At 56.2% G+C, this 54,845-nt stretch carries 63 protein-coding genes (2 of these 63 cut by a window edge); 35 read left to right on the top strand and 28 right to left on the bottom strand.

Going from position 1 to position 54,845, the window contains the following annotated elements:
- Positions 1-621: the 3' portion of a 2-polyprenylphenol 6-hydroxylase gene (gene ubiB, locus Q0899_RS15980; RefSeq protein ID WP_299194053.1), read on the top strand. The gene continues 912 nt to the left of window position 1, outside the view; only the last 621 of its 1,533 coding nucleotides appear in the window; the start codon falls outside the window, past its left edge; the stop codon is at positions 619-621.
- Positions 622-634: 13 nt separating this feature from the next.
- On the opposite strand, the gene Q0899_RS15975 is transcribed toward ubiB, so the two are convergent.
- Together Q0899_RS15975 and Q0899_RS15970 are read right to left on the bottom strand one after the other, a co-directional pair.
- The gene (locus Q0899_RS15975) at positions 635-1,285 is read right to left on the bottom strand and encodes a flagellar hook capping FlgD N-terminal domain-containing protein (RefSeq protein WP_298295612.1); all 651 of its coding nucleotides are present in this window, start codon (positions 1,283-1,285) and stop codon (positions 635-637) included.
- 15 nt (positions 1,286-1,300) lie between these two features.
- Positions 1,301-2,806, bottom strand: a complete 1,506-nt coding sequence (locus tag Q0899_RS15970) for a flagellar hook-length control protein FliK (RefSeq protein WP_299194051.1) — start codon at positions 2,804-2,806, stop codon at positions 1,301-1,303.
- A gap of 108 nt (positions 2,807-2,914) precedes the next feature.
- On the opposite strand from Q0899_RS15970, the gene Q0899_RS15965 reads away from it, so the two are divergent.
- The 6 genes from Q0899_RS15965 (at position 2,915) to Q0899_RS15940 (ending at position 6,850) form a co-directional block, all read left to right on the top strand.
- Positions 2,915-3,175 carry a rod-binding protein gene (locus Q0899_RS15965; RefSeq protein WP_298360488.1) on the top strand — a complete coding sequence of 87 codons (261 nt, stop codon included), beginning with the start codon at positions 2,915-2,917 and terminating at the stop codon, positions 3,173-3,175.
- A gap of 2 nt (positions 3,176-3,177) precedes the next feature.
- Complete coding sequence (locus Q0899_RS15960; protein WP_298360489.1) at positions 3,178-3,528, top strand: hypothetical protein; 351 nt, start codon at positions 3,178-3,180, stop codon at positions 3,526-3,528.
- 208 nt (positions 3,529-3,736) lie between these two features.
- Complete coding sequence (locus Q0899_RS15955) at positions 3,737-5,215, top strand: flagellin (RefSeq protein WP_298295604.1); 1,479 nt, start codon at positions 3,737-3,739, stop codon at positions 5,213-5,215.
- Between the two features lie 71 nt (positions 5,216-5,286).
- Positions 5,287-5,649, top strand: a complete 363-nt coding sequence (flaF, locus tag Q0899_RS15950; protein WP_298360624.1) for a flagellar biosynthesis regulator FlaF — start codon at positions 5,287-5,289, stop codon at positions 5,647-5,649.
- On the top strand, positions 5,646-6,050 hold the full coding sequence (gene flbT, locus Q0899_RS15945; RefSeq protein WP_298360490.1) for a flagellar biosynthesis repressor FlbT: 405 nt from the start codon (positions 5,646-5,648) through the stop codon (positions 6,048-6,050). The genes flaF and flbT overlap by 4 nt, the downstream gene beginning before the upstream one ends.
- On the top strand, positions 6,047-6,850 hold the full coding sequence (locus Q0899_RS15940) for a DUF1217 domain-containing protein (RefSeq protein WP_299194048.1): 804 nt from the start codon (positions 6,047-6,049) through the stop codon (positions 6,848-6,850). The genes flbT and Q0899_RS15940 overlap by 4 nt, the downstream gene beginning before the upstream one ends.
- Positions 6,851-6,913: 63 nt before the next feature.
- Here the strand turns inward: Q0899_RS15940 and Q0899_RS15935 are convergent, their stop codons facing one another.
- On the bottom strand, positions 6,914-8,206 hold the full coding sequence (locus Q0899_RS15935) for a FliI/YscN family ATPase (RefSeq protein WP_299194046.1): 1,293 nt from the start codon (positions 8,204-8,206) through the stop codon (positions 6,914-6,916).
- Between Q0899_RS15935 and Q0899_RS15930 the strand changes: the two genes are divergently transcribed.
- Genes Q0899_RS15930 through Q0899_RS15890 form a run of 9 tightly spaced genes read left to right on the top strand, consistent with a single transcriptional unit; the run spans position 8,205 to position 12,859 of the window.
- Entirely contained in the window at positions 8,205-8,735 is a 531-nt protein-coding gene (locus Q0899_RS15930) for a FlgB family protein (RefSeq protein ID WP_299194044.1), read from the top strand. The two genes, Q0899_RS15935 and Q0899_RS15930, sit on opposite strands and share 2 nt — an antisense overlap.
- A gap of 9 nt (positions 8,736-8,744) precedes the next feature.
- Positions 8,745-9,137: a flagellar basal body rod protein FlgC gene (gene flgC / locus Q0899_RS15925; protein ID WP_298360496.1), complete on the top strand. Its 393-nt coding sequence runs from the start codon at positions 8,745-8,747 to the stop codon at positions 9,135-9,137.
- Between the two features lie 8 nt (positions 9,138-9,145).
- Positions 9,146-9,421: a flagellar hook-basal body complex protein FliE gene (gene fliE / locus Q0899_RS15920; protein WP_298295592.1), complete on the top strand. Its 276-nt coding sequence runs from the start codon at positions 9,146-9,148 to the stop codon at positions 9,419-9,421.
- A complete protein-coding gene (locus Q0899_RS15915; RefSeq protein WP_298295590.1) occupies positions 9,421-9,687 on the top strand; it encodes a flagellar biosynthetic protein FliQ in 267 nt (88 codons plus the stop codon). The genes fliE and Q0899_RS15915 overlap by 1 nt, the downstream gene beginning before the upstream one ends.
- A 1-nt stretch (position 9,688) precedes the next feature.
- Positions 9,689-10,408, top strand: a complete 720-nt coding sequence (locus tag Q0899_RS15910; protein ID WP_298295588.1) for a flagellar hook-basal body complex protein — start codon at positions 9,689-9,691, stop codon at positions 10,406-10,408.
- Between the two features lie 11 nt (positions 10,409-10,419).
- Complete coding sequence (gene flgG, locus Q0899_RS15905) at positions 10,420-11,205, top strand: flagellar basal-body rod protein FlgG (protein ID WP_298295585.1); 786 nt, start codon at positions 10,420-10,422, stop codon at positions 11,203-11,205.
- Positions 11,202-11,627, top strand: a complete 426-nt coding sequence (flgA, locus tag Q0899_RS15900; RefSeq protein WP_299194041.1) for a flagellar basal body P-ring formation chaperone FlgA — start codon at positions 11,202-11,204, stop codon at positions 11,625-11,627. The genes flgG and flgA overlap by 4 nt, the downstream gene beginning before the upstream one ends.
- Complete coding sequence (flgH, locus tag Q0899_RS15895) at positions 11,628-12,365, top strand: flagellar basal body L-ring protein FlgH (RefSeq protein ID WP_298295581.1); 738 nt, start codon at positions 11,628-11,630, stop codon at positions 12,363-12,365.
- 8 nt (positions 12,366-12,373) lie between these two features.
- On the top strand, positions 12,374-12,859 hold the full coding sequence (locus Q0899_RS15890) for a flagellar basal body-associated protein FliL (protein WP_298295580.1): 486 nt from the start codon (positions 12,374-12,376) through the stop codon (positions 12,857-12,859).
- 4 nt (positions 12,860-12,863) lie between these two features.
- Here the strand turns inward: Q0899_RS15890 and Q0899_RS15885 are convergent, their stop codons facing one another.
- The 9 genes from Q0899_RS15885 to Q0899_RS15845 all read right to left on the bottom strand — a co-directional run bounded on the left by Q0899_RS15885 (position 12,864) and on the right by Q0899_RS15845 (position 21,919).
- Positions 12,864-13,148: a hypothetical protein gene (locus Q0899_RS15885; RefSeq protein ID WP_299194038.1), complete on the bottom strand. Its 285-nt coding sequence runs from the start codon at positions 13,146-13,148 to the stop codon at positions 12,864-12,866.
- A gap of 59 nt (positions 13,149-13,207) precedes the next feature.
- Entirely contained in the window at positions 13,208-14,287 is a 1,080-nt protein-coding gene (locus Q0899_RS15880; protein WP_299194035.1) for a flagellar biosynthesis protein FlhB, read from the bottom strand.
- Complete coding sequence (locus tag Q0899_RS15875; RefSeq protein WP_299194033.1) at positions 14,287-15,063, bottom strand: flagellar biosynthetic protein FliR; 777 nt, start codon at positions 15,061-15,063, stop codon at positions 14,287-14,289. The genes Q0899_RS15880 and Q0899_RS15875 overlap by 1 nt, the downstream gene beginning before the upstream one ends.
- Entirely contained in the window at positions 15,060-17,126 is a 2,067-nt protein-coding gene (gene flhA / locus Q0899_RS15870; RefSeq protein WP_299194031.1) for a flagellar biosynthesis protein FlhA, read from the bottom strand. The genes Q0899_RS15875 and flhA overlap by 4 nt, the downstream gene beginning before the upstream one ends.
- A gap of 310 nt (positions 17,127-17,436) precedes the next feature.
- Positions 17,437-19,545, bottom strand: coding sequence for a hypothetical protein (locus tag Q0899_RS15865; RefSeq protein ID WP_299194029.1), 2,109 nt, complete (start codon positions 19,543-19,545; stop codon positions 17,437-17,439).
- Positions 19,542-20,411, bottom strand: a complete 870-nt coding sequence (gene motA, locus Q0899_RS15860) for a flagellar motor stator protein MotA (RefSeq protein ID WP_298295567.1) — start codon at positions 20,409-20,411, stop codon at positions 19,542-19,544. The genes Q0899_RS15865 and motA overlap by 4 nt, the downstream gene beginning before the upstream one ends.
- A gap of 43 nt (positions 20,412-20,454) precedes the next feature.
- Positions 20,455-21,036, bottom strand: coding sequence for a hypothetical protein (locus Q0899_RS15855; protein ID WP_298295565.1), 582 nt, complete (start codon positions 21,034-21,036; stop codon positions 20,455-20,457).
- Complete coding sequence (locus Q0899_RS15850) at positions 21,033-21,443, bottom strand: hypothetical protein (protein WP_298295563.1); 411 nt, start codon at positions 21,441-21,443, stop codon at positions 21,033-21,035. Before Q0899_RS15850 ends, Q0899_RS15855 begins: the two co-directional genes overlap by 4 nt.
- Positions 21,440-21,919: a flagellar basal body-associated FliL family protein gene (locus Q0899_RS15845; RefSeq protein ID WP_299194027.1), complete on the bottom strand. Its 480-nt coding sequence runs from the start codon at positions 21,917-21,919 to the stop codon at positions 21,440-21,442. The genes Q0899_RS15850 and Q0899_RS15845 overlap by 4 nt, the downstream gene beginning before the upstream one ends.
- A 125-nt stretch (positions 21,920-22,044) precedes the next feature.
- On the opposite strand from Q0899_RS15845, the gene fliF reads away from it, so the two are divergent.
- The 5 genes from fliF to Q0899_RS15820 all read left to right on the top strand — a co-directional run bounded on the left by fliF (position 22,045) and on the right by Q0899_RS15820 (position 25,757).
- On the top strand, positions 22,045-23,646 hold the full coding sequence (fliF, locus tag Q0899_RS15840) for a flagellar basal-body MS-ring/collar protein FliF (protein WP_298295559.1): 1,602 nt from the start codon (positions 22,045-22,047) through the stop codon (positions 23,644-23,646).
- Positions 23,643-24,239, top strand: a complete 597-nt coding sequence (locus Q0899_RS15835; RefSeq protein ID WP_298360520.1) for a hypothetical protein — start codon at positions 23,643-23,645, stop codon at positions 24,237-24,239. Before fliF ends, Q0899_RS15835 begins: the two co-directional genes overlap by 4 nt.
- Complete coding sequence (locus Q0899_RS15830; RefSeq protein WP_298295555.1) at positions 24,232-24,513, top strand: FliM/FliN family flagellar motor C-terminal domain-containing protein; 282 nt, start codon at positions 24,232-24,234, stop codon at positions 24,511-24,513. The genes Q0899_RS15835 and Q0899_RS15830 overlap by 8 nt, the downstream gene beginning before the upstream one ends.
- A 51-nt stretch (positions 24,514-24,564) precedes the next feature.
- Positions 24,565-25,251, top strand: coding sequence for a flagellar type III secretion system pore protein FliP (gene fliP / locus Q0899_RS15825; RefSeq protein ID WP_299195390.1), 687 nt, complete (start codon positions 24,565-24,567; stop codon positions 25,249-25,251).
- Between the two features lie 83 nt (positions 25,252-25,334).
- On the top strand, positions 25,335-25,757 hold the full coding sequence (locus tag Q0899_RS15820) for a hypothetical protein (RefSeq protein WP_299194024.1): 423 nt from the start codon (positions 25,335-25,337) through the stop codon (positions 25,755-25,757).
- Positions 25,758-25,971: 214 nt separating this feature from the next.
- On the opposite strand, the gene Q0899_RS15815 is transcribed toward Q0899_RS15820, so the two are convergent.
- The 6 genes from Q0899_RS15815 to Q0899_RS15790 form a co-directional block, all read right to left on the bottom strand.
- Positions 25,972-27,075, bottom strand: a complete 1,104-nt coding sequence (locus tag Q0899_RS15815; protein ID WP_299194022.1) for a flagellar basal body P-ring protein FlgI — start codon at positions 27,073-27,075, stop codon at positions 25,972-25,974.
- Positions 27,072-28,076, bottom strand: a complete 1,005-nt coding sequence (locus tag Q0899_RS15810; protein WP_299194020.1) for a flagellin — start codon at positions 28,074-28,076, stop codon at positions 27,072-27,074. Before Q0899_RS15810 ends, Q0899_RS15815 begins: the two co-directional genes overlap by 4 nt.
- A 1-nt stretch (position 28,077) precedes the next feature.
- A complete protein-coding gene (flgK, locus tag Q0899_RS15805; RefSeq protein WP_298360524.1) occupies positions 28,078-29,529 on the bottom strand; it encodes a flagellar hook-associated protein FlgK in 1,452 nt (483 codons plus the stop codon).
- 17 nt (positions 29,530-29,546) lie between these two features.
- A complete protein-coding gene (locus Q0899_RS15800) occupies positions 29,547-30,851 on the bottom strand; it encodes a flagellar hook protein FlgE (RefSeq protein WP_298295545.1) in 1,305 nt (434 codons plus the stop codon).
- Between the two features lie 91 nt (positions 30,852-30,942).
- Positions 30,943-31,779 (bottom strand): flagellar motor protein MotB, encoded by an 837-nt coding sequence (locus Q0899_RS15795; RefSeq protein ID WP_298295543.1) that lies wholly within the window; start codon positions 31,777-31,779, stop codon positions 30,943-30,945.
- Between the two features lie 74 nt (positions 31,780-31,853).
- A complete protein-coding gene (locus tag Q0899_RS15790) occupies positions 31,854-32,279 on the bottom strand; it encodes an Lrp/AsnC family transcriptional regulator (protein WP_298295541.1) in 426 nt (141 codons plus the stop codon).
- 129 nt (positions 32,280-32,408) lie between these two features.
- On the opposite strand from Q0899_RS15790, the gene rocF reads away from it, so the two are divergent.
- Together rocF and Q0899_RS15780 are read left to right on the top strand one after the other, a co-directional pair.
- Complete coding sequence (gene rocF / locus Q0899_RS15785) at positions 32,409-33,341, top strand: arginase (RefSeq protein ID WP_299194017.1); 933 nt, start codon at positions 32,409-32,411, stop codon at positions 33,339-33,341.
- Between the two features lie 50 nt (positions 33,342-33,391).
- Positions 33,392-34,441: an ornithine cyclodeaminase gene (locus Q0899_RS15780; RefSeq protein ID WP_299194015.1), complete on the top strand. Its 1,050-nt coding sequence runs from the start codon at positions 33,392-33,394 to the stop codon at positions 34,439-34,441.
- A 25-nt stretch (positions 34,442-34,466) separates the two neighbouring features.
- Here the strand turns inward: Q0899_RS15780 and Q0899_RS15775 are convergent, their stop codons facing one another.
- From Q0899_RS15775 to Q0899_RS15765, 3 genes are all read right to left on the bottom strand, one after another.
- A complete protein-coding gene (locus Q0899_RS15775) occupies positions 34,467-35,081 on the bottom strand; it encodes an AAA family ATPase (RefSeq protein ID WP_299194013.1) in 615 nt (204 codons plus the stop codon).
- Positions 35,078-35,767: a GntR family transcriptional regulator gene (locus Q0899_RS15770; protein ID WP_298295533.1), complete on the bottom strand. Its 690-nt coding sequence runs from the start codon at positions 35,765-35,767 to the stop codon at positions 35,078-35,080. Before Q0899_RS15770 ends, Q0899_RS15775 begins: the two co-directional genes overlap by 4 nt.
- A gap of 67 nt (positions 35,768-35,834) precedes the next feature.
- Positions 35,835-39,020: a tetratricopeptide repeat protein gene (locus tag Q0899_RS15765; RefSeq protein ID WP_299194011.1), complete on the bottom strand. Its 3,186-nt coding sequence runs from the start codon at positions 39,018-39,020 to the stop codon at positions 35,835-35,837.
- Positions 39,021-39,382: 362 nt separating this feature from the next.
- On the opposite strand from Q0899_RS15765, the gene Q0899_RS15760 reads away from it, so the two are divergent.
- The 3 genes from Q0899_RS15760 (at position 39,383) to Q0899_RS15750 (ending at position 40,994) form a co-directional block, all read left to right on the top strand.
- Positions 39,383-39,919: a tail fiber protein gene (locus Q0899_RS15760; RefSeq protein WP_299194009.1), complete on the top strand. Its 537-nt coding sequence runs from the start codon at positions 39,383-39,385 to the stop codon at positions 39,917-39,919.
- 24 nt (positions 39,920-39,943) lie between these two features.
- Positions 39,944-40,414, top strand: a complete 471-nt coding sequence (locus Q0899_RS15755; protein ID WP_298295527.1) for a hypothetical protein — start codon at positions 39,944-39,946, stop codon at positions 40,412-40,414.
- Between the two features lie 70 nt (positions 40,415-40,484).
- Positions 40,485-40,994, top strand: coding sequence for an N-acetyltransferase (locus tag Q0899_RS15750; RefSeq protein WP_298295525.1), 510 nt, complete (start codon positions 40,485-40,487; stop codon positions 40,992-40,994).
- Positions 40,995-41,014: 20 nt separating this feature from the next.
- Here the strand turns inward: Q0899_RS15750 and Q0899_RS15745 are convergent, their stop codons facing one another.
- The gene (locus tag Q0899_RS15745) at positions 41,015-41,335 is read right to left on the bottom strand and encodes a hypothetical protein (RefSeq protein WP_299194006.1); all 321 of its coding nucleotides are present in this window, start codon (positions 41,333-41,335) and stop codon (positions 41,015-41,017) included.
- 184 nt (positions 41,336-41,519) lie between these two features.
- On the opposite strand from Q0899_RS15745, the gene Q0899_RS15740 reads away from it, so the two are divergent.
- A complete protein-coding gene (locus Q0899_RS15740) occupies positions 41,520-42,557 on the top strand; it encodes a Hint domain-containing protein (protein WP_298295521.1) in 1,038 nt (345 codons plus the stop codon).
- A gap of 173 nt (positions 42,558-42,730) precedes the next feature.
- Positions 42,731-44,569, top strand: coding sequence for a tetratricopeptide repeat-containing sulfotransferase family protein (locus tag Q0899_RS15735; RefSeq protein ID WP_299194004.1), 1,839 nt, complete (start codon positions 42,731-42,733; stop codon positions 44,567-44,569).
- Between the two features lie 3 nt (positions 44,570-44,572).
- Here the strand turns inward: Q0899_RS15735 and Q0899_RS15730 are convergent, their stop codons facing one another.
- Genes Q0899_RS15730 through Q0899_RS15705 form a run of 6 tightly spaced genes read right to left on the bottom strand, consistent with a single transcriptional unit; the run spans position 44,573 to position 50,635 of the window.
- On the bottom strand, positions 44,573-46,552 hold the full coding sequence (locus tag Q0899_RS15730) for a thiamine pyrophosphate-binding protein (protein WP_299194002.1): 1,980 nt from the start codon (positions 46,550-46,552) through the stop codon (positions 44,573-44,575).
- The gene (locus Q0899_RS15725; RefSeq protein ID WP_298295516.1) at positions 46,545-46,832 is read right to left on the bottom strand and encodes a hypothetical protein; all 288 of its coding nucleotides are present in this window, start codon (positions 46,830-46,832) and stop codon (positions 46,545-46,547) included. The genes Q0899_RS15730 and Q0899_RS15725 overlap by 8 nt, the downstream gene beginning before the upstream one ends.
- Positions 46,829-47,593 carry a hypothetical protein gene (locus Q0899_RS15720; protein ID WP_299194000.1) on the bottom strand — a complete coding sequence of 255 codons (765 nt, stop codon included), beginning with the start codon at positions 47,591-47,593 and terminating at the stop codon, positions 46,829-46,831. Before Q0899_RS15720 ends, Q0899_RS15725 begins: the two co-directional genes overlap by 4 nt.
- Complete coding sequence (locus tag Q0899_RS15715; RefSeq protein ID WP_299193998.1) at positions 47,590-48,663, bottom strand: Rieske 2Fe-2S domain-containing protein; 1,074 nt, start codon at positions 48,661-48,663, stop codon at positions 47,590-47,592. The genes Q0899_RS15720 and Q0899_RS15715 overlap by 4 nt, the downstream gene beginning before the upstream one ends.
- The gene (locus tag Q0899_RS15710) at positions 48,660-49,028 is read right to left on the bottom strand and encodes a hypothetical protein (protein WP_299193996.1); all 369 of its coding nucleotides are present in this window, start codon (positions 49,026-49,028) and stop codon (positions 48,660-48,662) included. The genes Q0899_RS15715 and Q0899_RS15710 overlap by 4 nt, the downstream gene beginning before the upstream one ends.
- Positions 49,025-50,635 carry a glutamate synthase-related protein gene (locus tag Q0899_RS15705; RefSeq protein ID WP_298360545.1) on the bottom strand — a complete coding sequence of 537 codons (1,611 nt, stop codon included), beginning with the start codon at positions 50,633-50,635 and terminating at the stop codon, positions 49,025-49,027. The genes Q0899_RS15710 and Q0899_RS15705 overlap by 4 nt, the downstream gene beginning before the upstream one ends.
- 387 nt (positions 50,636-51,022) lie before the next feature.
- On the opposite strand from Q0899_RS15705, the gene Q0899_RS15700 reads away from it, so the two are divergent.
- The 7 genes from Q0899_RS15700 to Q0899_RS15670 all read left to right on the top strand — a co-directional run.
- On the top strand, positions 51,023-52,207 hold the full coding sequence (locus Q0899_RS15700) for a site-specific integrase (protein ID WP_299193993.1): 1,185 nt from the start codon (positions 51,023-51,025) through the stop codon (positions 52,205-52,207).
- A 53-nt stretch (positions 52,208-52,260) separates the two neighbouring features.
- Positions 52,261-52,698 (top strand): hypothetical protein, encoded by a 438-nt coding sequence (locus tag Q0899_RS15695; protein ID WP_298360549.1) that lies wholly within the window; start codon positions 52,261-52,263, stop codon positions 52,696-52,698.
- A gap of 85 nt (positions 52,699-52,783) precedes the next feature.
- Positions 52,784-52,960 carry an AlpA family transcriptional regulator gene (locus Q0899_RS15690; protein WP_299193991.1) on the top strand — a complete coding sequence of 59 codons (177 nt, stop codon included), beginning with the start codon at positions 52,784-52,786 and terminating at the stop codon, positions 52,958-52,960.
- A 105-nt stretch (positions 52,961-53,065) separates the two neighbouring features.
- Positions 53,066-53,470, top strand: a complete 405-nt coding sequence (locus Q0899_RS15685) for a hypothetical protein (RefSeq protein ID WP_299193989.1) — start codon at positions 53,066-53,068, stop codon at positions 53,468-53,470.
- A 118-nt stretch (positions 53,471-53,588) separates the two neighbouring features.
- Positions 53,589-54,452 carry a hypothetical protein gene (locus tag Q0899_RS15680; protein WP_298360555.1) on the top strand — a complete coding sequence of 288 codons (864 nt, stop codon included), beginning with the start codon at positions 53,589-53,591 and terminating at the stop codon, positions 54,450-54,452.
- A 12-nt stretch (positions 54,453-54,464) separates the two neighbouring features.
- Entirely contained in the window at positions 54,465-54,626 is a 162-nt protein-coding gene (locus Q0899_RS15675; RefSeq protein ID WP_298360556.1) for a hypothetical protein, read from the top strand.
- Positions 54,627-54,771: 145 nt separating this feature from the next.
- Positions 54,772-54,845 carry the start of a hypothetical protein gene (locus Q0899_RS15670; protein ID WP_298360558.1) on the top strand. The gene runs 385 nt beyond the window's last position, so the window shows 74 of its 459 coding nt (coding positions 1-74); the start codon lies at positions 54,772-54,774; the stop codon falls past the right edge of the window.

Below are 54,845 nucleotides of genomic sequence, written 5' to 3'. Positions count from 1 at the left end.
ATCGCGTACGACTTCGGTATCATGGGGCGGATCGATGAATATACACGCCGCGCCTATGCCGAAATCCTGATGGGCTTCATGCGCAAAGACTATCGGCGCGTGGCTGAGGTGCATTTCGAGGCCGGATACGTTCCCGCCGATCAGGATGTGGATGAATTCGCGCAGGCATTGCGGGCCGTTGGAGAACCAATTTTCGGCATGGACGCCAGTCAAATTTCAATGGCGCGGCTGCTTAACTACCTCTTCGAAGTCACCGAACGATTTGGGATGGAGACCAGAACAGACCTGATCTTGCTACAACGTACCATGGTTGTTGTTGAAGGGGTCGCAAGATCCATGCATCCCCAGATCAACATTTGGGAAGTCGCGCAACCGGTTGTCGAGGCATACATTCGCAAAAACGTTGGGCCAGCAGCTGCGCTTCAAGATCTGCTGAAGACCGCCACTGTCGTTTCTCGGTTTGGCCCAAAACTGCCGGGGCTCGTCGAAGAGCTGCTATCCAGGCAGTCCAGCACGGACCAAAACCAAAGTCCTCCAAAGGGGGCCCCGAAGATTTTGTATGTTCTGTTGGCAGCAGTGTTGGCGTCAAACGTCGCATTGATCTGGCTGCTGGCGTCTTAGCGTTGCCATCATCCTATCGGAGCCCGCGAACCAGGCTGGACGGGTAAAGCTGGCCGCCCTCCAGAACCACCAGCGGCTGTCCGTTCACTGTGCGAACTTCACTCACCCGCGCAAAGACTTCCGGCACGGCCTCGTCGATGACTTCGCCGTCAGAATAAGCCACGATACCGAAGCTGTACTCGCCATCTGGAAACGGATTGCCGTTCTCATCTACGCCGGCCCATTCCATAGCGTCATCGGTCACGGGTATGTCCATCCGCTGCACTTCATTGCCGGCGCTATCCCACACGACCAGCTCGGTCTTATCTGCAAAGATTGGTGGATTTGGAACGAATTCAACCGGCGTGCCGTTGAACTGCACGGGAACCGCCATCCGCGCTTCCATACCAACCCAACCCGCCATATCCGCAAGGCTGGACGATGCGAATTGTGATCCCAAGGCCGTAAGCAGATCATTGGTTTGAACTTGCTGTTCTACACCGGAAAAGGTGGCCAGCTGCGTGGCAAAGTCCTGCGAATCCAATGGGTTCAAAGGATCCTGATTTTTCATCTGTGCCGTGAGCATGACAAGAAATGTCTCGAAATCAGAGCTCAGTGCAGTGGCTCTGCTTTGTGGGGCAGGATTTTGGGGACCGGATGACAATGTCGGGTTTGATACGTCCATGTTGCGCGTTCCTCTCTAAAGACGGATGTCGAGACGATCGTTTCTGATCGTTGTTACTTGCTGGTGGGGCAACTCCTGTATTGGCTCTAAGCTCGGGGGCAAAAATGTAGCCTCGTCATCCTGGTCAAATTGCTGATCGGTTTCGTGGCCCTGATGGAATTCCAAAGCGGCACCGTCAAACCCCATATGTTCCAGGTTCTCTAGCAAATCGTCCGAATGACGCCTCAACAACTCTAGTGTTTCCTGCCGTTCCGCGGTGATCGTGACAACGAGGCCCAGCTCTTTCGGCCCGATGTTGATGCGCAATTTCCCAAGCTCTTCGGGATCCAGCCGAATTTCAAACTCACGAACGTCCCCATTGCCACCTTTCGCCAGGATTTGCGCTGCAACTTGAACAGCTGGGTTTGGGGCATATACATTCGCGACGCTTGGGAGAGGGGACCGCAAGTTGGCACTGGAACTGCCTAAAGCGACCTCGGAAACGCCGCTGGGGGATTTGCCTAAATGCTCAAAAGAACTGTCGGCACCCATCAGTTTTTCGGAGGGTCCTGTTCCAATCTTTTGGCCAATCCCATCATCTGCCTGGATCACCGCAGGTTGGGGTGACTGCGCTGGGATAATTTTTTGGTGGCGCAGGGCAACGCCCTCAGTATTCACGCCTTTATACGACCTCCGCAAATCCCCGGCTTCAAAGGTCCGTTCTGAATTTTGAACTGTCCGGTCAAAATGCTGCTCAGCACCTTCTCTGGACGGCAATTGCGAAACAGGTCTCGCCTCGGGTCGCGTGATCTTGCGGTCAGCGGTTGATGAAATGACGAGTGTCCCCGGTTGCGCGTCTGATTTTGCTGTGGAATTTTGTTGACTGATATCCATTCCCATCCGCGCATTCTGGGCGTCGACCGAGGCACTGACCGGCCCCAAACGTTCTTCCAGTTTGATGCCAGCATGTCCGTTCGGTTGCGATTCCCGGAGAGCCTGAACATCAGGAAGGAGTGGCTGTTCTGTTGGTCTTGGCGTCGGTTCTACAGACTGTTGCTTACCTGAAGGCGGGTTTTGCGAAGTTTCCACAGATGCCGGTCTTTCAACCGAGACATTCGCCACTCGGCCATTATCCCCTACTGCGCGCGCGTCTCCGTCAACCGGGGGACCGCCGACAATCTGTGCGTCACTGTCAACCGGTGCGTCTTCGTCAATTTTCGGGTTCGAGGCCGTGGGCCGTGAGGGTTCTATTTCCGTAGGATTGGGCCATTCGGGCGCCTTTCTAAACAACCCTGCCGCCGCCGGGACTGCCAGATCTTCGATTGTCTCTGACCGTCCAGTCAAAGATTTCATGTCCCGTCCCGCAATGGGTGGCATCTCCTCCAAACGAGACCACTCCGATGAGGGCTCGCCGTCAGCGTCGCCAAATTCGGAAAGGAACAACGTGCCTTCAATTCCTTGAGATTTTGCGCTTTGTTGAATTTCGGATGTACGAACTACCGGAAGATTTGCTGGCAACCCGATTAAGTCTGACAGATCCATTCTGACTCCATGACTACGTTGCCGCAAATATGAACCGCAGTGATTACCGATTCTTTACTTCGAGCGGTTTAGGCTGAGCGTTATCAATAGAATTTGAGGTATGTGAATATGGAAGTATCCGGGTTGTCAGCGCAGGCGCCAAAAAACTCCGACCAGTTGATTAGGACTGCAGCCAAGGAATTAGAAGCCGTATTTCTTGCAGAAATGCTAAAAGCTGCGGGTTTTGGCAAGCAGTCAGAATCATTTGGCGGAGGCGTGGGCGAAGATCAATTTTCTTCCTTTCTAATTGAACAGCAGGCGAAGAACCTGGCCCAAGGCGGCGGGGTCGGTCTCGCAGAACACATTTTTCACGCAATGAAAGGCCAGTAGGCATGGGCGGAGTAGATATTGGCGCGCTGGAACGCGAGATTGAGAATGTCTTAGATGCTGAGAAAGCGTGTCTGATGAAGGCCGATTTCGATGGGATCGAAGTTATCTCGGCGAAGAAAGAGCAACTGGTTGAACGCCTGGGCAAAATTACAGACCATGCGCCACTTAGAAGAATAATGAAGAAAATAGAATGGAACGGGCTGCTGTATGAAGCTTCTTTAAAAGGGGTCAAACTTGCCCAACAACGCATTGAGAGCATTCGAACAAACAGTGGTCAGCTCAAGACATACGATGGAGACGGGAATATTTCCGACAAAGCTATTTCGGGGCGTTCTCTGTCTCTCAAGGCCTAATCCCGTCATTATATTAAAATCGTCTACGTTCTAAGCTTTCCCATTAGGATTTGGTTAGGGCAATTCCATTCTTCTAGTCATGCAACTCCGAGAAGGGGCCATTTCAGCGCGAGAACCCGCTGAAGGCGAATGTCAGAACGGCAGAGTATCCGCTTTAAAGCGGTCAAGTAGTTGGCGTCGAAAGCGCCGTTCAAAATAGGAAAAAATTATGTCTAGCATTCTGACAAATACCAGCGCGATGGTCGCGCTACAGACCCTCAAAGGTATCAACAGCGATCTATCCCGTGTTCAATCTGAGATCTCCACAGGTAAATCTGTTGGCTCCGCGAAAGACAATTCGGCGCTGTGGGCAATCTCAAAAGTCATGGAATCTGACGTTCAAGGTTTCAAGTCAATTTCGGAAAGCCTTTCTTTGGGTGAGTCTACCATCGCCGTTGCCCGGCAAGGTGCCGAAACCGTCACTGACTTGCTGACGGAGATCAAAGGCAAGATTGTCGCCGCGCAAGAAGAAAATGTCGATCGTGGCAAGATCCAAACCGATATTGATGCGCTTACCTCGCAAATCGGATCGGTTGTTGGCGCTGCTCAATTCAATGGCCTTAACCTCCTCAAAGGGACCGAAGGTGTTGATATCCTCGCATCGCTCGACCGGCAAGAATCTGGCCAAGTAACGGCGAGCAATATTGCCGTCGCGCGCCAAGACCTGTCCGCTGACGCTGGGGTCTACGGCACAGGCACAGCACTTAGTGCCAACTCAGTTGCCAGCGCAGGGCCAATTGCAAATACCGGCAATACGCAGTCGATAACATTCGCAAACACTGCGGATAGTTCGTCGGACACTTTTGATATCACAGTCGCTGGCTCTACGCTGAGCTTTGTCGGCGCGGACTTTGGGGCCGTTACGGAAGAAGTGGCGATTGACCAAATCGCGGGCGCCATCAATGCGCTCGGTCTTGAGGGTGTTTCTGCCAGCCGAACCGGCAGTGATCTCGTCTTGACCTCGACACGTGCCTTTGAGGATGTCGATGTAACCTTCTCCGGTACCGGCGTAACTGACGATACTGTATCAATCGCCGAGCGCGCCGAAAACGTTACCTTCTCCCAGGTGTCACAGGTAAACGAAGGTGACGGCTACCGCGTAACGGTCGGGTCAACGGTCGCAACCTACATTGCTGGGCAGGGTGAGACATTTGAAGATGTTGCAAACGGGCTCAAGGCAGCCATCGATAGCGCAGACGTCGACGGGTTGACAACTTTGGTTACGACGGATGCAAACGGCGCCCAAGTTCTGAAGATCGACAATGACAGTGCGACATCCATCACCACCTTCACTGCGGTGGGTGCTGCCGGAGGTGAAGCGTCCGGTGGTCTATTTGGTCTCGATGGTATCGACGTAAGCACCAATGCTGGTGCAGATGCGGCATTGGCCAACGTAGAAGTGCTGATCCAAAACTCAATTGATGCGGCCGCAGAATTCGGAACGGCGCAGGGTCGAATCGAAATTCAGGCCGAATTTATTGGCAAATTGACCGACTCATTGAAAACCGGAATCGGCACATTGGTTGATGCTGACATGGAAGAAGCTTCCGCCCGGCTTCAAGCGCTACAGGTGCAACAACAGCTCGGCGTTCAGGCGCTATCTATCGCCAACCAGGCTCCGCAGAGCATCTTGTCACTGTTCCGCTAATCCAAGGAGGGGCGCCTCAATGGCGCCCCGAATCTAATCTAACCCATTTGGAGTAGGCGAAAGTGACCCTGATGCAGCAAGCCCAACATGCCTATGCAACCGCAAGCATCCCCGCAAAGCCTGATAGGGCTCTCGAATATGACGTGATAGCGCAGGCAACTTCCAAATTAAAGGCGGCCGCAAACGAGGCCACTAGTTTTCCAGAGCGTGTGGCCACGATTGAACTAAACCGGCGCCTTTGGACGGTAATTGCGACCAGCGTCGCAGACGCGCAAAATTCGTTGCCTCCAGAACTGAAGGCCCAACTGTTCTTTCTTTACGAGTTCACCGTAGATCACTCCAGAAAAGTGATTAAGGGAGAAGCTGACATTGCTCCGCTCATAGATATCAACCTTTCAGTCATGCGTGGCCTCAAAACGGAGCCATTGCTATGAGCGGTCTTGTTCTGAAACTGGGTCCCAATGAAAGAGTCTTGATCAATGGCGCAGTAATTGAAAACGGAAACCGCCGCAACCGTATCAACATACTGACTCCAAACGCCAATATTCTGCGCCTTCGCGATGCCATCCACCCACAAGAAGCCAATACGCCAGTCCGTCGGGTTTGCTATATTTTGCAACTCATATTGTCGGGTGACACAGAATTGTCTGATGCAAAACATCAAGCCATGCGCGGCGTAGAGCAGCTCAGTCACGTTTTGACCGATATGGACAGCAGGGCATTGCTGAGTGAAGCCACAGACCACATCCGGGACTCTAACATTTATCCCGCGTTGAAAGCTTTGCGTTGCCTTCTTCCTCGCGAAGCCCGCCTACTGTCGGAACCACCGGCATGACCTTTTCCCCAGTCTTATTCGGATCGGGATTAGTAGGTTGGAGTTTACTTCAGCGCACATCGACCGCGCAAAAGCAGGTGTTAAGTCAGGACACGGCTGTTCAGAGAGATGTTTCAAATTTCCGAAATAAGTTTGGCGGCATTGAAACAGCCTCTCAGCTGATCAAGGATCGCCAACTTCTTAGCGTGGCACTGGGAGCATTCGGTCTACAAGATGACATAGACAACAAATATTTTTTGCAGCGCATCTTGGAAGATGGTACCGAGGATCGAAATGCGCTTGCAAATTTGCTCTCCGATAATCGGTACCGGGATTTCGCCGAAACCTTTAGTTTTCCCGTTAGAGACATTGACCGCCCGACCATCGTAGAAACAACCATATCCTCTTATGTGGATCAGTCTTTTGAGGCCGCGGTGGGAGAGCAGAATTCCGACTATAGATTGGCCCTAAATCTTCACCGTGAAATTGCTGATATTGCCAATTCTTCAACATCTAATGACACAAAATGGTTCACCATCATGGGAAGTCCCCCACTTCGGAAAGTGTTCGAGGTCGCATTCAGACTACCAAGTTCTGTTGGTTCCCTGCCTATCGACGATCAGTTAGAACTGTTCAAAAACAGGTCGAACAGCACATTTGGAACCAGTGATGTCTCTGATTTTTCCGACACATCCTCCCAGGACAGGATTGTGAACAACTTCTTGCTCCAATCTCAGTTGGCGGAAACAAAATCACTTGATCCGCGATCTACTGCCCTAACTTTGCTTCAGACCGGCCGCATAAGTATCGGGGCAATCTAGCCAGATCCGCGAATTTTCGATGAAAACTGAAATCTCATGTTGCGGTTTCGACATCATCCAATATCAGCCATCTTTCTCAAGTTCCGCGACAATTTCGGTCAGCCGAAGCTGATCGTCTTTTGCGGAATGCCCGTCTTGCCTATCTACCATAGATAGAAAGCCTTCAAACTGAGGTCGGGCCTTAATCGCACGGTCTATTATCTGGTCTGATCCGGGTTGATATAGGCCAGTCTGAATCATCACTTCAGCGTCGTCATAGCTCGACATTAGCAACTTTGCCTTCTTTATCGTGCTCTTCAGCTCAGGGGCTAAGGCTTTGACGAAACTTCGCGATACGGATCGGAGAATATCGATTGCAGGAAATCGACCACGTTCGGCAATCGCCCGGTCCAACACGATATGCCCGTCCAGAACCCCGCGAACCATGTCAGCGACGGGTTCGTCCATATCTGACCCGGCGACCAGCACCGAGAACACAGCAGTTATGTCGCCTTGGATGTCAGTGCCTGGCCCCGCTCTCTCACACAGCTCCATCAGCGCTTGCGTCGTCGATGGAGGAAATCCACGCAAAGATGCCGCCTCCCCGGTCGTAGCGACGATTTCGCGATGCGCCTCGCAAAACCTGGTGACAGAGTCGACCAGCAGCAATACGTGGGATCCTTGGTTACGCAAATATTCAGCCGTCGCCATTGCTGTCCAAGCAGCGCGACGTCTCGAAACAGCTGATTGATCTGATGTGGCGGCAACGACAACCGCACGCTTCAACCCAGATTCCCCCAGCGTATCTTCGATGAATTCACGTACTTCACGGCCGCGTTCGCCTACCAGCGCAATGACGATATGATCCGCCTCCACACCCTGCGCCAAAGATGCCAACAAGGTGGATTTGCCGACGCCTGAGCCCGCAAAAAGTCCAATGCGCTGTCCGCGCACCAACGGGAGGAATGTATTCAATGCAGGTATTCCGGTTTCCAAAGGTAGACCAAGACGCTTCCGCGTCGATGACGCCGGTGGGCCGCAACGAACCGGATACGCAACAGGTCCCCTTGCCAGAGGCATCCCATCCAATGGTTTTCCGTAGCTATCAATGATGCGGCCAGCCCAGGAGACATCAGGATAGATATCGCCGCTTCCAAAATGCCTTACGACATCACCGACAGCGACCCCAGTTCCACCAGCTTCGGGAAGGAGTTGAATTGTCGATTTTTCCACATCGACGACTTCCGCAATCATCTCCCCATCATTCGTTGACAACAAGGCCAGATCGCCGACTCTGGCAAAACTGGACAAACCCGTCACATGAACCAAGCCGGCAGCCGTCTTCGCGACCAAGCCAAAGCGCGAAACACTGGTCATGGTTGATATTTCGCCGGTCAGTGGGGCGAAGCTAGAAACTCTCACGGATATTTTTCCCATTGTTGAGACGATGATTACCGTTTCTAAAGGAATCACCCTTAATGGTTCGTTGAAACCAGTCGAGGGAGAAGCCCCGATGTTTACATCGCTAGAGATATTTCAAACCGCCAACTCGGTCGCACGGCATTCTGCACACCAACAGGCAGTCATTGCACGAAATATTGCGCATTCCGACACGCCCGGGTTCAAAGCGATGACTCTTTCTGACCCGGCCCACAATTCCCACGCCAATGTGTCGCCCGGCGGGCTGAAAACCTCCCGCTCCAACCACATCCAGAATTCACCACTCTTTAGTTCGACTCAGCTTCAGCTGGAGCCGAGGGGCAGCACGTCGCCCAATGGGAATTCGGTGTCGGTCGAAATCGAAACGTTGAAATCCATCGAAGCTGAACGGAATCATTCTCGCGCCATCACCGTTTATCAAAGCGCATTGAATATCATTCGGTCCAGCATCGGGCGCGGACGGTAAGGGCCAGATATGACCGACTTGAGTAAATCCATGATGTTGGCCGCCAGCGGGATGCAGGCCCAAGCGGCGAGACTCCGCGTTGTATCTGAAAACATGGCCAATCTGGACACCCCAGGATTTCGGCGCAAAACAGCAGCGTTTGAGCAGGTGTTCAACGGTGGTCGGACGGATGGCACGGTCCGTCAGGGCAGGATCCGCCTGGATCAGACCGTGCTCCCAAAATTGTATGATCCTTCGCACCCCATGGCTGATGCCGGTGGTTACTATGAAGGATCAAACGTCAACATCATCATTGAAATGGCAGACGCCCGCGAAGCGCAACGCAGCTATGAGGCGAACCTCAAGATGTTCGAACAATCGCGGAAGATGTCTTCCGCCGTAATGGATTTGCTCCGTAGATAGGAAGAAAAATGGAATTAACCACACAACTCGCCGCAAACAATTACAGCGCAGCAAAGCCCGTCACTCAGCCCGATGCCGGATCGTCTCTTGGCACCGCTGCTCGTGAATTCGTGCAGGTATTGGAATCAGGTGAGGCAACGGCCAAACAGGCATTGTCCGGCAGTGCTGACCCGCATGCGCTGGTCGAGGCACTTGCACAATCTGAATTGGCAATTCAGACGGCCGTGTCTGTCCGGGATAAGGTTGTCGAGGCCTATCAGGAAATATTGCGGATGCCAGTCTGATGCTGGAAGCGCAGTTCTTTGACGTATTGAGAGAGGCGCTTTGGGCAGCGGTTGTGATGTCCACTCCCATTCTTGCCGTCGCATTGGTGGTGGGGCTTGCGATTGGCTTGTTTCAAGCGCTCACCTCCATTCAAGAGATGACCTTAACATTCGTACCCAAAGTAGGTGCGATGTTGGCCGTATTTTGGGCCTCGATGAGCTTCATGACCAGCACGCTGACCTTCTTTTGGACGGACCACATTATTCCTTTGGTTGCGGGGAGCTAAGATGACCAATTCGATTTACGCATCACTGGCCCGCCAATCAGGGCTGATGAAGGAAATGCAATCGGTTGCGCATAACATTGCCAATTCGGCGACAACAGGATTTCGCGCCAACAGTGTCGTATTTTCAGAATTCGTCAATGCAACTGGCGGAGACCAACCTTCCTTGTCCATGGCAACGGCTGGAGCCCACTTGATCAGCCAAAGTCAAGGAAGCCTCACACAGACCGGTGGTCACTTTGATTTTGCCATCGAGGGGGAAGGCTTCTTTCAGATAGAGACACCAAACGGGATCCGTATTTCCAGGGCGGGCGCGTTTTTTCCAACGCCCGAAGGTGATCTTGTCACAGCGGACGGTCACCGCGTTCTAGACGCCGGCGGTGCACCCGTGTTCGTCCCCTCAGATGCCGGCGAGATCGCTTTGGCGTCGGACGGCACACTGAGTGTCAGTGGAAACCCGTTGGCACAATTGGGCATTGTCCGACCCGCAGACGACGCGACTTTGATCCGGGAAGATGGTGTTCGCTTTAATGTCGATGGAGAAGTTGAAATCGTCGAGAACCCGACAGTTCTTCAAGGATTTCTGGAAAGCTCCAATGTCGATCCGGTTGGAGAAATTGCACGCATGATTCAGGTTCAACGTGCCTATGAAATGGGCCAGAGCTTCCTAGAGAAGGAAGAAGACCGACTTCGCTCCATCATGTCGTTGATCAGCAACAGATAGGAATACGAGAAATGAATGCGCTAAAAATTGCAGCCACAGGCATGTCTGCCCAACAGACTCGCGTTGACGTAATCTCCAACAACTTGGCCAACATGTCGACGACCGGATATAATACGAGACGCGCCGAGTTTGCCGATCTCCATTATCAACAGCTGACACGCGCGGGAACGATCAATGCCGTTGATGGAACGCTGATCCCCGCAGGCGTTCAACTTGGACTTGGTGCGCGTCCAACGGCAGTCAGTGTGAACGTATCACAGGGCGCACTGTCGGCGACGGGTGGCGATTTGGATGTTGCAATCGAAGGTCGCGGCTATATCGAAGTAACGCTGCCGTCCGGCAGTTCGGCCTACACCCGCGACGGCGCTCTGAAGCGCACTGGCGATGGGTTGATCGTGACATCCGATGGGTTCCCTGTCGTACCCAACACAACGATACCCGAAGATGCCCGTTCCATTTCGATCAATGCGGATGGCGAAATTTACGCCTACTTTGCCGATCAGGTTGAACCAGAATTACTAGGGCAGCTCAGTCTCGCCGGCTTCACGAACGAGAAAGGTTTGGAAGCCCTTGGGGGCAACCTGTTCGCCGAAACAAACGCGTCTGGCCCACCGGCTATCGGCAATGCGGGGACCGAAGGGTTGGGCATCTTTCGGCATGGGTTCTTGGAGGATTCATCTGTCGACCCAGTTCGCGAAATAACTGAGCTGATCGAAGCACAACGGGGATACGAACTGAACGCCAAAGTTATCACCGCCGCCGACCAAATGCTGAGCGCGACGACCCAAATAAGATGATAGGTCGATGCGCCATATTCGTAAGTTCACTGCTCATCGCGTTGCCCGCAATGTCTGAGACTGTGATTGCAAACCGCACCATCAGGGCGAAAGAAATCATCATGCCCTCTGACGTAAACATGTCCCCCGATGACATTCCCGGCATGGCGAGTGGATTGCCGGATGTGCAGGGTTTGGAGGCCAGGCGCATTCTGTATGCTGGCCGACCAATTGCCCTGAGCGATGTTGGCCCTCCAGCGTTGGTGAATCGCAATCAGATCGTCGCTTTGGCCTATAACATCAACGGCCTAACCATCCAGACGGAGGGGAGATCACTTGGTCGGGGTGGATTGGGCGACAGGATTCGCGTGATCAATCTGGACTCGCGGACGACGGTTTCTGGAAAGATCGACGCCACCGGCGTTGTTCAGGTTGGAGAGTAAATGACCTTCGCAAAATCAATAATAGTCGGATCAGCTTTGATCATTTGTTTGTCGGGATGCGGCCGCCTGAAAGAGGTTGGCAAAGCCCCGGAATTCAACTCGCCGCAACAAGGCAACGAACATTTCGCGATGATACGGACACCGTTGCCCGAAACCCTTCCCGAACAGACGCCCACCCAGCAAGCATCATTGTGGAAATCGGGTCGAGACTCGCTTTTGGGAAATCAGCGTGCCGGTCGTGTGGGCGACATTTTGACAGTTGTGATCGAGATCAACGACAAGGCTGAAATATCCAACAGCACATCCAGAACACGAAGCGGGTCTGAATCGCTGAGTATTCCGGATTTGGTCGGCATTCCCCAACGAGTAAACGAAATCCTCCCGGAGGGGGCATCGCTGGACAACGCCGTAAACACCAATTCCTCCAGCTCCTCGAACGGGGATGGGTCGGTTCGTCGAAACGAGAAACTGACACTTCGAATTGCCGCGACCATAGTCGACATTCTGCCAAACGGCGTTTTGGCAGTTCAGGGCTCTCAAGAAGTCCGCGTCAATTTCGAATTACGGGAGCTGCTGGTGAACGGATACGTTAGGCCTGCCGACATTACGCGACAAAATGAAATCACCTACGACAAAATTGCCGCGGCGCGTATCTCCTACGGTGGACGCGGACAAATTACAGATGTTCAGCAGCCGCGCTACGGCCAACAGGTCGCAGATATCATTCTCCCGTTTTGAGGATCTAGATGGGCAAGCTTCTTCCTATACTTCTAATTGTCGTCGGAACCCTCGCGGGTGGGGGCGCAGGCTTTGTAATGCGCGCGCCGCCGGATGAGAAAGCCGACGCCAAAGTTGAGAAAGAGACGTCCCACTCGGACGAAACGCATTCTGACGAGGAGGCGGGATCAACGCCGTCCTTTGTTAAGTTGAACAATCAATTTGTTGTCCCAGTGGTTCATGCGGACAACGTCTCAGCGCTTGTTGTGCTGTCACTAACGCTTGAATCCAAAACCGACGCCACCGAGCGGCTATATAGTCTCGAACCCAAAATCCGGGATGTGGCACTTCGGGTGTTGTTCGATCACGCCTACGCAGGTGGATTTGACGGCCAATTCACAGCTCCGTCAAAACTCAACACTTTGCGCAAAGCATTGCTGGATGCCATTGATCCAATCGCCGATGGCGTTCTGAGCGATGTCCTAATTACCGACATTATTCGACAGGACAACTAGGCCGTCAGCTGAGGAGCTTTTTGATTGCTTCCCGCTTCCCGACTGAGCGCGCCAGACGACCACGGGCTTCCTCCCGTTGGGCCATTGCGGCCACCAATTTCATGTTGAGTTGACGAATGCGCTGCTCCAGCCACTTTCGGTGCTTGTCCGCAACCATTCCAGAAATATGATCAGTATTGACGAACTCAGGCGCTGGTCGCGCAACAGCCTGACGCAGCTCGTAGATCTGTTGTTCAATGCTCCTGATCGTTCCCAATAGGTCCTTCAGCTGCGCTTCGTCACGAGACACAGTATGGCGGACCACGCCGTCCAACCGTTGAAGATTTATCTTTGATCTGCGACTAACGCTCACTTAGGGCCAGCCTTTGCGCGCATGGCCTCGGCAAATCGGATCGCGACTGCAACGGCGCGATAATGTTCAGGCAATATCTGTTGATCAACTTCAACTGTCGCAAACACCGCACGCGCGGTCGGTGGGTCTTCATGGATGGGGATGTTTGACGCGTCGGCAATTTCCCGGATCCGTGCAGCAATTTCGTCAACGCCTTTCGCGACGCAAACCGGCGCTCCAACGGAGTTGCGATTCCATTTGAGTGCGACCGCATAATGTGTGGGGTTGACCAGGATAACATCCGCATTTGGCACCTCAGCAAGCATCTTGTTCATGGCGATTTCGTAGCCACGCTGCCTGCGCGTTTGTTTGTGGTGTGGATCGCCTTCGTTCGTTTTTGTTTCGTCTTCCAGCTCTTTGCGCGACATCCGGTTTTTGCGCAGGTGGCTGGCGACCTGCCAAAGATAATCTACTCCGCCAATCAACAGCATCATGACAAATATCAGCAGCAAGAATTCGACGATCAAATCTGACATTGTCTGGAATATTTGACCGGAACTGTACTTCGTCGAATCCAGCAAAAGCCCAAAGTGTCTGATCCCAAACCAGACCAACAATGATGAGACCAAAACCAGCTTTGTTGTCGACTTGGCGAACTCAAAGAGACCATTCGCTCCAAACTTGTTCTTGGCGCCGGATATGACCGATACGCGCGATAACTTGGGCGCAATTTTTTCCGGTGCAAACACCCAGGCGCGTTGTGCCGTCAATGAAATTAGAACCATCACGACCGGCGCTCCAAACAGCCCCGCCATGGCAAATCCGACATCCACAATGAGCGCAGAGAAAAAACTCGACCCAATAGCATCTGAAAATGGCTCCGACATTTGATCGGGCATGCGCAAGAATGCTGCACCTGTCCCGGCCAGTCGCTCCAATGCAAGAGGACCTATGATCAGAAGAGAGATGATGAGGCCGAGATATGATGCAGATGCAGTAAGATCGTTAGACTTTGGAAATTCACCCTTTTTTCGGGCCTGCTCCAGTTTCTGCGGCGTTGCCTCATGCGACTTTTCGGCGGCATCTTCTTCGGACATTAGAGGCTGCCGCTCTGCAGATCTGTCATGTCCAAAAAGACTGAGACCCAGACCCCAAGGATGAACGGGGCCGTAACAAGCAACAGAACCAGCCCACCCAAACTGATCGCCGGGGCCCCTACGAAAGCAACCATCAATTGCGGCATGGCCCGGTTGATTGCCCCAAGCGCCAAGTTGTAAATCAGAGAGGCCAGAACGAACGGTCCTGCCAAGGTCAATCCATGTTCGAAAGCGTGGGCGACACGGCTAATTCCCCAGGTCGCCATATCCGATGGTCCAATTCTGCCACCAGGTTGGAAAAGCTGAAACGAGAGAATGAGCGCCTCGCACACTCGGATATGCAGCCCCGCCATGACCGCCAGGCAAAGCCCTGCCACCACCAACAACGTACTGATCGCGGGTTGAGGCTCGGTTCCAATACCCCCACCAAACATTTGAGACAAAGAGGTCGCATTTGCAGCAACAGCCCCGGCAACCTGCAAAGCGATGACCATAAGCCGGAACATGATCCCGATCGCAAATCCTGCAACAACCTCTGTGAACATCAGCGACCACCAGCTGTTGGCTTGCAACGCCTGCTCGAAATCACCCCAGACGACAGGTGCAACGATTATGGTGAACGCGAGTGCGGCGGAAAGCTTGACCCGCATCGGCGTTACCTGCTCACCAAAGGCAGGCAAAAGCGCCATTGCAGCACCGATGCGCAGGAACACAAGCGAGAACACCCAGAGCCCAGATTGGGAAAACGCCTGGAGTTGTTCCGCAAGCTCGCTCATGCCGCGACAAGACCAACAACGGATGGCTTCGCGTCTCTGGCAATTTCTTCAAACGACAACACGGAAGCGGATATCCCTTTGGCCCGGAGCACTGCGTGCACAAACCGCCTTCTGTGCAATGACGTGACTAGCGCAGGGAAAACTCCTGTTTCATTGGCAGCATTCAACTTCGCGGAGACCTGTCCAGCCAATTTGTTGAACTCATCCGGCGGCAATGCGACGTCCGAGCCAGCGTCAGATTCAAGTTGGTATTTCTGAAAGAGATCTTCCCACTCCGGAGCGAGTTGCAAAAGCGGTAAGCTACCGTCTTCCCTCCTTAGCTGGGCCACGATCTGAAAACCCAATCGCTGCCGTACATACTCGCATATCGCCTCCGCGTTTTTGTAGACCGGTCGCGCTTCTGCGATCGCTTCCAGAATCAAGGCCAGATTGCGAATGGAAACCTGCTCGTCCAGCAGCAGCCGAAGCACCTGGAGCAGCAGGTCGTGAGACACTTTTTCGGGGATCAAATCGCTTATCAATCTCCGATTTGCCTCGTTCCGATTCTCATCGCTGAGATTCGTGAACTCGTCCAGAATTCGACGCAATGCTCTCATGGTCAAAAGGCGGGACAAATTACGTTTGATGATCTCCAATAAGTGCGTTGCCAAAATTTCCGGCGCGGACACGACCGTGCAACCATTCAGGGCCGCCTCTTCTTGCTTCTCATTGTCGACCCAAATTGCCGGCGCGCCATAAACCGGTTCTTGGACTTGCTCGCCAGCCAATTTGTAGGATTGGTCGGAGGGCAAAAGCGCTAACGACAGTGTTGGGCGTAAAACATCGCGCGCGTGTTCGACACCTTGGATGTTAAGGCAGTACTCACCTGACCTGAGCCCCAAATTATCAGTGAGCCGGACTTCGGGCAAAATGACCCCAAAATCGCTGGCGATATGCTGGCGCATGCTGGCGATTCTAGCATCCAGGCCGGTCGTAGGATCTAAGGCCATCCCAACCAAATCCGGCGAAAACTCCACATGAATGTCGTCTAAATCCAAGACATCTCCCATGGACCTCTCGGACGGTTGTGGTTCCATCGGTTTCGAAGCGTCTTCCGCGGTTTCAGGAGATCGGTCTTGCCGACTGTACCACGCGGCAAACAACAATGCCGCTGCCCCCAAGACAAACGGCACAAAGGGAAGCCCGGGAACGAGCGCGAAAAAAACCATCAAAACGCCAACGGTTGCCAGGGCGGCAGGGTACTTCCCCAACTGCGCCGTCAATGCCAAGTCCGTGGCACCCTTTACGCCACCACGGGCCAACAATAGCGCCGTCGCAATGGAAATTATTACTGCCGGAATTTGGGTAACCAGGCCGTCACCCACAGTCAAAATCGCGTAGGTTTCAAACGCCTTGGAAATCGGCATCTCGTGGATACTGACCCCGATAATCAGCCCGACAACAAGATTTAGCAGAGTGATGAGAAGCCCGGCGATTGCGTCACCCTTTACGAACTTCGAAGCCCCGTCCAAGGATCCAAAGAAGGTCGTTTCTTGCTGCTCACGCTCCCGACGTAATTTTGCTTCGTTATGATCAATGGCACCCGCCGACATGTCGCTATCGATCGCCAATTGCTTGCCGGGCATCCCGTCAAGTGCGAAGCGGGCACCCACTTCCGCCATCCGGGCTGCGCCTTTGGTAATGACGATGAAGTTGACGATCAGCAGTACACAAAAAACCACCAAGCCAAGAACGACGCTGCCACCCATTATGAACATGGCAAACCCTTGAATGACCTCTCCAGCAGCACCAGTGCCACTGTGGCCGTTTCCAATGATCAGCTTTGTTGAGGACACATTGAGTGAAAGTCGTAGCATCAATGATGCCAACAGCACGGTGGGAAACGCCGAAAAATCGAGAGGCCTATCGAGAAACAGCGTCACCGTAAAAATGAGGATGGCTAGCCCAAAGCTCGCCGCAAGACCCAGATCCAATATCCAAGCGGGCATCGGCAGGACCATCATTACGATGATGGACATAAGCGCGAATGCTAGGAGAACTGTTGGCTGAAATACCGAACGCATTGATCTACTTTGAACCGCTTACGAGCTCTTGCTGTCGGGGGTTCGCAACCATCGCCTGCCGCTCAACGACGGTAGATGAATTGGCGGGCCTGGCTTGCCTGCTTTCGACCAACGGCGCAGATGAAGATGTAGCAGTTCGCAGCAATGCGGACGCGGCCTCCAATGTCATCAGTAACAGAGATGACAGGATCAAGACGGCCATCACTGCCGGTTTGGCCGGTCGTTTGACATTTTTCATGCCATGCCTCGCAATTCTTGCAGTTAGCATGAAATTAGAATCAAAGAGTTTAGGAAATATGATCAAGCGCCCTCAAAGCGCACCTTCAGCCAATAAACGTCGGATAGCCTCGCGGCTTTGCTCGCTTGCCTTCTGGAAGTCCAACGCCGTTGCCAAAGGACGATCTTCCAGCGACACATCAGACGTTTCGCCGATCATTTCCGCAACCTGTTTCTTCGGGCCATCAAGCGTCACCGACTGCCACTCGGACGCAGCCCAGGCAATGTCTGATCTTTGCTCTTCAGGATGCTCTTCAGACAGAACGTTCCACGCGGATGTATCATCCCCCTGACGCAGCAGTTGGTCCGCCCGTATTAGGTTTGCTTGTGCCGAAGCAATGTTTGCAAGGATGGTGTCAGCATCGTCGAAATTCCCCAGCGCAATAGCAATGTCAGCCTCCAATATCGTTGACTTAGGTGTACTGCGGACCCCACCAAGGAGTTTGCTGGCAGCCTCCGGCAATCCGAATTCAAGAAGCCCCCTAGCCAGCCGTTCCATATTCTCGGAATCAACGTTTCCAGCAGAGTTTTCGCGGAGCAGATGGTGAGCAACCTGCATCAAATCCTCTGCCCTTCCGGTGTTCAAAACACGTTCCACAAGGTCATCCAACAATTCGTCTGTGGCGTTTTCTTCGCCTGTTTCCACACGCCGCAAAAGATCCAACGCGTCCTTGGTCAAACCCTTTTGGGCCAAGGCCAGCACACGCGCGCGCGCGAGAGATACAGCAACAGGCGTACCTTCCAGTTCTTGTTCAAATGCCGCGGACAATTCTAGGACGTGCGCTTCCACATCTACCCGGTCATCCAGTTGCGCTAGCATATAGAGATGCAGCGCTTCGGGGGCGTCAGCACCGTCTTCCTTTACCACGGCCCACAATGCGTCTTGCGATACCGTCTCCGTTTCACTCTCTCTTGCGATCGTAAGGGTCAACGCGCTCGTTGCTCCGCCCTCATGTCGGGAAAGGATACTTTGTATCACTCCAGCCGCGTCGTCCTGACCACTCCTGGCTAACAACGAGATCAGACGAGGGCCCAAAAGAACCTGCAAATGATGGGGCCATTTCGAAAATTGTGAGACCGTATCCTTTGTGAGCTTTTCCGACGCCACTGACCCTTCAGCAAGATCGAGTAGTGTCCACGGGGCAAGCAAGGGGTCGCAACCTTTCATGTTGCTGAGCATCGACCCGGCACTGGCTTTGCTTGGCTCAAGAAGTCGAGAAATATTATGGACCGCTTCCCAAGATGGGCCATCTAGACCGAAAACCCCCCGGACCAATTGCGCCTCCGCGCCGAGACCAAAATACAAGTATAGTTGGGCCAATCTCAAAATTTGGGGCCCATTTGGGGTGTCGAATTCTCCAAACGTGTTTTGTCGTAACTGAGAAAGTTGGTTGCTGAAATCTTCACCCTGCCCCCAAGACAGTATGTCAAAATTTCGAGGATCCGGGCAGTCTGCTGGTGGCGGCGGTTGGACACCTAAACCTGCGCGTAACTGAGCTTCCTCAATTGCAGTCGTGACTTGAAACTGACCAGCTGCGTCCATGGCGCCAATTGCTATTTGCTCAGCGCTTTGGTCCGGGATTGGTTGCGCATCATCAAGCTGCAACAGGTTCAGTGCGGTAGATCCGCTTACACTTTCCAACAATGATTGGCGGAACGCATCCAATTCGCCCAAATTTGAAGCGTCAGGAATGTCTTGAGGGAGGGGCAGGTCGGATGTCGAGGCGCGCGCTGGTAAGTCCGTTGGCAGCCGGATTATTTCCCGTTGCGCCAGTTTCTCAGTCTCAGCCGGAACATCGATGACATCAATGATAACCGCATTAGGGCCAAATGCCGTTGCGGTCGCCGTACAATCGCAACCCAATACCAACCGCAACGAAGAGTCATCTGAGTTAACTTCAACAACCCGATCTCTTCGAAGACGTTCAAAGACCGCGGTTGCATCAAAGCCGGCAGTCCAATTCGGCACTGTTAGGATGTAGCTGTCTTCCGATCGTTCAAACGCCCAAGTGATGTTTTCAGATAGATAGACAACGAGGCGGCTAAAGCCATCATGCTCTCCGGACCTTACTGAGCCCAGCGGCTGCGCCGACACTGCGCTTCCGAGAGCCAGAAAGAAAACCACCGCCGCAAAAAGTCTCATGCTGCGACCTGCTTGGCTTCCTTCAGTGCTTGTTCCAGGTCGGAGAAACTTGGACGCAGATGACCCGGCGTGTTCTGCCGGCCGACTTCAATGCAGATATTCACAGCGTGGTTATGAAGGTTGGCGACAAGCACCTCGCGGATCAAAAGGTGAAACTGTCCATCTTGCTCCGTGATCGTCTTTACCTTTGCTGCGAACGGACCGAAGAAACCGTACGCCAGAAAGACACCCAAAAATGTCCCGACCAGTGCGCCGCCGATGAGCTTGCCCAGGATTTCCGGCGGCTGGTCAATGGAACCCATGGTCTTAATCACACCAAGCACGGCGGCGACGATACCAAGGGCTGGCAATCCATCCGCAACCGTCTGAAGAGCATGGCTGGAGTGCAGCGCGTGGTGCAGGTTGGCTTCCAGCCGCTTTTCCAAAACCTCTTCGACTTGATGCGGGTCGTCATAGTTCATTCCAGCAGACCGCATCGTGTCGCAAATCAATTCGACGGCCTCACGGTCCTTTTGAATTTTCGGATATCGCCCAAACACCGCCGAGTCTTCCGGCGTTTCAATATGAGGTTCCAGCTCGACCGGGTTTTTGCGCGCTATTCTGATCAGTTCAAACAAAAGGCACAGCAGGTCCTGATAATCAGATCTCACCCATTTGGGCCCTTTGAAGACCTTCGCAATGTCTTTTGCGGTATGTTTGATTCCGGCCATGTCGTTGCTGATGACAAATGCGCCCAAGGCGGCACCGCCGATCATTGTCATTTCGAATGGCAGGGATTTCATGATGATCCCCATCTTACCGCCAGCGGCAAGGTAGCCGCCAAAAACCATGGCGAAGACAATGATAATGCCAACAATACCTATCATGTTTGCGATACCTCGTTGCTACAAATGGGCGGTGCTTTGTGTGTCATTCAGTGGGTGCGTTTGCATTGCGGCCAGCCAAAACAACGCTGATCGCATAGCCGGTGTCAGATGACAGGCTCGACATTATGTCGGCGGCCGACTGGGGCGCCATGCGCCCGAGAAAGCCTGCGGCAAAGTCGGGGGCCATTTGCTCAAACAGAGCGGCCGCCACCTTTGGCTTCATGGACTCATAGACGGATGTCAGACGATCCAGGTCGCTTTCAGCTGCTCCATCGACCTGAGCGATTGTTTCGGCCAGTTTTCGCTCCGCCTCGGCCAGTCTCTTTAGGTTGTTTTCCACCAGCACATTTGCTGCCTTGATGGCGTGTGAACGGTCAAGCAATGCCTGTTCGCGTTCATCCAGCGCAGCGGTTCTTGTCGAAATGACCTCCAACATGGCTCCTATGTCGGGATCAACTTCACACTGCTGCGTCGCCATGTTTTGGTCCATCGCCGCTTGATCAGGGGACTCACTGGCGACGGCAATGCTCATTCCGCCGATCCGCAGCGTTCCAGAGAGGGCAAGAACGCCGACAATGCAGAGCAGGGTACCCGAAGGCTTGCCTTTGCCACCGGCGCGGATCATGACGACGCTCTCGCAGCATGCCGAACAAAGAGCGACGTTGATCCGTCCTGCAATCCGCCGGTGTCACGCTCGGATACCTTTGGCGGAGCAGGATCCTCATTCGTTGCAGATACGACCGAATGCTCATTTTTGAGGAAATCATCCAAGCGCGAAGCGATCTTCTCCGCCCGGGTTGTGAGATCGCTCAATTCTTGATGAGAGCCGCTGGCCGACGCCTGTGCGACCTCCAATGCAGTCGTCATATCGTCAACCTGCCGGGACAGCAGCGCTATTGCGCTTCCGAGGTCCTGATCCAAGCCCGTCAATCGGTTCAGTTTGCGTGATAGAACAACGCAGTAAAATGCAGCAGCAAGGGCACCCGCGCCCAGCAATATGTCAGATAGATATTCCAGACCCGCGGCAATCATGTCAGAACAAACTCCGTTATCAGCAAATCGCGCACATGACCGCCCCCTGTGACCAACTGGACCCGGCGAAGCATCTGCGCGCGCAATTTTATCAGGGCAGCCGGGTCCTTGAGTTCGCCGATGTCGACTGCCCGCAGATATCCGTTCAGGACATCCAAAATTCTTGGCATCAGGTTTTCGACGGCCTCATATTTTGTGGGTTCAACTTCTAGCTCTGCATGAAATCGAAGTTGATTGGCCGACCCAGTGCCCAAAGACACCAGGATCGGTGTCAGGGGAAGAAAGGTCGCCATTTCGGTTTCCTCAATGATGGGCTTTTCTTCAGCCACCTCTTGAGCTGGTGCCAATACCATGCCCGAGTTGACTGCATAGTAAGCGCCACCACCCAATAGCGCGGCACCAACCACGCCTACAAGCAAACCCTTTTTGCTTTTGGCCGGCTTGGTCTGGTCTTCGTCAATATCGGTATCGGACATACGAATCTCTTTCGAAGTTCACTTTTTGTCCTATAGCCCCCAACTGGCTAACCGATTGTTAAGGCTGCGTGATCTATCTCAGTGGGGCGAGACCAGAATGGCTCGTCTAAATCAGAGGCAAACCAGTGCAGCAATTTACAAATGTCTGGAGCAAACTCGACATGCGTCGGCGAATGATCGTCATCGGCGCGACCGCGATAGTTTTTGTCGGCGTGCTGCTTCTCGCCCGTATGGCGGCGCAACCCAATTACGCTTTGCTCTATAGCGGCCTTAGCCCAAAAGCATCCGGCGAGGTGTTGGCCTCCCTTGATGGCCAAGGCGTCGCTTACGACGTTAGAAATTCAGCCATTTATGTTGATGCAGTTCATCGCGACGCGCTGCGCCTTACTCTCGCCGCTGAGGGTCTGCCTTCCGGCGACGTAAATGGGTATGAGTTGCTCGATTCTCTTTCGGGATTCGGGACAACATCCCAAATGTTTGATGCAGCTTACCTCCGTGCGAAGGAGGGAGAACTTGCTCGAACGATTTTGGCAAACCCACAGATATCCGCAGCACGGGTTCACATTGCACAAAGCACCAAGACGCCGTTCCGCAAGGGATCAACGCCCACTGCTTCCGTGTCTATTCGTGGAAGCGCGGGGGGGATCACCCCAGCCTCAGCCGAGGCTATCCGCTATCTCGTCGCATCCGCGGTATCAGGGCTGCAACCAGAAAGCGTTTCAATTATCAACGCCGATCTGGGAACCGTCATGTCTTTGGAAGATTCATCCAACCCGCTTCGTGTCGGAATGGACCGTGCAGAACTACTCAAACGCAACGTAGAGCGCCTGATCGAGGCGCGAACAGGCGTCGGCAACGCCATTGTTGAAGTCAATGTGGAGACGTTGACAGATGATGAGTTGATAACCGAACGGCGATTTGATCCCGAAGGGAGGGTCGTTGTCAGCACCCAAACGCAGGAAACAAGCAAGAATAGCCAAAACTCTCAGGGCGGAGACGTCACCGTCGCGTCAAATCTTCCCGACGGAGATGCCGCTGCAGGAAGTGACCAGTCGAACAGTCAGAACACTGAAACACAGGAAACCGTTAACTACGAGCTGTCCGAGACCACGCGTGAGCTCAGAAAACTTCCCGGATCGATCAAACGGATCAGCGTCGCTGTCCTTGTAGATGGGACAGAACAACCTGCTGCCGACGGGTCAATCGTCTGGGAACCGCGCCCTGCCGAAGAAATTGCCATGCTAGAAGAACTGGTGAAGTCCGCGGTCGGATATGACGAGGCCCGCGGCGACAGCGTCACCATCAGATCCCTTGAACTGCCTGCGGTTGTGGCCCCGGAACAACCCGACGCAGGATGGGCTACGTCCCAGCCCTTTGACGTCATGAAGCTTTCGCAACTGGCTGCCACAAGCTTAGTGGTCCTTGTGCTGGGGCTCTTCGTCATCCGCCCAATAGTGGTTTCCGCGCTCGCCAATAGCCAACAATCTATTGCCTTGCCGCAGGAAACAAATGCCGAGATCGGGCAAGCGTTGAGCGGTGAAATTCAAGATCCACCCTCGAATATGTCCGCGTCCCGACCACAGTCAAACACCTCGCTGCCCTCGCTACCAGTAACCGATCTCGGCGTTGACCCGGTTGAGCGGTTGAAGGCTCTCATTGATGAGCGCCAGGATGAAACTGTGGAAATTCTTCGAAGTTGGATTGAAGCGCCCGAGGAGCCAGCATGATGGGGGAAATGTTGGTCCTAGAAGACTTTGGCGTACCGGGGATAGGCCACGCGCCTGTGTCGCAGGCGGTCGATCTGAAGGCCGTTGAAAAGGGCGCTTTTGATGCTGGTTATAAAGATGGCTGGAATGACGCGTTCGAGGAGGCCCGGACCGAGGAAGGCAAAGCGCAAAAGGACATAGCTATCGCGTTGCAAGAACTCGGCTTCACCTATTTTGAGGCCAGACAACATATCCTTGGGTCGTTTCGTCCTCTACTCGACGCGATGCTGCACTCGGTTTTGCCAAAAGCTTCGCAAGCGTCCCTTACCGCTATGGTTCAGCAGGAAATGACTGCCCTGGCCGAAATGGTGGAGCCGCCTATTCAAATCCTTTGTTCACCCATCAATGTCGAGCAGCTCACTGATCTCGTCAGCGCTAACGGTTCGCCACCGGTCAACATCGTGGCCGAAGAAACCCTGGCCCCATCGCAAATTCAACTGCGCTATGCAGACGGGTTTTCAACGCTTGATACTGAGGCAACGGTCAAACGCATTCAGGATGCGGTTGGAAAATTCTTTGCGGCTGACACAGGTGAGGAGATGAAACATGCCTGAAGAGCAAGCCCCGGGTGGCGCAATTACAAACATTTTAGACAACGTTCAGGTTGAGGTAGCCGTAACTGTGGGATGCGCACATCCAACAATGGGGGAACTTGCCCGCCTAAGCGTCGACGAGGTGCTCACGCTGGACACCAATTTGGATGATCCGATAGCTCTTTATGTCGGAAAGAGGCTCATCGCGGAAGGCGTTCTGGAAGAAATCTCGAACGGCGGCGAAACCGGCATAGGGGTTCGGATTACGCGGGTCCCTTCGCAAAAGGACATTTAGAACGTGTCCCCCCGGATCGTATTTCTATTTGTTGTGGCGCTCTGTTTCCAGATGCAGCCGGCTTCTGCACAAGACATCGCGATTTCCATCGGAGACGAGGCGGGACTAAGCGGCCGGGCAATCCAGCTCATTGGCGCCATAACGCTGCTCAGCATTGCGCCTGGCCTGGCGATTATGGTGACCTGCTTTCCATTCATTGTGACGGTCTTATCCATTCTGCGACAAGCGATCGGATTGCAGCAGGCGCCTCCGAACATGCTGATCATCTCATTGGCGCTGTTTTTGACGTATTTCGTAATGGACCCGGTGTTTCAGGAAGCCTGGTCGCAAGGGCTCAAGCCCCTAACCGAAGGGGAGTTGAACGTCGAAAAGGCATTCCCGCTGACAATAGCGCCATTTCGTACGTTCATGGCGGCGAGATTGGACGTTGAAACATTTGCATCCCTCGCCGAACTAAGATCGTTCGACCTGACAAGCTCTTCGCCTGAACAGGCTCCGCTGTCATTGTTGGTTCCCTCTTTCATGCTAAGCGAAGTCGAACGCGCGTTCCAAATCGGTTTTCTGGTGTTCCTTCCGTTTCTCATCATCGATTTGGTCGTGGCAGCTGTCCTGATGTCCATGGGCATGATGATGGTGCCGCCGGCAGTCGTTTCACTTCCATTCAAATTGGCATTCTTTGCTGTCGCAGATGGTTGGAGCCTCATCGCGACCGCTTTGGTGAGAAGTTACTTCGAATGACGTCATCAAATCCAAACCCACGCCCACCAGATCCTGGCAATTCGGATTCTCAACGCACTACAAACAGGTCGATGAAGGCTCGGATGCTGCTACAACTGCTAGACCGGGAAGCGATCCAAAAGATCGACCCCGATTTTGTGCAGAAGCTGGTAGCTAGCTCAACCGGCGTATCCGCCATTGGACAAGATCAAGAATTACAGCTCGTCCGTAGTCTCATTTGTGCAATGGATGAAAAAGCCGCTCCTCCAACAGCACCTGGTCAATCGAGTAATGAGCATCCTCGCGATGAAGGCGAACAGCATTCGTCAAACCCGGGGATGAATGGCCCGAACCACATCTTGGAGCTGCAAACAGATGTGGATATGGTTCATCAACACCCGGCAGTCATATGTGAAATCATCAAAGGCGACGATTCTGAGCTTCAACAACGCGAGATCCGGTCATTTCCAGGTCACGTCGCCCGCCAAGTCGCAATGTACCTGAATGAGACTTGGCAAAAGAGCTGAACAAAGTGCGTGCGTTTTTAGGACGAAAAATGTGCACTCTGGATAGCAAAAGGACCTGCCAAAAGGTGCAATTCAAGAAGCAGCAGCAGACATTCGATAAAATGCAGACTAAGTGGGCATCGGGTTGCCCGAAATCAATTTTGTGCTCACCAAATCACTAGAGCTCGATCAGCGCAGTGGTCGGTCGACTGTGAATTGGCACTCCATAATCGACCTATTGGACAATAAATTCTGCATGCATTGCGCCTGCTGCCTTAATGCTCTTCAGGATGTCGATCATATCCAACGGCGATACCCCGAGTGCATTTAGACCCGCGACCACTTGAGATAGAGAGGTTCCACCGTCAACCTCCGCAAGCCCGCTCCCTTGCGCCTCGCCGATTGCCGCCGCAGTCCTGGGGACCACTATCGTTTCCCCTTCAGAAAACGGACTTGGTTGAACTACCATTGGAGCCTCTTCAATAGTCAGCGTCAGGTTGCCCTGCGCAACGGCGACACGAGAAATTCTTACGTCTTCGCCCATCACTATTGTCCCGGATCTCTGATCGACGACGACCCGCGCTGATCGCTCAGGTTCGATAGTGAGGTTTTCGATTCTGCTGAGCACGTGAGCCGGCGAAGGCGCACCCGCGACGCGTAGGTCCAAGCTGACCGTTCCGGCATCCATCATTGTAGCCACTCGTCGACCAAGCTTCGAGTTCACGACGGATTCAATCTTTTCGGCAGTGGAAAAGTCAGGGTCACGAAGCGCCAAGCGCAGCGTCTCAAGAGCTGAAAAGTCGAAATCGATCTCGCGTTCAATTCGTCCGCCCGATACAACAGTTCCAGCCGTGGGAACTCCATGTACGACCCGCGCAGCAGCGCCATCCGCGCTGATACCGCCAGCAATAACTGTGCCCTGGGCTACAGCATAGATTTCTCCGTCCGCGCCGTTTAGCGGCGTCATGATCAAGGTGCCGCCCAATAAGCTTTTGGCGTCTCCAATCGTGGAAACAGTAACGTCGATGCGACCACCTGTCCGTGAAAATGGAGGCAAAACAGCTGTTACCAGAACAGCGGCCACGTTCTTGGGGCGGAACTGTTCACCCGTCACATTGATTCCGAGCCGTTCTAGTGTGAGGGCCATCATTTCTTCGGTGAAGGGCGCATTTCTTATCCCATCGCCAGACCCATTCAGCCCCACGACCAGGCCATAACCAACTAGGTCGTTTCCCCGGACACCATCAAAGTTGACAAGGTCTTTGATCCGAACCGACGAGGCATTCGCAACGGACGTCAATTGAGCCACAATGAATGCGAGGCATATGAAAAACTTCATCTCAGGAATTCCGTCAAATTGAGCCGCGAAGTTCGAGCTGTAATGAGATAGAGGCTCTCAAGTTGAAGCTGAACTTCCTCAAGGCGCGTTGCTGTTTCAAACAAGTCCACTCCCGTGATTTGGTTGTAGGATTCTGACAACGCATACCGCTCTGACGCATTCTGCGCTTCTGCAAGGGATAACCTCTCCAGCTGCGCGCCAACATTTGCGCGTACCTCAATCAGGTCTTTGGTACCTGAGATGAGAGAGCCCGCTGCCTGGCTTGCAAGTTCCTTGCGTTCGGCGGCATTTCCTAGGAATGCGCCATCCGCGACCAAAGACAAAACCGCGAGATCTTTGAGGACATTTTTCACCTCCAAAGCGTCCGCGGTCAAAGAAACATGAATTGTCTCAGTCGAACTTACTTCGAGCGGGTCTGAATTTGCGTCACTGCCCAGATACCCTGTCTGGTCAAAACCGCCCGGTAGGTTGAACCAATCATCGATCCGTTGGTAGAAATCCGCGGCACTGGCTGAACCTGCAGTGACCACCTCAAGTTCGGCTAGCATGTCATCAGCAGCAGCAAGGGGCGCGGTATCAACGGAAACGCCTGAGAAAACGTAGCTGCCCGAGATTTTCGTTGAGAGTGCAGAAACAGCACCGGAAAATCTATCAGCATGAGACGAAATTGCAGCGTCGAAGGCAACGGGGCCAGAATTCGCGGCCGTGAGAATTGCCGGGCCCAACTCACTAATTTGTTGGCTTATCGCCTGAAGAGCCAAGTCTTGAGAAGTCAGCTTCAATGCGGTTTTGGAGGCCGATGTGGCGTGCGCATCCAATAACGCGAGCGACCGCTTTACAGACGCGATTGGCGCAAGCTCTCCTTTGGTGCTCCGCGCGACATCTGTCACGCGCCCTGTTCCCGCTTCTTGAGTCAATCTCTGAAGCTCGGATTTGAGAGAGGCGCTGGTGCGGCGCGACATCAAACTTGACGCAAGATCGCCCGTAATACTGAAATTCACGCTATATCCTCAACAATGATTGCATCATTTCATCAACCGCCTGAATGATCTTCGCATTGGCGGCGTAGCTTTGTTCTATCACCAACAGCTTTTGCATTTCTTGGTCGGTATCCACACCTAAGCGACCTTCGATCTCAGAGAATGTCGCGACCTGAGAAGACGCATAGGTCGCTTTTGTCTCTGACTGGATCCGCACGGTCCCGACATGGGATTCGAAGCCCGCCGCGAGCGATGCAAATGATGCTGTTTCCGGGGAAGATGGGGATCCTCCCGCAGGTGCAGCCCTCAATGCATCGGCTATCGACGACAGGATGCTTATGTTGCCTGAGGGCCCCTGTGCTGTTGCACCAACGCCGTCGCGCAGTTTCCAGGATGCTCCACCTTGCAAGGGGTCAATTTCGGAATTGATCTGTATTCGGGCCGCGATCCCGGTAACGTTGGCAGGATCAATCGCAAGTCCCTGATCGGTGAATATTCCTGGACCCGCGCCCAGTGTGGGATCAACTGTTGCATCCGAAGTCCGCGTGATCAAGTTTTGCGCGAGTGCGTCCAACTTTTCCTGTAGCTCTATGGTAGCCTCATCGCGGATCGCGAAGTTGGCTGCCAACGCTCCGCCTGAGATTGCTTCGAGAGCTGATCCAACCGAGCTTTCCGCGCCGACCAGCGTAAGCCCCGAAAGAGCGCCTGATTGAACCGTCATTTCTGGTACGATGGTCAGCGTCGGTTCGAATTCAAATGTTGCGGCATGATCGCCGACGAGTATCGTTCCGTTTTCCGTCAAAAGCGATATTCTGCCGTACTCACCCGGAATTTCCCGAAGTGGAACAATTTCAGATATCTCATCGATCAAACGCTGACGTTCATCCATCAATGGTGAGGGATCCCAGTTCGAACTAATTTGGCTACGTATCTGCGTGTTTAGGCCTGAGATTGCGGACAAATTCACGTTCAGCAGTTGCACTTGTTGGTGAATTTGCAGGTCGGCAGACTCGCGTGTTTCCTGGACAACGTCAGAGGCCGAGTGAAAAAACGACACGATACCGCGCGCGGCAGTTACGGCGGCATCCAAAGTGGTGGCGCTTTCAGGCGATGCCGTGGCAGAAATCAATGAGTTTTCAAATGCAGCGACCCTTGCTGAAAGAGACGTTGGATCATCAGGTGTTCCAACAACCGTACTGACAATGCTGTACAGATCAGCGAGCTGATTAGCTTGTCCGAAATTCGCGCTCGCGAGGCGCCGTTGGCCTATGGCGTATTGATCGACGACGCGGTCCACGCCCGTGACCTGAACGCCCCCGCCGGCGCCACCTGCACCCAAAGAGGACAGCCGGATGTCCCGGCGGCCATAACCTTCTGTCAGGGCATTGGCCACATTTGATGAAACCAATTGGGCAGAACGTGATGCTGCGCTCAATCCTGATGTGGCTGCAGATAGGGCTCCCGTTAGGCTCATGAATCAATCCGCCTTTCTTAACGTTTGATGTTGGTTGTTTCTTGCAGCATTTCATCCACTGTCTGAATGACCTTCGCGTTCGACGAATAAGCGCGCTGGGTTTGGATCAACTGCGTTAGCTCGCCGGCTACATCGGTTGCTGACTCTTCCAGAGCGAACCCAACAATGTCCCCCGTTGGGCCATCACCCGCGTCCCACAGGAAGAATGATCCACTTTCACGGGTCGTCTGATAGGTCTGGTTGTCCAGCGCCATCAAGCCGTTGGGGTTGGGCAAATCGACCAACGGAATTTGGTAGACCGTTCTGGTAATGCCGATATCAAATGTCGCCTGAACAAAACCGTTCTGATCGACATCCACTGAGATCATGTTCCCAACCGGTGACCCATCCTTCGTTATCTGGGTCGGAGCGAAACTGTCTGAGAGTTGGGTTAATCCCGTACCCTCATTCAATCCGCCAACGGCAATTTCAAGCGGTCCACCTGCAACAACGACCGAGAACGCGCCGGTTGCGGGGTCGTAAGGCCCCCCGGAAATCGTGGTCACGCTGTCTAGCGTCCCGCCGCTGGCACGAGAATCGTCAAAGGAAAGGGTGTATTCACCAATGATCGCGCCTCCGGATGCGGAATCGGCGAGCGTCATCGTCCATTCGTTCGAACTACCAGTTGCAGGCACGCTCGGGGTAAACGTCACAAGAACGTTTTGAGAGGTCCCCAAGTTGTCGTAATATTCCACAGACAGCTCAAGTGGAGTGCCGTCGGCACCTGCCTCCGTCTCTGTCGCCGGCAAATTCACCCCAAGGTTCATTCGTGTCGTCGGCTCACCGGCAAACTGGTTTACATTGATCTGAATTGGCTCAAGCGCATCGACCGTATCGCGCGGATTGGTCGGGACGCTGCCATCTGCGGATGCTGGCCACCCCAAAAGCACCATTCCGGTTTCCGTCACCAGGTACCCCTGCGAATCCGTTCTAAATGACCCTGTCGTAGCGAGCCGCAAGGGGAATTCGGTATCCCCTTCGCCGGCGATAGAGGCCGCTGTCGTGACGGGCAGAAAACCCCTGCCCCGAACGGCAAGGTCGGTTGAGTTGGCTGTTGTTACCAATGATCCTGCTTGATCAATCAATCGCTGTGACGTAACGCGGACACCGCCAGCCGAATAGGTCCCTGTCCCGTTGGAAATGACCATAGAGTGGAACCCGGTCTCTGCCCTCTTGTAGCCAAATGTGTTGGAATTCGCGATATTGTCGGAGATCGTAGCTAGTCTGCTGGCATTCGCGGCCAGCCCAGCAACGCCGGCGTTAAGGGAAGATGAAATTGTCATGCTCGCGCCTTTCTGAAGCAGCTTTCAATGTTGGGCGTACTATTGGCGCGAACTCTTAATTCTGCGCTAACGGATAAAATGCGACCTAATTTCAATCTGCGTCTTCCCGTAGCAAGACGATCTCCAGACGGTTGTTGCGCGCTGACATCGGGTCATCCAACAGCGGTTTTTGTTGCCCGAAACCGGACACCGACGCGACGCGATCGGGAGCCAGGCCGGCAGTTTCCAACAAAGCGCGGGCCGATTGAGCGCGGTCGGTCGTAATCTCCCATGCGGGGTTCTCAAGAAATAGGGGGCTGATGGACTTGGCATGCGCGGCCACCGAAACCGGGTTTGTGACCAAACGGAACCCTTCGTTCAATATGTCAGCAATGGCGTGCAGGGTCGGCGTAGGGCGCGCCGTGCCGGGCTCAAATAGCGGCGCGTCTTCAAGATCGAATACCTCGATCACCAACCCCCGGTCCGTCAACCGCGTGATAATGTGTTTCTTTGCCATATCGCGAACGAGGCTTTCGCCCCCGCGGCCGACGATGCCCAGCTGCACATTTTCCAGGTCGCTGAGTTCACGTGCTCCGTTTGATTTGTTGTTCCCGTCCACGCCCTGGCCATTCAAGGTCATTGGTGGCAGGTCGGCAAACCCGCCGCGACCGCTTCTGGCCAACGTTTCTTCGGACATCAGGCTATCGCCGGAAAACGCGCCGTCCCCACCGCCGGAAACCCTTGCGATAGCGATGGTCGGGCTAAAATAGTCGGCCAAGCCTTTACGCTGTTTCTCGGTTGTGGCGTTCAACAGCCACATCAACATAAAAAACGCCATCATGGCGGTGACGAAGTCGGCGTAGGCTACTTTCCAGGCGCCGCCGTGGTGGCCGCCTCCGGCAATGACTTTCTTACGTTTGATGATGATGGGGCGCGTGTTGTCGGACATGAGAAACCCTTGGCTGTTCGGGTTCTCCTAATATTGTCAGGTGAAGTCTGGCTTAACGTATCAAATTTGAAGCACTATGCCTGATTGAGCAGAAGGCACGTTTCGCTGTTCAAAACGCCTTTGATCTCCCGCACGTCGCGCAGAACGCGGTCAAATTTGGGCAAGCTGGTGGTTTCGATCTGCGCGACAAGGTCCCAGGCACCGTTGGTTGAATGCAAATCCACAATATCCGGGATCCGGCCAAGCGCCGATATGATACTGCGTGCCATGCTGCCCTGAAGTTCAATCAGCATCACGGCCCTGACCACATCAACCTCGGCTTCCCTGCTCAGTTCAATTGTGAACCTGCGAATTGTACCGTTGCGTTGAAGACGCTCTAGCCGCGATTGCACAGTGGCCCGCGCAACGCCGAGCTTTGCCGCGAGTGTTGTCACAGAGGCTCTGCTGTCCTGTTTGAGCAAGGACAACAATGCGCCGTCAGTATCCGTAAATTGAGCCATTTCGCCAAAACCCTATCGTTTTGATGAAGTATATCTACATAATGGCAAAAATATCTACCTTTCTGATCAATTTCACAACGCAATTTTCTACCAAATTGAGACTATCCTTCGGCAAACGGAGGCAACCTCATGACACCCAAGACCTGTATTCTAGTCGGCGCACCGGTACAATCAGGAGCAAGCCAACCAGGCTGCATTATGGGTCCGGACGCGTTTCGGACCGCGGGGCTGGCACCAACGTTGGAGGCTCTTGGTCATACGGTGGTCGATCATGGGAATGCGGCCATCACGCACGGGCCGGACGTTTCTCACCCCAACAGCTCTGTTCACGACCTGTCAGAAACCGTTGCTTGGGCGACGACATTGAGAGAGGCGGCGTTTCGGGCCTGCCAGTCCGGTGATATGCCAATTTTCTTGGGCGGCGATCACAGTCTTTCCATTGGGACAGTGCCAGGGGTCAGCCAACACAGCGAGGCGTTGGGCAAAGAACAATTCGTACTTTGGCTTGATGCCCATCCCGACATTCACACCCTGGACAGCACGCAAAGCGGGAACTTGCACGGAACGCCGGTGTCCTACTTCACGGGCCAGCCCGGCTTTGAAAAGGTCTATCCCGAGCTTTCCAAAGCCGTCCCACCCCAAAACGTCTGTATGATTGGCATTCGGTCGGTTGATCCCGCAGAGCGGACTTTTCTGAGTGACCTCGGCGTTGATGTTCATGACATGCGAAGCATTGATGAACATGGCATTCGGCGTCCACTAAAGGCATTCCTAGAACGTGTGGAAGCCGCGAATGGCGCGCTGCATGTGAGTTTGGATGTTGATTTTCTTGACCCGGAAATCGCCCCCGCCGTCGGGACCACCGTTCCAGGTGGGGCGACATTCCGCGAGGCGCATCTGGTCATGGAAATGCTGTGCGACAGTGGCTTGGTCGGCTCCCTTGATCTGGTCGAACTCAACCCGTTTCTCGACGAGCGCGGCCGCACAGCAAAGCTCATGGTCGACCTATGTGCCAGCCTGCTGGGCCGCCAGGTTCTTGACCGCAAGACAAGGAGTTACTGATGAGATCAAGTCAGGCTCCCGCAGCAGTTTCACGCAAAGGACATTAAATCATGACCAAGCCGACCCCATCGAAACTTGCAATGGTTCCCTTCGTCAGCGTCGACAACATGATGAAAATTGTGAACACGATCGAGCCGGCCAGGGTGATCGCTGATATCGCAGATTACATCGAAGCTGATTTCCTGCGGTGGGAGCAATTCGACAAGACCCCCCGCGTTGCCGCCCACTCGGATGAGGGGGTTATCGAGCTGATGCCCACGTCAGACGGGGAAACCTATGGCTTCAAATACGTCAACGGGCACCCCGCAAACATGTCGCGCGGCTTTCAGACCGTCACGGCCTTTGGCGTGTTGGCGCGGGTGGACAATGGCTACCCAATCTTGCTGTCCGAGATGACGGTCTTAACGGCATTGCGGACAGCGGCGACCTCGGCTGTCGCCGCAAAATATCTTGCGCCCAAAACCTCGAAAACGATGGCAATGATCGGCAATGGCGCGCAATGCGAATTTCAGGCCCTCGCCTTTCAGGAGGTTATCGGAATCGATACGGTGCGCCTGTATGACATCGATGCGGTTGCCACCCAAAAAGCGGCCAAAAACCTGAGCGAAACGGGACTGAACATTGTCGTCTGCAGCTCCGCGCAGGAGGCCGTAACCGGGGCCGACATCATCACAACCTGCACCGCCGACAAGCAATACGCGACCATCCTCACCGACAACATGGTCGGGGCGGGTCAGCACATCAACGCCATCGGCGGCGACTGTCCGGGCAAGACCGAATTGCACCGCGACATCCTGTTGCGATCCGACATCTTCGTCGAATACCCGCCACAAACGCGGATAGAGGGGGAGATTCAGCAGCTCGACCCCGACCACCCGGTCACAGAGCTTTGGAAAGTTATCGCCGGCAAGTCTGAGGGCCGCAAAGACGCAGCACAGATTACCCTGTTTGACAGCGTCGGATTCGCGACCGAGGACTTCTCGGCGCTTCGTTATGTTCGCGATCAACTCGACCGCACCGGCCATTATTCGTTGTTGGATATGCTGGCAGATCCGGATGACCCACGTGACCTGTTCGGCATGCTCAGACGTGCGGGTTAGCGCTGCCGCCAGAAGTCGAAATTTCCTAGTTTTGGGACAAAATAGGGCAAATCAAATCGGCCCTTTCCCCAAATTGTCCCAAAAATTCTGCGTTAATCAAATCGTTACTTTCGGCCCTGTTAACCGCATCTTGACGATTGAGACCATGGTCGAGCCACCTCTGGATCAGGCGCGCGCGGAGCACCTCCATCGGCACGTCGAGATAGACTGAAAAGTCCCATTCCAACGTCAAGGCATCCCACGGCGCATCGGTTAACAAAAGGTAATTCCCTTCGACGATGACCGTGTCGCAGTCAGCCGGGATGCTGCTTGCATTTGGCACCACGCAATCGCGGGTGCGATCGAACAGCGGGTACGGTACCGGGCCTTCCTTTTGCATGGAGCGGACGAGCGCGACGAAACCCCCGGCATCGAATGTATGGGCCGCGCCTTTGCGATGCCGCTGCCCCATGCGGTCGAGGGTCTCATTGTCGAGATGAAACCCGTCCATGGGTACCACGCAGGCGTTCGGGATACGCTCCGCCAGCTGCTCGGCAATGGTCGACTTGCCGCTGGCGGGTGGGCCGGCAATGGCGATGATCCGGCGGTGTCTGACGCGGGGCACCTGGGCGATGCGCGCCGCAAGCTCATCGAGGGTCATGACTGGTCCTGCTCGGTCAACACGGTTTTGGCGATTGCCGCCGCGTCGTCGATATGGGCTTCGACCGCAACCCTGGCGGCGGCGGCGTCCCCGGACAAAACCGCCTCGCTGATGCCGGTCATATGTGACAGGCCCGGCCTGTGACGGTCGCTTGTCGCAAGCGTCATCACCCGCAACCGACTGATCCTACCATTGAGGCGCTGCACGATTTCCCACGCGACGGTGTGGCCTGCGCCATCAAAGATCGCGGCATAGAACCCGGTTGTCGCCTTGAACAACCGCGTGCGGTCATCCGCCTTGGAGGCGGCTTTCAGTTTCGAGAGCGCCTGTCGCAATGTTTTTGCATGGGCGGGGGTGTGGTTCACCGCAAACGCGGCGGCGGCGGCGGATTCGAGCTGTTTGCGAATGTCGTAAATCTGGGAGGCCTGCGCCCAATCCATGCGCGCAATGATCGGGCCGCGATGGGCCTGCGTCTCGACCAGCCCTTCTGCCTCAAGATAGCGGATGGTTTCGCGGATGACGGTTCTGCTGACACCAAGCTGGTCGCACAGGGTGCGTTCAACCAACCGCTCGCCCGGGCTGAAATGGCCCGCGATGATTGCCTCGCGCATCCGGTCCTGCACAACGTCGCGCAGGGTTTGCGGCGAATGCTTGATCGGGGCGAGCGCGGGTTGGGATGGTTCCATAGGCAAGCGGAATAGAGGCAGCCGCCGCCCACATCAAGCTTGCTGACCGCCGGGCCGATGGGCCGCGCTACAGATTTCCCAGCGCCTCCAGCACGCCCTTGGCGAGCTTGCGGTCCTTGGCATTCCAATATTTTACCGTCGACTTATACGGCAGGCGAACATGCGGCTGGATGAATTTGCGGGCCTGATCGCCGGTCAGAATGGTCAACGTTTTGTTCACCTGCTGAGCCGGCGCCTGATGGATGTAAAGCGCTATGGCGCGGGTCAGCATGCCCGGGCCGGTCTTGAACCAAGCGCCGTCATTCTCATTTGCGATCAGAGCGCGCATGGTGAATTTGATGCCGGCCGCCAGGACCGGGTGGCCCGGCGGCGCGACTATGGTGTTGTTGCCCACCGCGCCGATGGGCTCGCGCACGACCGTCAGCCCCTGCCCCAGCCCGACAAATTTCCGCAGGTCTCCGACCCGCTTGTCATCGGCATCCACGTAAACGCCGCCATATTTGTGCAGGCAGCAGAGCCGGAAGAAGTCGCTTTCCTCCGCCGGGCTGCGGGCCTTCTGGAAGGCCTGCGCAAAGCGCGGGCCAAATTCGGAGCGCAGGAAATCCGCGGCATCCATGTGATTGAAGAGACGGTGTTCGAACCCCTCTGCCATGCGCCAGCCTTCCATCAGCGCGGCCACCTCATCGGGCGGCTTGGCGGTATTCCAATATTGGAAAATGAGGGGCGGGATTGCGGCGGTCTGATCGATGTCGGCAGCGCGCGGCACCGCTGGGCGGGCCATCCAACGGTCGATGATCGCTTTGGCGGGGTAGTAATATTGCTGGATCAGCTGGCCCATGGCCTCGGCATCAGGCGGCGTGGTCGCCCCGCCATAGGTTTCCATCCGGCGATAGAGCCGCAGATCGTTGAGCATCCGGCCCTGCAGGCTGGCACTGAAATGCGCCGCGGTGCGGCTGTTACTGTCGGGGTTCGTTCTAAGCGCGTCGGTTGCCGCCTCCGCCTTGTCCAGCGCCCCGCAGGCGAGACACATATCGAGATATTGGCGGGGGTGCAGCGTGCTGAGCCCGCGTTCCCGCCGCTTCTCGGCCACGATCTGCGCCTGCTTGGTCTTGCCGCTGCTGTGCAACGCCTTGAGTTTTTCCAACCCGAGATCGAGGCTTGGAAATTCCGCGCTGACCCGGTCGAGATGGCGCTCAAGAAGATCATGTTGCCCGGCCAGCCCGCACGCGTGCAAAAACAGGCTGCGCACCGATCGTGACCCCGCCCAGTTCCGCGCCGCCCGGTGCAGGTACCGCACCGCCGCCTGCGCGCGGCCCGCGTCGATCAGGTAGCGCCCGATGAGACAAGCGTCCTTGGGAACCCGCGGCGTCGGCAGCTCGCGACGGGCCATGTCCAGCGCAGCGGCGGGGCCTTCCAGCAACGCCGCCACATGCACCCTGAATTCCGTGCGCTGCGCCGGTGGCAGCTTCTGCCCCAACTGCCCGGCCAACCGACCGGTCAGTTTGAGATCCGCCATGGCGTGGGTGTGGCGCAGCAGGATCAACGCCCCTTCGATAGACAGCGTTTCGCGCAACGCAATGGCCTGCAAAAACCCCGCCGCCGGTTCGGACAGGGTCTGTCGCTCCGCCAGGGCAAATGCGCGCAGCAGCTCCTCGCCCGTCAGATCACCGGCTCGCGACGCCAGAGCGGTTAAATGCGCGCCGATATCGGCCACATCAGAGAGCTGTATTTGCAGCTCGCAATACTTCAGAACAAATGCGGCAGGTGTGTCCGCGCCCCAGCTGGCCGCATCCATCCCAACGAAATCCGTCAAAAGGCTCACGCCCCTTGCCGCCTCCCCCCAGCCTTCGGCAACGCTGACGCGGCCCAGCAGGGCATCCTGACTGCCCGGCGCAAATTGCAGGCAGGTCTCATACACCTTGTCGGCGGCCTTCAGCGACCCGTTCTCCAGATGCACCTGCGCCAAGGCGAGCGCCGTTTTCTCGCTTTTGGGGTCGCGCCGCTGCAGGGCGATCAAGACCTCGATCGCCTCCTTGAAGCGGTTGGCGGAGCGTAGGATTTGGCCCTTTCGTTCCAGCAAGACATCAGGGGACGGATCGATCGTCTGCAGCCCTGCGTCGCAGCAGGCCAATGCCGCATCCGCATCCCCCTTTTGCAGATGCACGCCAACGAGGCCCTGCCACGCCGCAAGGTGGTTGGGGTCGTCCTTGATAACGGATTGGAAGGCCGCAAATGCCCCGTCCAGCTGCCAGGACTTCTGCAAGGCGCGCGCTAGCCTGAGGGCGACGTTCGGGTCGTCGGGTTGCTCTTGTTGGAGCGCGGCCAGCGTCTGTGCCGCATCCTGATGCCGGTCGAGCATTTCCAGCGCGTCGGCCTGCGCCATCAGGGCGTGGATGCGCATGCCCGGCAGGGCCTCGGCCATGGCCCGGCTCAGGTGCAACGCCTGCTCCGCCTGCCCTTGATCCAGACTGATCTTGATGCGCTGCCGCCAAGAGGCCGCGTGATGCGGATGCGTTTCGAGAGTGCCGTCAAGCAAGGCGGCGGCACGGTCCGGCCGCCCCTCTTTCAGCAGGGAGTCTGCCAGGAGGGCGGCATTCTGCAAATCACTTGGGTCTTGCTCATGCAGAACCGACAGGATCGCAATGGCTTCCGGCCGCTGCCCCAGCTGGCTGAGCACCGCCGCCTGCTTTGCCAAGGCCAATTCCGCCAGTTTGGGCTGATGCAGAAGCAATTGGGCGCAGAGGCGCAGCGCCTCCGCCCGGTCTTGACGCTGCAGGCAGACGTCCAGCCGGCCGCGCCACGCAATCAGGTGGTCCGGCACCGCCTCGGTCACCTCGCGATACAGCGCGGCGGCGCGGTCATAGGTTTGCTGCTTGAAATTCAGATGGGCCAACAGCAGCGTGGCAGGCACATCGGCAGGGTCGGCGGCATGGGCGTCGTCGAGCAGACTGACCGCCGCCTTCGTGCGCCCAAGCCGGTCCAGCGCCGTGGCCTGTTTTGTGGCGAACATCGTCGCGAAATCCGGGGCTTCCTTCCGCCCGCGTTTGGCGAGTGTGATAGCCTTCTTGTCGTCCCCCTGGCTCAGCAATAGGTCGAGGTAGCCGCGCCACGCGGCCAGAGTATTGGGATGGGATTTCAGGATTCTTTTGAACAAGGTCTCGGCGGCGGGGCCGTTGCCGGCCTGCGCCAACTCCTGCGCTTCTTTCAAGATCGCGGGGATGGCCGCCTTGTCCGTCGCCTTATCCTTGGTCACGCGTGGTCCTTCATGTCTTCCACCAGCAACTATGGCCAGGCATCTGCCCCGCGCAACCAAATTGCCACCTTCACCCCCTGAATTTGGAACTACCTCAATACCGCCCAAAAAAGGATACCGATCAAAAATGGCGGCTCATGAGGTCCGCCGGGCCACGAAATATCCGACCATTGTCGTTGTTTTCCTTATATTTATCAACGGGTTGTGGAAAAACATATCGGGTGAGACCTTCCCCCATGTCAGCCTATTGGCCAGCCGGGCCCGATCCGAGGTCTGTGAGGGCTCAGTGTTAAAGCTTTACAGGACAACCAACGCGTCGCTAACGTCGATCCCATGTAGAATTCACAAGGGGAACAATAATTATGTCAGATCCATTTCTCGCACAGATTGTGATGTTTGGGAGCAATTTCGCACCCCGCTCATGGGCGTTCTGCGACGGGCAGCTTTTGCCGATTTCGCAGAACTCGGCGCTCTTTTCGCTCCTCGGAACAATCTATGGCGGCGACGGGAGAACTTCGTTTGGCCTGCCTGAAATGAGAGGGCGCGTACCGATCCACGCAGGCAACGGACCAGGACTTTCGCCACGCAGATTGGGGGAACGCGGCGGGTCCGAGAGTGAAACGCTGACACAGGCACAGATCCCACAGCACAACCACAACGTGACAATGCGGGCCGACAGCCGCTCGGGCAACACGGACAACCCGGCCGGCAACATCATATCGACCGGAAGTGGCACCACTTTGTTCAGGCCCAATTCGGCGCGGGACGACGTCAACATGGCGTCCGACGCCTTGACCCAAAACAACGTTGGCGGAAGCCAATCCCACAACAACATGCAACCGTTCACTGCGGTCAATTACATCATTGCGCTGCAGGGCATATTCCCGTCCCGCAACTGATCACGCTTGAAACAGGAGGCCAATATGAGATTTCTGGACAAGGTATCCCGACGCATGGTGTTGGCAGGCCAAGCCGCCTTGGCGGGGCTGGCAACACTGCCATCAATCGCGACGGCGCGCAGCGTCACAGTCGGTGTGGACGCGAGCGGTGTTGCCGCTGCGCCCAAATTGCAACCCCGGTGGGACACGGCCACGGCTGAGGAGCTTGCGCCGTTTATCGGTCAGCGGTTTCGGGTGAAATCGGCCGAGCACGGAAACCTGGTGCTCAAACTGATTTCGGTAGAGCCCGGCCGCTCGGGCGCGGCGCGCCCCGCAGACCTTGCGCGGCGCGAAGCTGTTACGGCGGTGTTCGACAGCCCCGACCTTGCACCACTGGTGGCGGACCAATACGGCAGCTACCAGGTGCATCACCCGCAGATCGGGTCGGCGGAGCTTTACATGACTGCCAGCCCGCGCCGACATGGTGGCAACTACGTCGAAGTTGTGCTGAACTAGGCGCCGAAGCCACGACATTTGACCGCCGCGAGCTTCAACTTGCGGCGGTCTTTTCTTTTGAGAGCCGCAGATGTTGATCCAACCCCCGAAGGAACAGGTGTCCTTTCGTCTCATCCGCGACGAGGATGGCCCCTTTCTACTTGAGCTATACGCGTCCACGCGAGAGTGGGAATTTGCCAATTTGGCATGGGACCGGCCCGCCTTTGACGATTTCGTAAAGCGACAGTTCGAGGCCCAAAGCGCGTCATATGAAATGACCTATCTTGGGGCCTCCTTCCGCATCATCCAGCTTGGAGAAACCGACATTGGCCGCCTGATTGCCGACCGGCAGGATGACTGCCTGCGCATCATCGACCTGACGCTTGCACCCGCATGGCAGGGCCGCGGCATCGGCACCGACATTCTCCGCGCCCTGATGAACGAGGCGCATGGCGGCAAGGTTCCTGTCCGGCTATGCGCCGAAAAAACCAACGGCCGCGCGCTGCATATTTACCAAAAGCACGGGTTCACGGTCACCAGCGAAAGCCCGGGCCATTTTGACCTGGAGTGGCGCCCCCATACCGGACCGCGCGAGATTTGACGGGTCAAGGCGGTGCCTGGCTACGCGAATACGATCTCGTAATAGGTGCCCGCGTTATCGGCGCTGTAGGGCGAGATGAAAAGCTCGTGCACCCCAAACCGGGGCAGTTCCATCTGGCAGACCCGGTCTGGGAGAATGGGGTCGACCGGGCCGCGCAAGCCCACGGAAAATGATTGACGAAACCCGCTTGGCGTCGCTGGAGCGCCCAAGCTGCTTGTGGCCGATCCCTTGTCGCGGATTTTGACGTCCTCAACGATCAGGGTAAGCTGGTTCTGCCCGTCAGACACAAGCACCTGCTGCCCGATAATCTGTTCGAAATGGTCTGGTTCGAAGTCAAACATGCCACGGTTTTTGGCCCTCTGAAGTGCGGTTGGCAAGAGGCCATCCGCGAATGGTCTCATATTACCGTCATGCATATTGTTGACGAGGCCGCCACGCTTACGTCCGGTTAACTTTTTAATTGGATTTGAACAGCTATTTGGGGTATCTATCGGAAAAATGTAGTAAACGTGCGGGGAGTGCGACATGCCACTATTTGATTTTGACACCGGGACTGGGGTCACAAGCAATTCGACCAGCCTTACCTTCACAGACAATACCGTTACATTTGTCGCCAGCACCAGCGGTGTCGGTGGTAGCAACAATATTAGCTATGCGCCTCAGGTTGGCGAGCTGACTTTCTCAGATAACGCGGGGTTGGATGTCTTCACGTTGGATGTGGCGGCCGGACCCGCCAATACCAACTTTGCCCAGACGGCTGGCGGTAACCTTCAGGTCGCGATCGACACTATTTCCGGCACCTGGAATGTGACTTTGGTTGGCGCGGACGGCGCCGCAAATGTGGTCCTGTCGGCCTCGACCACAGGCCAGGTACTTAATTTCACCGGCACCGCCGGGTCGAATTACTCCGAAATTCGGTTTACACCGACTGGCGCCGGCCAGTTCATCGCGATCGACAGCCTTACTGCAGAAATCACCTGCTACCTTGAAGGCACAGGCATCGCCACGCCGGATGGCGACGTGGCCGTTGAGGACCTGCAACCGGGCGATGTCATCATGACCGCAGATGGCGGCACGACCGAGGTCAAATGGGTCGGCATCCAGCCGGTTGATACCCGCAAGGCCACCCCAAGCAAGGTCAACCCGATCTGCCTGGTCAAAGGCGCCATTGCCGACAACGTACCGGCCCGCGACCTGTTCGTGTCGCCAGACCACGCCATCGAAATCGACGGGCTGCTTTTCAACGCGCATGCGCTGGTCAACGGCCGCTCCATCTTCCAGGCGCGCAACATGCCGCTGGACGGCTTCACCTACTACCACATCGACACCGGGGCCCATGAGGTGATCATGGCCGAAAATTGCCCCTCTGAAAGCTACCTGGACGCGGTTGGACGTGAGAACTTCGTCAACGGTGACGAACGCGCCGACGCGCCGATTATCCCCGAGATGGCCCTGCCGCGCATTGCCGCCAAACGCATGGTGCCGCAGCCGCTTGCCGCAGCCCTTGAGGCCCGCGCGGACGCGCTGGGGATTGAAGCACCACGTGCCGTTCGCGCCGCGTAGCGACCGACAAATACAGATTGAATGAGCAGCCGATCGGACCCCCGACCGGCTGCTTTTCATTTGGGCCCGCGTTCGCGGCATTTCCAAGCCGGCAGGTCGCAAACAGCGTTTGTCAAAGGCGGGCGATTTGCTAACCTGCGGGACAGGTATCACCCGATTGTACGAGATTTCCCATGAGCGCCACTGCCACGCCAGACGACCCCACCGAACTCGCCGCCGTCAACGAGCAGGTGCAACGCATCATTCAGCACCAGCAGGCAGGCCGGGTCGACGAGGCGGGCGAAGCAATCGACGGCCTGCTGGCGCAATATGAAGACCACCCCCGGCTGATCCACCTCAAGGGGCTGAACAAATCCCTGGCCGGCGACCGCGCCGCGGGACGGGCGCTGCTGGAATCTGTTTTGGCCTATGACATGTCCGATGTCGGGGTGCTGATCGACTATGGCGGCATGCTGGCCAATGATGGCGAGGTGGACAAAGCCATTCAGCAATTCCAAATGGCCGTCGAGATATCGCCCAACTACGCGCTTGCCCGCGCCAATCTGGGCGCCGCGCAGGTGGTGGAAAAGCAATATGAGCGCGCCATCCCCAACCTTGAAAAGGCCATCGAGCTGGACGGCACCGTGTTGGACGCGCATCTCAATCTTGCGCAGGCCTTCATTCGCACCAACAGGTTTGACGCCGCGATCAACGCGCTGTTCCGCGTTCTGGCCATCGACCCGCAATCTGCAGCCGCGCATGTCAACCTGTCGCTGGCGCTGTTTCGACGGGAACGCCATGAGGCGGCGGAACACCACGCCCGCCGCGCGATTGAACTGGCGCCAAACGCCGCAGAGGCGTGGTTGAACCTTGGCATGACGCTCGCCGCCTCTGGCCGCATGGACGAGGCGGCCGAAGCCTATCTGAAGATCGCCGGCCAACCGCCCATCGGGATGGCCGCCTTGACCCGCTTGGTGTACATGCGAAAAACCAAGGCCGACAGCCCGGAACACGCGCTTCTAAAGCGCTATGAGGAACAGTTCGACAATATCCAGAACGCCGAAATCCAAGCCAGCCTGCTCTTCGCGCTGGGCAAGGCATCAGAAGATCTTGGCAAATATGATGACGCCTTTGGCTATTTCAGCCGGGCCAACGAGCTGGCCGCGGAGTCCTACCCTTTCGACATCAGCGCATTGGCGGCGCGCACGTCGCGCATGCGCAGCCTTGCCACCCCGGACTTCATTGCCAAGCACCGTGGCGCGGGGATCAGCGACCTCGCCCCGATCTTCATCTGCGGCCTGCCCCGGTCCGGCACCACGCTGACGGAGCAGATGTTTTCCCGCCACCCGCAGGTGCAGGCGGGCGGCGAAATGGCCGCCGTTCCCTATGCCTTTCGGATGAACAAACCGGTCCGCGACATCATGGAGCAAGAGGCCCCCGACAGCGCCATGACCGATGACGACCTGAACCGGCTGGCCGAGGGCTACATATCCTTTGTGCAACGCGAAGGGCTGAAAACGGAATTTGTCACGGACAAAATGCCGAGCAACTACATCTATATCGGCCTGCTGGCACTGGCGTTCCCAAGGTCGAAATTCCTGATCATGCGGCGCCACCCGCTGGACTGCCTGTTGTCGAACTTCACGCAGAATTTCGGGCAAAACCAGCCGTTTTCCACCCGCATCGAGTACCTGGCCAGCACGTACAAGGAGTTCGACCAGATCGCCACGAACTGGGCATCGCTGCTGCCAGATCAGGTGCGTGAACTGCGCTACGAGGACATTGTCACCGACGCGGAAGGGCAGATGCGGAGCGCCCTAGACTTTGTTGGGCTGCCTTGGGACAGCGATGTGCTGGACCACGTGAAATCAACGCGGCAGGTCAACACCGCCTCTGTATCGCAGGTGCGGGAGCCGATTTACAGTAGCTCCGTTGCCCGGTGGCAGCGATACGGCCCTCTTCTGAAAGACCTCGCGCTGGAGCTGAAGGACCACCTGCCCGAAGCCGACCTTAAGGCGTGCGGGATCGGCTAAGGCTTAGACCAGCTCTGCATCCGTCATGATCTCGACCAGCGCGGGGCCGTTGACGGCGAGCGCCTTGGTGATCGCGTCGGCAATGTCCTCGGTCTTGGTGACCTTCTGCCCATGGCCGCCGCACAGTTTGGCAAAGGCCGCGAAGGACGGGTTGATCAGGTCGGTTTCCCAAACGGGCCATTCGCCGGAGCGTTGCTCCTTCGAGATTTTGCCCAGCTCACCGTTGTGCAACAGGATATCGGTGACATCCATGCCGTATTTGACGGCCGTGGTGAAATCCATCGGGTACTGCCCGAATCCGCCGTCGCCGGAGATGGAGACGACCTTGCGCCCTTTGAGTTCCGCCACATCCTGCGTCGCGGCCCACGCGCCGAGACCCGCGGGGAAGCCGAAACCGATGGAACCCAGATAGCCCGACATCAGCACCCGCTGATTGCCCTTGGTTTCCAGATAGCGCCCGAAGGAATAGGTGTTGTTGCCCACGTCGACGGCGAAGATCGTGTCATCGGGGACCAGCTTGCCCAGCGCATCGAAGATGGCGAAGGAATGGATGCCTTTGCCATGCTCTTCGGCCAGACGGCGGTGTTTTTCATCGCGCCAGATGGCCCAGCGGTCGGCCATTTCCGCGACCTGATCGTCGGCGTCCTGATGCGGTTTGATCCGGCCTGCAGCCGCGTCACAAAACGCGCCAATCTCGCCCCAGACGGGGACCTTCACGGGATGGAACTTGCCCAGCTGCATCCGGTCGTAATCGACCTGAATGATGTTTTCCTTCAGCGCGATACCCGTGTGGTTGGAGAAGCTGGCCCCGAAGGCCACCAGTACATCCGCCTCGTTCATGAACCAGCTGGCAATCGGCGTGCCGGACCGGCCTAAGACCCCGCCGCCAAGCGGGTGGTCATCGGCGATCAGGCCCTTGGCCTTGAAGGTGGTCACGACTGGCGCGCCGATCTTTTCGGCAAGCGCGATGATCTGGTCGCGCGCGCCGTAAGCGCCGTGGCCCACGACGAACATCGGGCGTTTGGCTGAATTGAGCAGCGCGGCGGCCGCGTCAATGTCGTCCTTGGAGGGCGTGACGCGGGTGCCGCCCATGCGGCCCTCCGGCGTGGCGGCGGGCTTGTCGGACGGGATCGTCTGCATGTCATCGGGAAAGATCAGATGCGCCACATTCTGTTCAACGATGGCGTTTTTGCAGGCCAGCGACATCAGCTCTGCATGGTTGGAGCTGCTGAGCACGGTTTGCGAGAAGGCCGACACCGCCTGAAAGGCGGAGCTGAGGTCAATGTCCTGAAACGCGCCCGGCCCGAAGACCTGCGTCTGCACCTGACCGGTCAGCGCCAGCACCGGCGCGCGGTCGACCTTGGCGTCCCACATGCCGGTCATCAGATTGGTGGCCCCCGGCCCCGCGATGGTCAGGCAGGCCGCGGGCTTGCCGGTCAGCTTGCCGTAGGCCGAAGCCGCGAAGGCCGCGACGCCTTCGTGGCGGATGCCGTAGTATTTCAGCTTTTTGTCGATCACCTGCCGCCGGATCGCGTCTGAGAGGCCAAGGTTGGAGTGGCCGACCATGCCGAACACCGATTGCACGCCCCAGTTGGTCATGGTTTCGACCATGACGTCGGTGACGGTGCGCTCATGCGGCGGCTCGGCTTCCAGCCCCACGAAAATCTCCCCGTCGCGAATGTCGAGCGGGTACATGTCCTGGCCGGTATCCTCGTGCCCGCCGGGCGGCTTGCCGGTCAGCGGGTCGAAATCCCAGCCGTGCCATGGGCAGCGGATCCAGCATTTGTCGTCGATGCCCTTCTCGATCGAGCCCTCGCCCAGCGGGCCCTTTTGGTGCGGGCAGTGGTTGTTCATCGCGGCCCATTGACCGTCGAAATGCACCAGGCAGATGGATGTGGTGCGCGCGGTCACGGTTTTGACCCGGCCCTCGGGCAGGTCGTCGATATGGCCTACAGATATCCAGTCGAGCGTCTGGTCAGTCATCGGTGGTCTCCTCTTCTGGCGCGTTGGGCTGGGTCAGGAAATCAATGAATTTTTGCAGGTAGGTCAGGATCAGGAACACGCCGGTGGCCCAGATCAGCAGCTCGAACGGGGCGAAGGGCGTGCCGCGTAGCCAGCGGGCCAGAAGGCCGCCATTTGGGCGCAGCTCCTGAATGCCGAACAGGCCGGGGCGGCCCCAGAGATCAAATATCCAGAAGCGCGACAGGTACAGCATCACCGCGCCGACCACTGCCATTAGAACCAAAAGGACAACGCGTTTCATTCGGAGATCAGCTCCATCGTTGTGTCGTCCATGCACAGGACCAGAATGTCGCCGCGCCGCTCAAGATCACCTTCAAGCGAGACGAACTGCCCGACATAATCATACGCCGCCTCGGGAAGCCGCGTGCCGTCAGGGCCGGTGATCAGCATGAAGTCGGACCCGTCAATGGGCTGCGTGGACACGAAAACAGGTGGCACATCGCCAATCAGGCACAGGTTGGCGCAGGCCTTGTGAGCCAGCCCGCGCCCCGGCCGCATCGCCCCGTTGAGACATTTGCCGTCGCAAATCTCCCCCGCGACCTTCCAGCGGCCCAAGGGTTCGGTGTCCATCGGGGGCGGGTCGCCGCCCACCATTTTCAGCCCTTGCTGGCCGCCGCGCAGCTGCATCATGTCGATGGTGCCGCGTTGCAAAATGATGCCGGAGACCTCTGCCAACTGCCCTTCCAGCCCCATGGCGCGCATGTCGACACCGGCCTTCCCGGCGCTGGTCAGCATCAGGGTCTTACCGGGTTTGATCAGGTCGTTGCCCTCGGTCACGCGGAGCAAGGGATAGGGTGTCAGTTCAATAACACCGGTGACCGTCTGGCGGCCATAGTCGAAGCGAAAACCCGATTCCGGTGGCGCGTCCTGCGTGCTGCCAATCAGCAGCCCAGTGGCCACGAAGATGCCCACCACGGCGACGCAGGCCAGAAGCAGGAACTTGCGCAGCCCATCGGGCGCGGCGAGGTAGCCCACGAAGAACGGTTTGTCTTTCTCGCTCATGTCGCGGCCTCCTCTGCGGGTTGCCAACCGGGGATCGGGACCGGCTCGACGTAAGTTCCCGGCGGGTTGGCGTCGCGGTGCACCTGCACGGTGCCGCCTTCAAGGCGCAGGTTGTAGGTCGGGATCATCTCGGTGAACGGCGCGGGGGAGCGGCCGTTGGTGACGTCATATTGGAACCCGTGCCACGGGCAGGTGACGAGGCAGAAGACCACCTGCCCTTCCCCCAGCGGGCCGTTTTGGTGCGCGCAGGCGTTGGAGATTGCGTTCAGCTTGCCCTCCTGATTGAACACGGCGACGCGTTCGTCGTTGGGCAGCACCTTGATCTTGGCGAAACCGTTGCGAATGTCTGACGCGTCGCACACATCAATCCAGCCGTCCGCGTCAACACCGATCTCGTCGCCCGCGCGGCGGTCCATCAGCGCGGCGTAGGCATGCAGCCCCGCCACGGCGGCGGCCCCGCCAATGAAGATCACGGTGAAGACGTGGTTCTGCTGGTCCTGCAGGATGCCGAGACTGACATGGGCGACCACGGCGACATAGGCGAAGTAGATGGACGCGTGGATGCGCTTCCAGACCGGCGGGGTCAGGAATTTCATCCAGAAATCGTGGCTGGTGGCAGCCAAGACCAGCAGGCAGATCAGGGCGAAGATGCCGAAGACCTCGAACGGGAAGCCCGCGAGCTGGAAGAAGCTGGTATTGGCAAAAAGCAGCGCCTCGTATTTGTCGGAGCTGGAGAAGGCGAAGTACCAGTTCAGGATGTAGCCCGCATGGGTGATCGCCACGAAGGTGGTCATCACCCCGAAATGGCGGCGGTTGTAGAGCAGCGGCAGGAAGCGGCGGTCGATGCGCGCCAGTGGGCCGATGCACAGGATCACCGTCAGCATGACGAAGGCGCAGGCCCCGAAGGCGCGGGCGTTGTGGACCTGCGGGTTGATCGGGAATTCGTGGCTCAGGAGTTCCGGGCTGACGAAGAGGAACAGCCAAAGGAACGCCACCACCCCCGCCAGCATGACGAAGTCGTAGATCCATTTGTTGCGGTTCCACTGGACGGGGATGTATTTGACGCTCATTGCGCGGGCTCCGACAGTTGAACGGGGGCCACGTCCGTTGGCCATGTCTGGCGCACGGCCAGCCCTGCGGCGATGACCAAAACAATCGCAATGGGCATGATCAGCGCCACCATGTGGTGCGCGCGCCTTCGCGGGCGGTAGCGTTTGGACCACTCATCCTTGCCGTCGGCCAGAATGTACCAGCGCCACAGCACCAGCGGCCAGATCAGCAGCACGCCCGGCACAATCAGCGGGCGGAAGACGTAGGCCCCTTGGGCGTCCTCATCGAGCCGGTCCATGCCGAAAGTCAGAAACGCAACGGCGACCAGCGCGCCGATGCCGCCCCAGATCTTGACGACCATCAGGATCAGCTCTGCCTCATTCATGCGACGCCTCCGAAGGACACCCCTGAGATATCGGCCATGTCCCGTTTCCAAGTGGTTAAGTCGGCATGATTGAATTTCGACAGATGGTCATGCCCGCAGGCGCGCGCCATGACCTGCATCAGCTCGGTCGAGGCGGAGAAGAAATTGGCCAGCTGCTGCGCCGACTTGTCAGCGATCAGCCGGCTGACCAGTTCCGGCTTTTGGGTGGCGATGCCCACGGGGCAGTTGTTCGTGTGACAGGCGCGCATGGCCAGGCAGCCAATGGCCTGCATCGCCGAGTTGGACACCGCAATTGCATCCGCCCCCAGCGCCATGGCCTTGATGAAATCCGCCGGTTTGCGCAGCCCGCCGGTGATCACGAGGCTGATATCGCCGCGCCCGAGTATGTCGAGGTGCCGCCGCGCGCGGGCCAAGGCCGGGATGGTCGGAACCGAGATGTTGTCGCGGAAGATAATCGGCGCGGCCCCCGTGCCGCCGCCGCGACCGTCGAGAATGATGTAATCCACCCCGACCGCCAAAGCCGCGTCTATGTCCGCCTCAATATGCTGGGCGCTCAACTTGTAGCCAATAGGAATACCCCCGGTGCGGTTGCGCACCTCGTCGGCGAATTCCTTGATCTGGCTAACCTCGGTCCATTCCGGGAATCGGGAAGGGGAGATGGCGTCAGCGCCCTCGTCCAGCCCGCGCACCTCGGCGATCTTGCCTTTGACCTTGTTGCCGGGCAGATGCCCGCCTGTGCCGGTCTTGGCCCCCTGCCCGCCTTTGAAATGGAAAGCCTGCACCCGGTCCAGCTTGTCCCAATCGAACCCGAACCGTGCGGAGGCGAGTTCGTAGAAGTAACGCGAGTTGGCGGCCTGCTCTTCGGGTAGCATGCCGCCCTCGCCGGAACAGATGCCGGTGCCGGCCATCTCAGCACCCATGGCAAGGGCCAGCTTGGCGGTTTCCGACAGCGCGCCGAAGCTCATGTCCGACACAAAAAGCGGTATCTCCAGCCGCAGCGGCTTTTGCGCGTTGGGGCCGATCACCACCTCGGTGCCGACCGGATCATCATCGAGAAGCGGCGGCTTGGCCAGCTGCGCCGTCAGCAGCTGGATATCGTCCCAATCGGGCAGCTTGCCGCGCGGTACGCCCATGGAATCCACGATGCCATGATGCCCCGTCTTGGTCAGCCCGTTCCTGGCGTAGTTCTGGATCATCCCGTTATAGGGTTCTTCGGCGATCCCGTGGCTCGGGTCGGCATAAAGCCCCAAATAGGCGTCACGGTTATAGGGCTGCGGGTTGGCGTAGCCCCACGCGTTGATTTCGTCGGCGTCGACGCATATGTCGTCGCCCTCGATCCAGGATTTGAACTTCGGCAGCTTCTCGTCATTGGCATAGGCGGACACGCCTGAATCCAGCCGGTAATCCCAGTTATGCACCCCGCAGATCAGGTCATTGCCGCGCACATGCCCGTCCGACATCAGCGCGCCCCGGTGCAAGCAGCGGCCGTAGAACACCGACACCTCATCGTCGAACCGGACCACCACCAGATCAACCTCGCCAACGATTGCATATTCGGGTTTGCGATCCGGCAGTGCGCTGAGTTTGAAAATGGCTGTTTTGGTCATAGCTATCTCACGTTTTGGGTGGCTCGCCCCAACACCTTGCCCCAGGACGCCGCACAACACCATGGTGTTGAACTTGCTCCCTTTTTGCGGCGGCGGGCCCAGGCGTTCCACGGCCTTTGGTAACAACCACGCGGGCCACGCCGCAACATGCGCAGACATGCCGATAGAACGGCTTGCCTTGCCGTTTGTACAATTGCTGTGAGACTTGGGAAGAAGTGGTGCCTCAAGAGGGCCGTGAACTGCTGTTTCAAGCTACTCCATCTAGTTTCATTCGTTTCGAAGAAAACCTGAAAACCTACTAAAAACAGTAATTTCTCTGCTTCACACTGTTTCATTCTGTCTCAGAGTAATCCATATATTGAGGGTGGATCATAGGGTGGACAGAACTTGAGGGAATTGAACAAGCTTTCCGCTGCCGGGTTAAAGGGCCTGCCGGAAGGAAAACACGGCGATGGTGGCGGACTTTGGTTTCACAGGCGCGCTGATGGTGGCGCGCAATGGTTCCTTCGCGTTGTAGTCCATGGTAAGCGCCGCGAGATGGGTCTTGGTCGATATCCCGACGTGAGCCTGAAAGAAGCCAGGGGGAATGCGGACAGAGGCAAGGCACTCGCCAGAGCAGGCATTGATCCGATCAAGGACCGTGAAAGGAAGCGCCGCGAAGCCCTCAGCAGGCTGCACGTTCTCAAAGACATCGCGGAGGACGCGTTCGAAAGCCGCAAGGCAGAGTTGAAAGATGATGGTACTGCTGGCCGTTGGTTCACCCCGTTGGAGCTACATGTCTTGCCGAGACTCGGTAAAGTGCCTGTTTCTGAAATCGACCAGCGCGACATCCGCGATACCCTTGCACCCATCTGGCATGAGAAGGCTGACACAGCACGCAAGGCCATGAACCGCTTAAGCATCTGTCTTCGACATGCCGCAGCGCTCGGTCTTGAAGTGGACTTGCAGGCGACTGAGAAGGCAAAGGCGCTTTTGGGCAAGCAGAGGCACATTGCGAAAAACGTTCCCTCAATGCCATGGCAGGAGGTGCCCGCGTTTTATCAGTCTCTTGACGACAGCATAACAGAGTTAGCTCTTAGGTTGCTTATCTTGACGGGGCTGCGTTCAAAGCCAATTCGGTTTGCGCGGTTGGATCAGATTGAAAGTAACGTTTGGACTGTCCCGGCTGAGATGATGAAGGGACGGAAAGACGCAACAACTGAATTCAGGGTGCCACTTTCAACCGAGGCGTTAGCGGTGATCGAAATGGCGTCAAAATTTGAGCGCGATGGGTTCTTGTTTCCAAACCAAAGGAGAGGAGTCATTTCAGATGCAACCATGAGCCGGTACATGGAGCGCAAAGAAATTGAAGCGCGGCCGCATGGGTTTCGCTCCAGTCTCAGAACATGGTGCGCGGAGGCAACCGATGCCCCTTGGGAGGTCGCAGAGATGTGCTTGGGCCATTCTGTCGGGTCCGGTGTCGAGCGCGCTTATAAGCGGACAGACTATTTGGAGAAGCGGGCTGGGTTAATGGAGAGATGGGCAAATCTTCTGAACAGGAAGTCTGACGACATTGTACGGCTATTATCGTGATGCCAGACGATTTGGTGCCTAGAAAGCTCAGCTTGGGAAATGACCCGAACCCAATGACAACAAGGGACAGGGCTGAAGAAAAACTAGTCCTCTCTCGTGGAGATTATTTGTCTGCATTATCTGAAGCGATGCTCAAGGGTGCAATAATCGGCATCAAATGGTCTGGAAAGAAGCGGCCTGTTGGGCGTCCAAAATCAAGAAAATTACACGGTATTAACGCAGAACGCGCCTGGGCAATTGCGCCGGTTATGCTGATGTTAGGTGAGAATGCTAACGTCAAGACAGCTATTTTGCTTGCCCAATATTTTGGTAGAGAGCCAAGACTTTTGGACAGAGAAGAAACACGCGAATCTTCAGTGCGGTTCCACAGGCTATTTCCAAATTCCACCACAATTGAGAGCCTGGAAACATCAGTTTCTAGAGGAAAGAGGGAGTTGGGTCTGCCTGGCGATTGGCACAAGCATGACGCTTGGAAAGAGCCGAGCAGTTGAATTTAATTAGATGCGGTTTTGATCAAATGATTTTGGCCGCATCCTAAGGCATGAGTTGACCACCGAATAAACAAGGTGGTCACATATGAAGTACCTCAACCTCAACCAACTTTCTGACAAGCTCGCTGGACGGTCCCGCTCATCGATACTTCGTGATATCGAAGGTGGACTTCTTCCCAAGCCGGTCAAGTTCGGCGGTCGCCTCTACTGGGTAGACTCCGAAATTGACGAGGCATTCAACGCCATCCGGCAAGCCACCTAAGAAAAACCCCCACTCAATCTCAGGATCGAGCAGGGGCGATATCTGTATTGAGCAAAAGCAGACTAACGCGTTCGGTCCGGCACCTCAATATCGGAAGATACCACGATGAACCCAATCCCCAACAGGTCTCCAGAGAACATGCTTCGTATAGAGGCATGGCGCGACCTGACAAGTGCTAAGGAATGGCAGGCGTACCTCGTTACGCCACAGGACAGCGACCCACACACGATCAAGGTTCGCAAAAATGGCCGGATGGTCCTCGATGCTTTGATCGCGCAGCCGGTTCTCTGCGCTAGCCCTGTCCGCCTGTCCGACAAGGTATCGATCCTCAAGAACGAGTACGGTATCGGTATCGGTATCGGTATCGGTATCGGTATCGGTATCGGTATCGGTATCGGTATCGGTATCGAAACGAAAATGTATAACAACGATGCCGCAACTGATCGCGCTAAATTCGGGGTATATTTTCTGAAGGGTGCAGTGACCCCAATCAACGGAGGGGCATCGTAATGCAGACCCGCACACAAACCCCGCGCCAGTTGCAGGAACGTCGTATCCGTTGGACCCATAGCCTTGCCCCAACTCTTGCCGCGCTGATCGCCCGGCTGCATTACGGGGAAGTGATCTGATGGCCAGCCGTTCGTATGCGCAAATTGGTTGCACGCTGCCTTCTTCCAAGAAGCTTAGGAAGCTTCAATCACACAAGGCACGGTGGGCGTACATATGCGCCCACCTCTCTCCCCTTGGCAATTACACCGGCATGTTTAGATACCCGCTAGCTGTCTGGGCAGATGACGCGTCTCTCTCGGTTTCGGAACTTGAAAGCTACATCGATGAGCTCGAAACCGTCGGTTTGATCGAGTTCGACCCTGATGAACAAGTGGTTCGCATTGTGGCGTGGTTTCATAAGAAAAACTGCCCCGAGAATGCGTCGCGAATGATCAGTCTTGTTGGCGACTACTACATGTCCGACAGCGTAAATCTGGACATGTACTGCAGATCAGTTTCCGAGTTCGTTGTTGGGTCCATTCGACGTGCCCAGGGTTGGAAGCAAGACAGCCCTGACTGGCCAAAATTGCGGGAGTGTTTTCAGCCATTTCTCCGCCAAACCTACCAAGACTACGGAAACACCTTCATGAACACGCTGGCAACCGAGGTTCTGGAATCTGGCAAGGCCGTAAGGGCCGAGATTTGTTCTCTTTTTCCACTTTGTGATGATGCACTTTCTTCTCTCGAGGCGCCACCCTGCCCCCACCCTGTAGACACCCTGCCGCCATACGACACGAGACGAGACGACACCTACACGACACAAAAAAAAGACGGAGACGAAAAAAAGACGGCGCAATTCTCGAATTCATCGCATCGTTCAGACGAGGCACCTTCTGAGCAGCCGGTGGAGTTGCATAGAATTGGTGGAGATGGATTGACGCGTAGCTCAATGATCAAACGGAGCAAATTGGCGATGGAATCCAGAAGCGCTGCAGGTGGGTGAAGGAGCAGTTTGTTGATCCTCTACGTCCTCACACACCACGACCAGATCATCCCAATCGGGCTCACATATCTGGCATTTCTGCTCGCGCCGCATCACGATAACCAAGGAACTGACCAATGGGACCATATGACGAACCACGGATCATTGACGGGCCTGCTGACTTCAAAACACTAGTTAGCCCTGAAGAACCTGCGGGGTCTGTTCTTGGCGCGGCTTTCTGAACACTTCTCCGACACCACATTGGAAGAATTGAATTGCGCAATCGCAACAGCGCATTCCAAAGCGGAAGCAAATAATGCCGTCATAAAGCGAGGTCCCAATGCGTAAAGATGTACCAGAAATTAAGCGTAATAACGCTTCAAAAACGCCATACACTGACGAAACCGGTAACTT

It is taken from the genome of uncultured Litoreibacter sp. (genome assembly GCF_947501785.1).
Lineage (GTDB): Bacteria > Pseudomonadota > Alphaproteobacteria > Rhodobacterales > Rhodobacteraceae > Litoreibacter.
The sequence above is the reverse complement of the archived record's forward strand: the minus strand, read 5'-3'. Positions and strand labels throughout refer to the sequence as shown.

Excerpts from the sequence above, each read along its gene's own strand:
- Q0899_RS15705 (WP_298360545.1), bottom strand. The coding sequence starts at position 50,635 with ATGACCAAAACAGCCATTTTCAAACTCAGCGCACTGCCGGATCGCAAA.
- Q0899_RS15745 (WP_299194006.1), bottom strand. The coding sequence starts at position 41,335 with ATGTTTGACTTCGAACCAGACCATTTCGAACAGATTATCGGGCAGCAG.
- Q0899_RS15960 (WP_298360489.1), top strand. The coding sequence starts at position 3,178 with ATGGGCGGAGTAGATATTGGCGCGCTGGAACGCGAGATTGAGAATGTC.
- Q0899_RS15975 (WP_298295612.1), bottom strand. The coding sequence starts at position 1,285 with ATGGACGTATCAAACCCGACATTGTCATCCGGTCCCCAAAATCCTGCC.
- Q0899_RS15970 (WP_299194051.1), bottom strand. The coding sequence starts at position 2,806 with ATGGATCTGTCAGACTTAATCGGGTTGCCAGCAAATCTTCCGGTAGTT.
- Q0899_RS15800 (WP_298295545.1), bottom strand. The coding sequence starts at position 30,851 with ATGACAATTTCATCTTCCCTTAACGCCGGCGTTGCTGGGCTGGCCGCG.
- flhA (WP_299194031.1), bottom strand. The coding sequence starts at position 17,126 with ATGCGTTCGGTATTTCAGCCAACAGTTCTCCTAGCATTCGCGCTTATG.
- flgH (WP_298295581.1), top strand. The coding sequence starts at position 11,628 with ATGACCTTCGCAAAATCAATAATAGTCGGATCAGCTTTGATCATTTGT.
- flgG (WP_298295585.1), top strand. The coding sequence starts at position 10,420 with ATGAATGCGCTAAAAATTGCAGCCACAGGCATGTCTGCCCAACAGACT.
- Q0899_RS15935 (WP_299194046.1), bottom strand. The coding sequence starts at position 8,206 with ATGACCAGTGTTTCGCGCTTTGGCTTGGTCGCGAAGACGGCTGCCGGC.
- Q0899_RS15680 (WP_298360555.1), top strand. The coding sequence starts at position 53,589 with ATGGCCAGCCGTTCGTATGCGCAAATTGGTTGCACGCTGCCTTCTTCC.
- Q0899_RS15775 (WP_299194013.1), bottom strand. The coding sequence starts at position 35,081 with ATGACCCTCGATGAGCTTGCGGCGCGCATCGCCCAGGTGCCCCGCGTC.
- Q0899_RS15730 (WP_299194002.1), bottom strand. The coding sequence starts at position 46,552 with ATGACTGACCAGACGCTCGACTGGATATCTGTAGGCCATATCGACGAC.
- Q0899_RS15695 (WP_298360549.1), top strand. The coding sequence starts at position 52,261 with ATGACAACAAGGGACAGGGCTGAAGAAAAACTAGTCCTCTCTCGTGGA.
- Q0899_RS15690 (WP_299193991.1), top strand. The coding sequence starts at position 52,784 with ATGAAGTACCTCAACCTCAACCAACTTTCTGACAAGCTCGCTGGACGG.
- Q0899_RS15735 (WP_299194004.1), top strand. The coding sequence starts at position 42,731 with ATGAGCGCCACTGCCACGCCAGACGACCCCACCGAACTCGCCGCCGTC.
- Q0899_RS15725 (WP_298295516.1), bottom strand. The coding sequence starts at position 46,832 with ATGAAACGCGTTGTCCTTTTGGTTCTAATGGCAGTGGTCGGCGCGGTG.
- Q0899_RS15835 (WP_298360520.1), top strand. The coding sequence starts at position 23,643 with ATGATGGGGGAAATGTTGGTCCTAGAAGACTTTGGCGTACCGGGGATA.
- Q0899_RS15815 (WP_299194022.1), bottom strand. The coding sequence starts at position 27,075 with ATGAAGTTTTTCATATGCCTCGCATTCATTGTGGCTCAATTGACGTCC.
- Q0899_RS15845 (WP_299194027.1), bottom strand. The coding sequence starts at position 21,919 with ATGTCCGATACCGATATTGACGAAGACCAGACCAAGCCGGCCAAAAGC.
- Q0899_RS15875 (WP_299194033.1), bottom strand. The coding sequence starts at position 15,063 with ATGAGCGAGCTTGCGGAACAACTCCAGGCGTTTTCCCAATCTGGGCTC.
- motA (WP_298295567.1), bottom strand. The coding sequence starts at position 20,411 with ATGATAGGTATTGTTGGCATTATCATTGTCTTCGCCATGGTTTTTGGC.
- Q0899_RS15740 (WP_298295521.1), top strand. The coding sequence starts at position 41,520 with ATGCCACTATTTGATTTTGACACCGGGACTGGGGTCACAAGCAATTCG.
- Q0899_RS15820 (WP_299194024.1), top strand. The coding sequence starts at position 25,335 with ATGCTGCTACAACTGCTAGACCGGGAAGCGATCCAAAAGATCGACCCC.
- Q0899_RS15855 (WP_298295565.1), bottom strand. The coding sequence starts at position 21,036 with ATGATCCGCGCCGGTGGCAAAGGCAAGCCTTCGGGTACCCTGCTCTGC.
- Q0899_RS15910 (WP_298295588.1), top strand. The coding sequence starts at position 9,689 with ATGACCAATTCGATTTACGCATCACTGGCCCGCCAATCAGGGCTGATG.
- Q0899_RS15760 (WP_299194009.1), top strand. The coding sequence starts at position 39,383 with ATGTCAGATCCATTTCTCGCACAGATTGTGATGTTTGGGAGCAATTTC.
- Q0899_RS15865 (WP_299194029.1), bottom strand. The coding sequence starts at position 19,545 with ATGAGACTTTTTGCGGCGGTGGTTTTCTTTCTGGCTCTCGGAAGCGCA.
- Q0899_RS15780 (WP_299194015.1), top strand. The coding sequence starts at position 33,392 with ATGACCAAGCCGACCCCATCGAAACTTGCAATGGTTCCCTTCGTCAGC.
- Q0899_RS15715 (WP_299193998.1), bottom strand. The coding sequence starts at position 48,663 with ATGAGCGTCAAATACATCCCCGTCCAGTGGAACCGCAACAAATGGATC.
- Q0899_RS15755 (WP_298295527.1), top strand. The coding sequence starts at position 39,944 with ATGAGATTTCTGGACAAGGTATCCCGACGCATGGTGTTGGCAGGCCAA.
- Q0899_RS15930 (WP_299194044.1), top strand. The coding sequence starts at position 8,205 with ATGGTTGATATTTCGCCGGTCAGTGGGGCGAAGCTAGAAACTCTCACG.
- fliE (WP_298295592.1), top strand. The coding sequence starts at position 9,146 with ATGGAATTAACCACACAACTCGCCGCAAACAATTACAGCGCAGCAAAG.
- Q0899_RS15750 (WP_298295525.1), top strand. The coding sequence starts at position 40,485 with ATGTTGATCCAACCCCCGAAGGAACAGGTGTCCTTTCGTCTCATCCGC.
- Q0899_RS15790 (WP_298295541.1), bottom strand. The coding sequence starts at position 32,279 with ATGGCTCAATTTACGGATACTGACGGCGCATTGTTGTCCTTGCTCAAA.
- Q0899_RS15940 (WP_299194048.1), top strand. The coding sequence starts at position 6,047 with ATGACCTTTTCCCCAGTCTTATTCGGATCGGGATTAGTAGGTTGGAGT.
- fliP (WP_299195390.1), top strand. The coding sequence starts at position 24,565 with ATGCAGCCGGCTTCTGCACAAGACATCGCGATTTCCATCGGAGACGAG.
- Q0899_RS15880 (WP_299194035.1), bottom strand. The coding sequence starts at position 14,287 with ATGTCCGAAGAAGATGCCGCCGAAAAGTCGCATGAGGCAACGCCGCAG.
- Q0899_RS15955 (WP_298295604.1), top strand. The coding sequence starts at position 3,737 with ATGTCTAGCATTCTGACAAATACCAGCGCGATGGTCGCGCTACAGACC.
- Q0899_RS15685 (WP_299193989.1), top strand. The coding sequence starts at position 53,066 with ATGAACCCAATCCCCAACAGGTCTCCAGAGAACATGCTTCGTATAGAG.
- flbT (WP_298360490.1), top strand. The coding sequence starts at position 5,646 with ATGAGCGGTCTTGTTCTGAAACTGGGTCCCAATGAAAGAGTCTTGATC.
- flgA (WP_299194041.1), top strand. The coding sequence starts at position 11,202 with ATGATAGGTCGATGCGCCATATTCGTAAGTTCACTGCTCATCGCGTTG.
- Q0899_RS15830 (WP_298295555.1), top strand. The coding sequence starts at position 24,232 with ATGCCTGAAGAGCAAGCCCCGGGTGGCGCAATTACAAACATTTTAGAC.
- Q0899_RS15890 (WP_298295580.1), top strand. The coding sequence starts at position 12,374 with ATGGGCAAGCTTCTTCCTATACTTCTAATTGTCGTCGGAACCCTCGCG.
- Q0899_RS15850 (WP_298295563.1), bottom strand. The coding sequence starts at position 21,443 with ATGATTGCCGCGGGTCTGGAATATCTATCTGACATATTGCTGGGCGCG.
- flgK (WP_298360524.1), bottom strand. The coding sequence starts at position 29,529 with ATGAGCCTAACGGGAGCCCTATCTGCAGCCACATCAGGATTGAGCGCA.
- flgC (WP_298360496.1), top strand. The coding sequence starts at position 8,745 with ATGACCGACTTGAGTAAATCCATGATGTTGGCCGCCAGCGGGATGCAG.
- Q0899_RS15915 (WP_298295590.1), top strand. The coding sequence starts at position 9,421 with ATGCTGGAAGCGCAGTTCTTTGACGTATTGAGAGAGGCGCTTTGGGCA.
- Q0899_RS15720 (WP_299194000.1), bottom strand. The coding sequence starts at position 47,593 with ATGAGCGAGAAAGACAAACCGTTCTTCGTGGGCTACCTCGCCGCGCCC.
- rocF (WP_299194017.1), top strand. The coding sequence starts at position 32,409 with ATGACACCCAAGACCTGTATTCTAGTCGGCGCACCGGTACAATCAGGA.
- Q0899_RS15770 (WP_298295533.1), bottom strand. The coding sequence starts at position 35,767 with ATGGAACCATCCCAACCCGCGCTCGCCCCGATCAAGCATTCGCCGCAA.
- flaF (WP_298360624.1), top strand. The coding sequence starts at position 5,287 with ATGCAGCAAGCCCAACATGCCTATGCAACCGCAAGCATCCCCGCAAAG.
- Q0899_RS15710 (WP_299193996.1), bottom strand. The coding sequence starts at position 49,028 with ATGAATGAGGCAGAGCTGATCCTGATGGTCGTCAAGATCTGGGGCGGC.
- Q0899_RS15795 (WP_298295543.1), bottom strand. The coding sequence starts at position 31,779 with ATGTCCGACAACACGCGCCCCATCATCATCAAACGTAAGAAAGTCATT.
- Q0899_RS15965 (WP_298360488.1), top strand. The coding sequence starts at position 2,915 with ATGGAAGTATCCGGGTTGTCAGCGCAGGCGCCAAAAAACTCCGACCAG.